Here is a 57,671-nt window from a genome sequence, read left to right as displayed (position 1 = left end):
TTGTAGGGCGAAGGCTGATCGAATACTGGCAGGATGCGACCGCCGTAGGCGAAGGTATTGCCACCTTTGCCGAGCATGATCCGGCCGTCCGGGGTGTTGTGGTAGTAGTGCACGAAGATGCGCGAGTCGAGTACGGTGACCCCGCTGGTCAGGCCGATTCGTTCGAGCAGGTCGGGGCGCGGTTCGGTGATGATCATGTCGCTGGAGACGATGGCCACCGAGCGCGAAAACTCTGGAAAGGCACGGGCCATCCAGGCGTTGATGGCCATGACTACGCGCTTGGCCACGACTTTCCCGCCCGGCGTGTTGACGGTGGCCGGCAGCCCGTGTTCGAGGCCGGTCATCGGTGAACCCTCGTGGATTCGCACGCCCAGGTCGATCGCAACCCGGCGCAGGCCACGCACCAGCTTGCCCGGTTGCACACTCGCCGCCGCCGGTGAAAACCAGCCTTCGACGTGACGGGTTGAACCCGACATGCGTTGCACCTCAGGGAGTGCGCGTTTGGTAAAGGAGTTGATGCCATTGCGCTCCAGCGCCGCGATCACCCCGTCCGTCGAACCGACCTGGGCGCGGTTGGTGGCGGTGTAGAGCGTGCCATCGAGGCGGTAGTCGGCGTCCACCGCGTATTTTTTGCAAAAGTCGCCGATGGCGTAAATGCTCTGTTCCGATTCCTTGACCAGGCGCACCGCCTCTTCGACCCCGAACAAGCGTTCCAGGGTGAAGAACTTGGCCGACCAGGACAGCGCACAGCCGCCGTTGCGTCCACTGGCACCGGCACCGCAGATGTCCGCTTCGACGATGACGACGTCCAGTTCAGGGTTCTGTTCCTTGAGCATGATGGCGGTCCACAGGCCGGTGTAACCACCGCCGACGATGCAGACGTCGGCGTGGGTGTCTTGGCGCAATGGCGGGCAGGGCGTATCGGATTGGCTTTTCAGGGCCTGGTCGAGCCAGAAGGGGCGCATGGGGAGTCTCCGTTCGAAAGGTTGCGGGGTGGCATTCAGGACGCAATCAGCCGCACGCGGCGACCACGATCATTTCCACGCGCCAACCGGGGTCGATCAGGTTGGCCAGGGTACAAGCGCGTGCGGGGGCATGGCCTTCGGGGAAAAATTCGTCCCAGACCCTGTTGAGCCCTTCATAGTCCTCGCGGTGAGCCAGCAGGATGCGCACCGAAAGCACCCGCGTACGGTCGCTGTCGACACTGAGCAACAGCTGCTCGATGGCGCACAGAACCTCGTGGGTCTGTGCCTCGATATTGCCACTGAGGTCCGTGGCAACCTGGCCCCCGATGTAGAGAACGTTGTCATGCCGGACCATGTCCGAACGGCGTTTTATCGTGGCGAAACGTTCGATTTCCATTAGGCGTTCCTGATTGATCCAAGCAGCGGCCCGTTGGCCAAGGCATTTGCGAAATCCATCCTTGCAGTTCATTGTTCATAAATAAAATCGATTTATCGTATGCATGAATAAGTTGAAACTATAGGTAGGCCCCCATGACGATCTCCCATACCCAGCTCAAGGCTTTCCACGCCGTGGCAATCAATGGCAGTTTCACGCGCGCGGCCGAACAGCTCTGCCTGTCCCAGCCAGCGGTGTCCGACCAGGTGCGCAAGCTTGAGGAGTACTACGGTGTGATGGTGTTTTTCCGGGACAAACGCCTGGTGCGCCTGACGGAGGTGGGCGAGCGCTTGTTCGGGCTGACCCAGCGCCTGTTCGATATCAGTGTCGATGCCCACGACATGTTGATGGACTACCGCACCCTGTCGACAGGGACCCTGAACCTGGCCGTGGACGCGCCCGTGCATGTGCTGCCCTATGTCGCGCGCTTCTGTGCTCGTTACCCGGGCGTGGATGTGAAAGTGGAAACGGCCAATACCGATGAGGTTCTGCAGCGGTTGTTCGGCCACCAGGCAGACATCGCCCTGCTGGGGCGCAATATCGAAGATGACCGACTGCTCAAGCTGCCCCTGCGCAGCGATCCGATGCTCGCCTTCGTCGCCCATGACCATCCCTGGGCGCAGCGAACATCCATCTGCCTCGCCGACCTGGACAACACGCCCCTGGTATTGCGCGAGCAGGGCTCGGTGACGCGACTGTCCCTGGAGGAGGAGATGGCGACGGCGGGCTTGCGCATTCGCAAGGCCATCGAGGTGGAGGGGCGTGAAGCGGCCCGCGAGGCCGTCGCCATCGGTATGGGCGTCGGCGTTGTTTCGGCCGCCGAGCTCGGTGCGGATTCGCGAATTCGCGGCTTGCCGATCGTCGATTGCCAGCAACGCTTCACCGAGACCCTGGTTTGCCTGCGAGCGCAGAGTTCCCGACGCATCCTGACGACGTTCTTTGACATTGTCAGGGAGATGGCAGGGGCGTGATCTCCGTGAGGACTTGAGCTCGTCAGATACCGTCTTTCAACGCTGACCGTAGCGGTTATTAGCTGTACAAAATAAAAATTTGGTATAGCTTTTAGAGGCGTCCCTTGAGTCCTGTCGAGGCCTTTGCACGTTATGCAGACAGACCGCTTTATCCGCCACGTTGTCTGTCTTGTTCTGATGCTCCAGAGCCCAGGACTGTTGGCTGATTGGCGCGAGGTTCTGCCGGATGCTCGTCGGATAGGGGGCGGCGAGATGCGAATATTCGGTTTTTCCATCTACAGCGCGCAATTGTGGAGCCCACGCCTGCTTGCCGGTGATCTGCCAGGCGCGGATGTGCCGTTTGCGCTGGAGCTGACCTACCGTCGTGCGATCAGTCGCGAGGATCTGGTCGAGGCCAGCATCAAGGAAATTAAGCGCCTGTCGCCCACCCCGCCGAATTCGCAATTGATGGCCCGTTGGGAGCGGGAGATGCTCCAGGCCTTTGTCGATGTGCGCGCCGGTGACCGCATCACAGGCGTCTATGTGCCTGCAGAGGGCGCACGCTTTTACGTCGGCGAGAATCTACGGCATGTGGTGAAGGACGAGGCGTTCGCCGAAGCCTTTTTCTCCATCTGGCTTGACCCCCGAACCCGCGACCCGCAACTGCGCGACCAACTGCTGGGCATCGCCAAACCCTGAAACCACTGAGGAAATATGCATGCTGAGGATATGGCTATTGCTGCTGTGCATCGGCCTTGCAAGTTGCAGTCGGGTGGATGTGCAGACCTACAGTCAGGAAACCCCCAAGCTTGATTTGCGCGAATTTTTCGAGGGGCGGGTTGAAGCCTGGGGAATCTTTCAAAAGCGTTCAGGCGAGGTCACCAAACGCTTCCACGTAGAGATCAATGGCCACTCTGAAGGTAACCGGCTGATCCTCGACGAGTCATTTACGTACAGCGACGGTACTCGGCAGAAACGCGTGTGGACGCTCACCCCGGCCGGACCTGGCCAATGGCGTGGAACCGCTGGCGACGTGGTGGGTGAGGCGCAGGGTGAGGTGGCAGGTAATGCATTGCGCTGGCGGTATGTGCTGAGGTTGCCGGTGGACGGCAAGGAGTATGACGTTCATCTGGACGACTGGATGTACTTGATGGACGAGAACACCCTGATCAATCGCTCGTACATGTCCAAGTTCGACGTGGAGGTTGGCCAGATCACCTTGTTCTTCCGCAAGCAATCTTGAGTCAACGAGCAGGCTGTCCGGCCAGCCAGTGCAAAGCCGGCATCAACATCGCCCAAATCAAAGCGAGTATCAGCATGCTGGGCCAGGTACCCAGCGGCAGACCCACATCGGCCAACCTGGCACCTCCCCAGTAAGAGAGAGGCCCGCCAATAGCCCCTAGCAGGCTGCCTATCCACCAAGGGCGCTTGGTCCAGCCCAGGCTGTGACGCAAAGTACTGGCGAAGAGTAGCCAGAGGATTGCCAGCCAGGGCGGCAAAACGAGTGTGGCACCGGGAAACTGGAATACCCCGAGATGCAATAGAGCACTGTCCAGGACCCAGCCGCAGGCTGACACCTTCAACAGATAACGCCACTCACCAGAGGTGTTTGCAATCCATAGCAGGTGTATCGCCAGGCAGGTGATTGCCAGCAGCAACAGCCACGGCCGTTGCGCACCCAGCACGCAGGCGAACCAGCCGATCTGGAACAGTCCTGCGTTGAGCAACAACCGGCTTCGCACGTTCACGCCTCCAGGCCGAACGGCTGCGGCCGTGCTCCGGGTTTGGCGAGTAAAAGGTGCGCGGTGCCTATGCTTCGTTCCAGGAAGCCGCCCTCGCAGTAGCACAGGTAAAACTCCCACAGGCGGAAAAACGCCTCGTCATAGCCTAACGCTTCCAGGTTGTGCCGGCTGCGTCGCAGGTTCTCGTGCCACAGGCGAAGGGTGCGTGCGTAGTGAAGCCCGAAGTCCTCCATGTGATGAAGGTTCAGGTCGGTGTCGCGACTGATGGTGTGCAGCATGCTGCTCACCGAAGGCAAGGCGCCACCCGGGAAGATGTAGCGCTGGATGAAGTCGACGGTTTTTTTCGCCTGCTCGTAGCGCTGGTCTCGAATGGTGATGGCCTGCAATAGCATAAGCCCGTGTTCCTTGAGCAGGTGCGCGCACTGTTTGAAGTAAGTGGGCAGGAAGCGGTGGCCGACGGCCTCGATCATCTCGATCGACACCAGCTTGTCGTATTGACCCGTCAGGTCACGATAGTCCTGCAGCAACAGGGTGATGCGGCCTTGCAGGCACTGCTCTTCGATCAGGCGCTGGGTGTAGGCAAACTGCTCACGCGACAGCGTGGTGGTGGTGACCTTGCAGCCATATCGAGTGGCCGCATAAATGGCCATGCCGCCCCAACCTGTGCCGATTTCCAGCAGGTGGTCGCTGGGTTTGAGATCGAGCTTTTGGCAGATGCGCTCCAGCTTGTACATTTGAGCCTGTTCAAGGCTATCGCTGCTGGACCGGAACATGGCTGCCGAATACATCATGCTGGGGTCCAGCAGGTGTTCAAACAGCGCGTTGCCCAGGTCGTAATGCGCAGAAATGTTGCGTTGCGAGCCTTGGCGTGTGTTGCGGTTGAGCCAGTGCAACGCTTTTGCCAGGGGACGGCGTAGACGTGCCAGGCCGCGCTCCATTCCATCCAGCACGTCGAGGTTGGCAACGAATACGCGGATCACGGCCGTCAGGTCGGGGCTGCTCCAGTAACCGTGGATATAGGCCTCGCCGGCGCCAATTGAGCCATTTACCGCCACCATTGGCCAGAGCGCCGCGTTATGCACTTCTATCTCGCCATGCGGTGCCGCGCCAGGCTGGCCGAAGCTCAGTGGCTCACCGTCGACGATGATGACCAAATGTCCGTGGCGCAGGTGCGCCAGTTGATGCAAGACGCCTTTTTTCAATACACGGGCGCCTATCCCGTTGGCAGCAGAGCCACACGTCATTGGGGTCAGGCTAGGATTCGTCATGGCGAGACTCCAGGTTTGCGGTGCGGTATTCACCGGCGGCGGGTTTATGGGAAACCAGGGGCAGACGCTTGAGCAGCAGGCGCAGAGCCTGCGAGTAAATGCCGAGCAGGGTCTTGGCGGTCATCCAGGGAAAGTCCAGAAGGTGGCGATGCAGGCTTTGGCGCGTCAGTTCGACGCGCTCCAGGCCCAGGCCGGCTTCAAATATTTTTTGCTCACCCTGCCAATCCTGCATGTTCACGTGCAGCGTTTGGCCGGGAGCGGAAAACCGCATGCGGTACTCCAGGTCACGAGGCAGGAAGGGCGAGACGTGAAAGCTCTTGGCGACCCGGTGGCATGACTCACCGGTTGCATGGGTCGGCAGCACATAGTGGTAACGCTCTCGCCAAGGGGTATTGCTGACTTCGCAGAGAATGGCGGCCAGGCTGCCGTCGGATTCGAAGCAGTAAAACAGGCTGACCGGATTAAAGGACAGCCCCCAGCTACGGGGCTGGGTGAGCAGACAGATGCGTCCCTGCGGTGCGTGACCAAGGGCCTGTTCCACGCGCTGGCGCACTGCATCGCTCAGGCTCATACCCTGACGCGTTGCAAGCGGCAGGTAGTCAGTTTCGCGGAAGGCGAAGGCGGCCCAGCGCGAATGTCCGGCGAACCAGGATAAGGCCAGCACCTGCGATTGTTCCGCCAGATCGAGGTAGAGCATACCCATGCGGTAGCGAAACCCATGGGCGCGCGGCAGCAGCCGTCGGTGGCTGACCCAGCCGCGGTACAGGGCACTGTTCACAGTTTTTCTCCGAAAGCGCTCGCCACGCGCAAGGCGCTTACCACGCCGTCCTCGTGGAAACCGTTGGCCCAGTAGGCGCCGCAGTAGTAGCTGAACTGGGGCCCCTGTAATTCTTGCCAACGCGCTTGTGCGGTCATGCCTGCCTGGCTGTATTGCGGATGGGCGTAGCGCAAGCGGGCGAGGATTTTGTCGGGGTCAATGGCTGCGGTCTGGTTCAGGCTGACGCAAAAGGTGGTGTCGCTCGAAAGCCCCTGGAGGATATTCATGTTGTAGGTAACAGCTGCTAAGTGCTGGGCTGAGCCGCCGAGGCGGTAGTTCCAGCTCGCCCATGCTCGGCGACGGTTGGGCAACAGGCGGGTGTCGCTGTGCAGCACCACATCGTTTTCGGCGTAATGCAGTGCACCGAGTATCTCTCGCTCGGCTCGGCTGGGAGCGGCCAACAGGCGTAGCGCCTGATCGCTGTGACAGGCGAACACAACGTTGTCAAAACGTTTGCTTCCGGTCGCACAGTGCAGGGTGACCCCGCCCAGGTCACGTTCCACGCGATACACCGGGCAGTTAAGGTGGATACGCTCGACAAAGCCGGCACTCAACGCCGCTACGTATTGGCGCGATCCGCCGCTGACCACACGCCATTGCGGCCGGTGGGTGACGGACAAGAGGCCGTGATTTTTACAAAAGCGTACGAAGAACTGCAGCGGAAAACGCTGCATGTCGCCCAGTGACATCGACCAGATCGCCGACCCCATAGGGACGATGTAATGTTCGATAAAACGCTGGCCGTAGCCGTTTTCCCGCAGGTAGGCGCCCAGCGTGGTGTCGGCAGTGATGCGCTGTTCTTCCAGATCACGTGGTGCTTGGCGGTTGAAACGCAAGATCTCGCGCAACATGCCCCAGAAGCCAGGTGAAAGCAGATTGCTTCGCTGGGCAAACACTTGGTTGAGGTTGCCGCCGTTGTATTCAATGCCGGTGTGCGGGTCCTGAACCGAAAAGCTCATCTCGGTGGGTTGCGAAGCCACGCCGAGTTGATCCAGCAGACGGATGAAGTTGGGATAGGTCCAGTCGTTGAAGACGATAAAACCCGTATCGATGGCATGGCGTTCGCCCTTTACTTCAACGTCAACCGTATGGCTATGGCCACCGATCCAGTCACTGGCTTCGAACACAGTGACGTCGTGTTTGCGGTTGAGCAGGTAGGCGCAGGTCAGGCCGGAAATACCGCTGCCGATGATGGCTATTTTCATGAAGACTCTTCTGTGACCGGACGCGCCATGCGTCTGCCCAGCGTCAGTTGCAGGCGTTGGGGCAATAACGCTAATGCGCGCAGAGCGGCAATGAATGGCCAGGGAAATGCAATGTCCAGGGGGCGTTTTTCCAGGCGGGTGGCGATGTAGGCGGCAGCTTTGCCGACCGGCCAGCGCATCGGCATCGGGAAATCGTTTTTTTGCGTGAGTGGCGTATCGACGAAGCCCGGGCTGACGAGCGTGACGTCGATACCTTCGTGAGCCAGGTCGATGCGTAAGGACTGAAACAGGTAGCGCATTGCCGCCTTTGAGGCGCCATACGCTCCGGCGCGCGGTAACGGCAGGTAGGTCACCGAGCTGCACACGGCCACCAGATGTGGCCGCTGAGCCTTGCGTAACAGTGGTAGGGCGGCTTCCACGCAGTAGGCGGCGGAAAACAGATTGGCCCGCATCACGCGTTCAATCATGTCGGCTTCAAAGACGCCGGCGTCCACATACTCGCAGGTTCCAGCGTTGAGGATGACCTGATCCAGATGGCCCCAGACTTGCCCGATTCGCTCGCCCATGGCTTGAACCTGGCGTGGATCGGTCAGGTCGCCCGGCAGCAGAAGTACCTGCTGCGGATGACCCCTGTGTAACTTTTCCAGGGCCGTTGCATTGCGTGCGCTGACGGCCAGGAAATGGCCTTGGGTCAATAAAATTTCCGCCAGGGCGGCACCGATGCCGCTACTGGCTCCAGTGAGCCAGATGCGTTTCATGCCAATCGCCCCTTTAGCCAGCCAATCGCGGTTCCCATTAGAGGCAAGTGCTCATAGAGCAGAGCGCCTGCGTCAAAGTAGTCGCGATGCTGATACACCTTCTTGTGCCAAAGCAGGTGCGAACAGCCCACCACCTCTATGAGTTGTCCATGGCTCAAGCGGGGGTGGCGATAATGCAGGGTCCAGCGCAGATAACCGGCGCCGTCCTGCACCTGGTCATAGCCGTGGAAGGTGAAACCCAGCTCGCTGACGTTGGCATACAGCTCAGTAAAATATTCTTCCAGCGCTGTCAGGCCCTGGATCTCATGGAGCGGATCACTGAAGCGTATGTCGTGACTGTACAGATGCTTGAGGTTGTGCAGATTGCTGCCGTCCAGCGCTGCAAATTCGCCGGCGAAACATCGCAAGAAATCAGCCACGTCGTGTCTCCATTGCAGGCAGGCATGGAATTTCCCCGGCCTCTTTTTCTTGTACAGGCGAATGGGGTTTGTATAGTTATTTGAAGAATAGGACGTTGCCTGTACAAGTCAACTTTTTTGTACAACTTTTCTGAGGGTGGCGAGTCAGTGGGTCCTGCGCATTCCCTGTTGGTCATGATCGATCAGGCGGAGCCAGGGGGGAGTTGGAGGGGAAGGGGAGCGATTTTCGTCAATTCATGAGCGCGTCAGGTCCCCGCTGGCAACGCTGATCGCTGGTATCGGCTGAGCCTATGCACACCTGCGAATTATCGATTTGTGCGGTTAACCTCGGGCCGTGAGTATGGCGCCACGTCTTACAACAACAAGTAGAGGACCGCCATGATCGCCCGATTCCATAATCCTGTTGATACTCGCCTGGGCTACAACAGCCTCGTAGAACTTGCCTCGATCACCGAAAACCAAAAAGTTGCCCTGGTGATCTTTCCCGAAGCGCGTGGGTTGAGACTGGTCGATCGCATTCAGGATTTGCTCGGCGAGCGGCTGATATACATCGTCGAAGATGTCCAGCCCAATCCCGATGTCGCTCAATTGCGTGGCACCTATGAGCGCTTCTGGCAGGAAGCGGGCGATTGTCAGACAGTCATCGCCGTTGGCGGAGGCAGCGCCATCGATACGGCCAAGGCATTGATCGTGGGGACGCAGTCGGGTCGCTTCGATGAACTGGTCGCCTTGCTGGCAACGGGCAAGCCCTTTGTTCCAGCCCACAGCAAAGCGCTGATTGCGGTTCCCACCACGGCAGGCACCGGCAGTGAGTTCACCCCATAGGCGACAATCTGGGATACCGAAGGACAGAAAAAATACTCGGTTGCCCAACGCTCAGGTACTCGGCGGCCAGGGTGAAACTACCGGTCTTGGCCACCGCATGAAAGGAACGCAGCCAGGCATTCTCGAAGGCCGAAGCGTGGGCATGTGGACGGTGGCGCTGACCTGCTCCGGCAATGCATTGGGCCTGACCTATGACCAATACAAAAACCTGTCAGCCGAAGAACTGAGCGAAGCGCGATCACACATTACCCGGATGTTCGAAGGTTCGCGCCCGCACTACCTGATCGACACCATTGTCGATTTGCCGGCGGTCATTGAAGACATCAACGCTCGCCTTGCGAGAGGCGAGGTACCTCAATGCTGCTGATGGTTTTTTAGTTTTTATCGCTACCGGCTTGTTTTTGCACATCAGGGCAGGCTGGTAACGACTGTTGGATTCTACGGCTCGGCATGTTTCACCGGGACCACGCGGTGACGCTTCGCCGCCCAGACCACACCCCCAACGAGCAACACGATCGAGGCGACTTCCATCAGGCCAGGCACCCGCTGGCTGAACAGAAAACCGTAGACACAGGCAAACAGCGTTTCGAACACGATCATCTGGCCACTCAACGACGTGGCCATTCGACGCGAGCAGGCATTCCATAGCCCATTGGCAAGCCACGAACCACACAGTGCCAGGAACAGGCAAACCCACAGCAAAGCCATCCAGCGACTGCTTTCAACCCGAGCGGGGACCAGGTTGGGGAATAACATCAAGGCGGCGATGCCGAACACGACCGCCACGATACCCGTCACGATGCCCACCAGCGTGGACCATTCGCTGCTGTTGAAATGGCTCTGCTTGAGATAGCGGGCATTGTGGGTGGCGTACCATGACCAGCAGACCACACCGCTGAATCCGCAGGCCAGGCCGAGTAATTGGGAAGACAGTGAGGTACCCGCCGCCCGTGCCCCTGAGTGTTCCAGGCTGACCGATACGATGCCCAGGAATACCAGTAACAAAGGCAGCTTGAGCTTTGACAGGGGGAGGGACCCTGGATCACCACGCCCCAGGAAGGTAATGGCAACCGGCATCATGCCATTGATAAGGGCCGCCGCCGTCACCCCGCTCAGTTGTACGGAAGCACCCAGCAGCGCGTAGTTCAGGACGTTGCCAGTCAATGACAAGCGCAACAGCACAAACACATCGTTGCGCGTCAATCGGGCCAGCAGGCTTGATGCAATTGGCAAAGCCAGCAGAAGCGAGATCAGCCCATAGAGGGAAAACCGCACACTGCTGATCAGCACGGCATTGAATTCGGGCAGCAACGATGGGCCGATAATCACCCCGCCCCAGATAGCGCCTGCCAATATCGCAAATACAATCCCACTGTTCATCATCTCGGCTCTGGCAGGCTGTTTAGCGGCATTCTAGCCATGGTATATAAGCGCCACCTGCGATAAATATTCGGCCACCCATTCCGCAGGGGAATGTCGGGTCGCAGTCGTCAGCCAGGAGAATCCTCATCAACCGTTACCTGCGTACCTTGCCCCCACTGGAGACCCTGATCACGTTCGAGGCCGTGGGACGGCATGCCAGCTTCACCGGTGCCGCTGGCGAACTGTTCCTGACCCAGAGCGCCGTGAGCAAACAGATGCGCCAGCTCGAGGACGGCATGGGCGTGGCGCTTTTCGAGCGCAAGCCACGGGGTGTCGCGTTGACCGGCGCAGGCGAGGAGCTTCTGATGACGGTCAACATGCTGCTCACCACGATGTACCAGAGCGTCACGCGTATTCGCAATGTCCATCAGTCCAACGCTGTCTCGGTGCTGGCGACCCATGCCCTGGCCCAGTTCTGGTTGTTTCCCAAGTTGATCGAATTCAACAAGGCGTACCCCGACATCGCCGTGCACGTGCACGCGATCAACGAGTTCGACGAAGCCAGTCTCAATGATTTCGACGTGGGCATTCTCTACGGTTCTGGCCAATGGCCCTCGCTGGACAGCGATTTCCTGCTGCCGGAAATCGTCTATGCCGTGGCGCATCCCTCACTGGATGTCTCGGGAATCAAGACGCTGGAACACTTGGCGCGAGCCAACCTGGTGCAGATCGACACCTGCGCCTGGCAATGCCTGGACTGGCGCCAGTGGTTCGGCCACTTTGGCATCGACTACGTGGCGCGGGACAAAGCCCCGGTCTTCAACCAGCTGACATTGGCCTATCGTGCCGTCCAGCAAGGCATGGGTATTGGCCTTGCGTGGACGTTCATGGCGGATGAGGCGCTGGCCAAGGGCGAATTGCAGCGGGTTACGCCGTTCGAATGTGTGACCGGCAATGGCGAATTCCTGGTGTCGCTCAAGCACCGCAAGCGCTCTGCCTGTGCCGAGATTTTTCGCCAGTGGCTCCTTGGCTCGCTGGGCGACTGAGCAAGGTACGGCTCAAGGCACCTTGAAGAATTTTTCAGCGCACGAAGGAATATCGAGATGGGGTGCGCAAGTTAAACACCCACGTGGACACGCTGGACAAAATCGCCACATCCGACGTGTGCCGACTGAAAATGACTACGGGTGGTTCATCGAGTCGCGTGTGCAATATCGCCGCAGAAAATATCGGCGCTGCCATCTTCGGGTGATGTACGCACGACAACCGAGTACTTGCCGGAGAGCAGGTCTGGCAGGGCTATCGGCGCGCTCCTGTAAAAGGTCCAGCCACCGGTGCCAGCGTTGGGTTCAGTGTTGACCTTATCGTTCATGGCGAACGCGGCTGGCCCGGGTTGCTGGCAACTGCCCTTGTTGATGAAGGTGTAGAGGCGCGGCGGCAAGATGGTTCCGTTTGGAACGCCGGTGATGTAGAAATCAAAGTTGGTTTGATTGCCTTCGCCAGTCAATGTGGTCGTGGCCGTATGACCAGGGTTGCGGTGGGTCGCTGCCAAGGGCAGATTCATTGACGGGTGTGATGAACTGGAACAGCCCAAGAGCGTTGCCGTGATCAACAGTGCGGACAGGGGGAGAGAGGGTTTCATTGCCAACCTCCAACAATGGAAGAAGTGCGGTGGTGGGACTATTGGGTATAGCTCAATAACGTCGCATTGCATTCAGGAGCAACTTTTTCTTATGGGTCCTTGAATCCCACCCACGGATTTCCTGATAAACGCCCGCGGTATGTTGCTCGTCAACGGATTGCCGTCGATATCACTCCATCAGCTCGCAGGTAAAACTCAGTTGGTGACTAACAGTTCCGGGCCCAGGTAGTTGTTGATGTGGTCGATATCGTCGTCGCCCAGGCTACCCACCGAAGAGGCCAGGCGCAGGCGCGACATCAAGTAGCGCAGTTTTGCTTCGAACAGATCGTGGCGCGCCACGAAGAGCAGCTCTTCGGCATTGAGCACGTCCGAGTTGGTGCTGGTGCCTCCTTCCTTGAAGCCCTTGCGCGTCGAAGCCAGTGAGCGTTCGTTTGACGCCACTGCCTTCTCCAGTGCGTGGATACGTTGAGCGCCGCTTTGTACGCCTTGATACTCGCGGGTGGTACCAGTGATGACTTCCTGGCGCGTGGCGTCGAGCTCGTCCATGGCCTTGTAGCTATTGGCACTGGCCTGGCGTGCCAGAGCGCTGGTGCCGCCACCGCTGTACAACGGGAAGTTGACTTCCAGGCCGATTGAACTGTAGCGGTTGCGTTGATTCAACTCGGAGATTGACTGGCTATCGCCTGCGGTATAGCCGGCGACGAAATCCAGTGTGGGCCAGTGGCCGGCCTTGGCGCGCTTCACTTCTTCTTCGGCAAGGGCGCTGCTATGACGGCGCGCATGGATCAGCGGGCTGTCGGCCTGGGCTTTGACCAGCCAGTCCTGCAGATTGCTCGGTAGCAGCGGCGGTGTAGCGAAAGTCGGCTGCAGGGTGGTCAGCGATTCGGGGGGTTCACCTATGTATTCTTCCAGCTTGCGGCGCGCATTGACCAGGTTGTCCTGCGCTTCGATCAGTTCAGCCTCGGCGAGATCGCGGCGAGCGACCGACTCGTCGATGTCGGTAATGGTGCCGGCACCCAGCTCCATGCGGCGTTTCGCCGAGGCGAGTTGCTCTTCGAAGGCGTTCAGCTTGGATTTGGCCAGGAGGATGGTTTCGCTTGCCAGGAGCACGTCGAAATAGCTCTCGGCCAAGCGCACGGCGGCGTCCTGACTCTTGGCATCGAACACCGCGACGCTGTAGTCGGCACGCTGCTTGCCCTGGCGGTACTCGGCCATCTTCTGTTTGTTGAACAGCGGCTGGCGCAGGCGCACGTTGGCGCCCTTGGAGTCGTAGTCCAGATCCCTGTCGAGGCCGTTCTGGCGTTGGGTGCCATTGACCTTGTTGTCGTAGGCCGAGGCATTGACCTGCGGCAGCAGGCCGGCCTTGCCGATGGCGCGGTTTTCCTCGCCGGCAGCTTTTTCATGCACGGCGGCACGGTAGATGGGGCCTTGGTACTGCAACAGATCCCAGGCTTGTTTGAGGTCCATGGCGCTGGCCGGCAGGGACAGCCCCAGCAGGCAGAAGACTATGCAATGACGGTCCATTTCATTGTTCCTTAAAGGAGCTGTCCACGCGTTCGAGCATCGGTTTGAGCAGATAGCTCATCAAGTTGCGCTCGCCGGTCTTGATGGTGACGCTGGCGGGCATACCGGGGCGAATGTGATTGCTGCCAAGCAGCCTCATGCCATCGGGAGTGACTTCCACCTGAGCCAGATAGAACGGTTGCTTGCTTTCCTCGTCGAGCAGGCGGTCGGCGGAGATGGTCTTCACGCGGCCGGGAATGTTTGGCGTCTGGGCATGGTTGAAGGCCGGGAAGGCAATATCCACGGGCAGGCCGGGGACCATCTTGTCGATGGCCTGCACGGGAATCATCGCGTCGACCTGCAGCGGCTCGTTGACCGGAACGATTTCCATGATCTTGAAGCCGGGCTGAATGACACCCCCGACGGTGGCAATGCTCAGGGACTGGACCATGCCGTCGATGGGCGACCGTATCACCGTGTGGGTCACTTCATAGTCCAGGGCGCGCAAGCGGTCGGCCAGGGTGGTATTTTCCTTGGCGGTTTCAGTCAGCTGTGATTCGACTTCCTTCAAGTAATCGTGCTGGCGCTGCAGGATGCGCAACTTGATTTCGGTAGCCTCGCTACGCACGCGAGCGATGTTGTTGAGGTTCTCGGCCTGGCCGGCCGAAAGGTCGGCGTTGCTGCGTTCCAGCTCAAGCAAGCGGTTGCGCGGCACGTAGCCTTCGGCCGCCAGAACTCGGGTGCCTTGCAGTTCCTGGTTGAGGAAGTTGATTTGCGAGGTGCGGGCGCCATAGACCTGCTGCAGGCCCTTGAGCTGCACCTGCGACGCCGCCAGGTTTTCCTCCAGGATGCTGATTTCACCTGCCAGGCCGGCACGCCGGGTGTCCAGCAGACGCTGTTGCAGGTCCATGGCGGCTACCAGGCGGTGGTCATTGCCGAAGCGCTTGAGCAGATCGGGATCGAAGGTCACCACATTGCGCGCGTCGCGTTCCGCTTCCAGCCGGTTTTCCACTGTCTTGCTGACGATGTACTGGGCGCCAACCGCACCCTGTTCGGCAGCGGCTCGTAATGAGTCGAGGCGCACCAGCTCCTGGCCCTTGGTCACCACATCGCCTTCGCGAACGAGAATGGCCTCCACGGTGCCGCCACTCAAATGCTGCACGGCCTTGCGGTTGCTGGTGACTTTGACCGTGCCTGTCGCCACCACGCCGGCATCCAGCGGCGCCAGCCAGGACCAAAGGAGGAAGCCGCCGAAGCCGGCAAGCACCAGCCACACGCCCCAGCGCGCGGGCTTACCGACGTCCAGGTCTACCACGCTCCTGGGATCGGCTTGAATCATCTCGGTGTGTTGGCTCATTTGCATGATCGGTCACTCCCGTGCTTTGACGGAGGCCAGCGGGGTCGGCGCGCCTGCAGGCATCACACTGGCCTTGCGCAGCGCTGCGAATACTTCGTCACGCGTGCCGAGCATCTGCACGCCGCCGTCACGCAGCATCAGGACCTTGTCGACGGCGCACAGTACGTTGGGACGGTGGGAAATCAGAATGACGGTGGTACCGCGGGCCTTGAGTTCGGCCAGGGCATCGACCAGGGCCTTCTCGCCGACGTCGTCGAGGTTGGCGTTAGGCTCATCCAGCACGATCAGGTTGGGCTCGCCATACAGCGCGCGGGCCAAGGCGATGCGTTGCTTCTGGCCACCCGACAGCGGGCTGCCATCGGTGCCCAGTCGAGTGTCATAACCCTGGGCAAAGCGCAGGATCATCTCGTGCACGCCAGTGCTTTTGGCAGCGCGAATAACCGCGTCGCTGTCCACTTCGCCAAAGCGCGCGATATTGTCGGCGATGGTGCCTTCGAACAGCTCTACGTCCTGTGGCAGGTAGCCGAGCCAGGGGCCAAGTTCCCCCTTGTTCCAACTGAATATGTCCGCGCCATCCAGGCGCACTTTGCCGGCCTGCGCTGGCCAGACGCCAACCAGCAGGCGGGCGAGGGTGGATTTGCCCGAGGCGGATGGGCCGATCACGCCAAGGCTTTCGCCGTGGGCAAGGCTGAAACTCACTCCGCGCAGGATTGTGTTGTTGGTGGCGGGGGCACCGGCATACACATTCTCCACCGCCAGCATGCCCAGCGGACGCTGCAAGGGCATGCTCGGTGGTCGGCGCGGATAGTCATGCAGCATCTCGTTGAGCCGGCCCCAGGCCGAACGGCAACCGAGCAGTTGCTTCCATGACCCGATAACCTGTTCCACCGGGCCCAGTGCGCGGCCGGTGAGGATCGAACAGGCAATCATCATCCCCGGGGTGATCTTGCCTTCGATCGCCAGCAGCGCGCCGGCGCCGAGGATCAGCGACTGCAACGTGATACGCACGAAGCGCCCGGTGCTGCTGATGAGGGCGGCGCGGTCGGAGGCCAGGGTCTGCATTTCCAGTATGCGCAAATGGCTTTGGTACCAGCGCTTGCTGATCGAGGGCAGCATGCCCATGGCCTCGATGACTTCGGCATTGCGCAGGTTATTGTTGGCGTAAGTGGCGGAGGAGAGGGCGGCCTGGTTGGCTTCGGCCAGTGGCTTTTGCGTCGCCTTCTCGGTGAGATAAGCCAGGCCCACCAAAATCAGCGAGCCGATCAGCGTGACCAGTCCGAGCAGCGGGTGGATCAGGTAGGCGACCAGCAGGTAGATTGGCGTCCATGGCGCATCGAAGAAAGCGAACAGGCCATTGCCGGTGAGAAACTGGCGAACTTGCGAGAGATCCTGCAGGGCCTGGGCCGGATTGCCGCCGGCGCGGCTCAGGTTGCGCTCGAAAGCAGCGGTGAAGATGCGCCGGTTGAGGTCCATGTCGAGGCAGTTGCCGACCCGGATCAGTACACGGGTGCGGACCATTTCCAGTGTGGACATCAGCAGGAACAGCCCTATCACCAGCAAGGTCAACATCGTCAATGTTGTGACATTGCGACTGACCAAGGCCCGATCGTAGACCTGCAGCATGTACACCGCTGGCGTCAACATCATGACGTTTATAACGCCACTGAACGCTGCCAGCGAGTAAAAACTGCGGCGCAGGCGAAATATCGCGTCGGACAGTTCTGAGCGAGCGCTCGACTGCTTTTGCATTTGCGTCCTCCCCACCGAAAAGCCAGGTTGGCCATGCGCCGCACCCGCTGCCGGTAAATGTGATTGACTATCAGATAGATGTAGATCTCCAGATAACTCGTCGGCTTGAGCAGTCGTTCTTTCGGTAATTCACATGCAGCAGCGTAGGTGGCGTTTGTTTCTCTAGCGATACAGTTTTAAATAACATTTCGCTCTAATATTGCTTTGAATTTTCTATATATCCTTTAATAACAGTAGGTTGGCAGATCCAATGCCGGTCGTCTGTTTTTGCGGCGTAATATTGACAGTTTTTTGCTATGGAACTTTAGTCATGTTCAAAGATCGCCCCCCGGAAGCCAGCCAAAACTTTGGCATTGCAAGGCGGTGATTTTCCCGAGGGAGCAAACATGTCGATCCATTTGATCTTTTGCGCAGTGACGCAGTTGTTCAGGAAGTTCACGTCGACTTCCCAATTCCATGGCCCACCCACAGCTCGGGATCGCTTTGCCTGATCGCTCGGCGACCCATCCATTTCGCGAATTCCAGGCGCGCATTTCACGGGCGCCGGGGGACGGCTTTGCCTAACCCACGCCTGCTCTCGCCCTACAACTGAACCAACGAACTTCGCAAGTCAGCACCTGACTGGGCGTGGGAGGATTGTTTCGTCCCGTGCCTTTCCCCCAGAGAGATCGAGGACAATAAAAATGGCCAATTTCAACAAGTCGGACCTGGAATTCATACTCAAGCAAATCTTCATCGCAGAGGCGCATGCCGACGGCGCCAGCCTCAGTGATTTGCTGCCCAACAGCCAAGTGCCATTCGGCCTGCGCACCGTCGATGGCAGCTACAACAACCTGGTCGCCGGGCAAAGCGAGTTTGGCGCCGCGGACAACTCCTTCCTGCGCCTGCTGGATGCCCAGTATCGGGCGGCCTATGCCGCGTCAGGGAATGTGGTCGACCCGCAGCCACGCATCATCAGTAACCTGATCGTCGACCAGACCGCCAACAACCCGGCCGCGGTGGCGGCGAATGGCGGTGCCGACCCGGTGATCAGCCCCGGTCTGGATGGGGTGTTCGGCACGGCCGACGACAAGGAAGTGTTCTTTATCCCCAACGTGTCACCTGACGCTGGCCTGACCGCAGGCTTCAACTCGTGGATGACCTTCTTTGGCCAGTTCTTCGACCACGGCCTCGACCTGGTCACCAAGAGCAGTACCGACTTCGTGTTTGTTCCGCTGCAGCCGGACGATCCGTTGTTCGTACCGGGCAGCCCGACCAACTTCATGGTGCTGTCACGTGCCGTGCATTCCGCTGGCGCGGACGGAATAGTCGGCACTGCCGATGATGGCCAGACCAACACCACCTCGCCGTTCGTGGACCAGAGTCAGACCTATAGCTCGCACCCCTCGCATCAGGTGTTCCTGCGCGAGTACGCCCTCAACGCGGCAGGCAACCCTATTGCAACGGGCCGCTTGATTACCAACCGTGATCTCGGCGCCGATGGCAAGTTCGGCACGGCCGATGATGGCGATGGCGAAAATGGCGGCATGGCGACCTGGGCAGTGGTCAAGGCCCAGGCCCGCGACATTCTCGGGATCAACCTGACCGATGCCGATGTGCACAGCGTGCCGCTGCTGGCAACCGATGCGTATGGCAACTTCCTCCGCGGACCGAGCGGCATGCCGCAGGTGGTGATGCGCGTCAGTAACGGTGCCGATGGTATCGGCGGAACGGCCGATGACGTCACGCAACTGGTCGAAGGCAACCGGGATGCGCCGATCAGCCTGGCCAATGCCGTGAGCACCGGGCATGGCTTCCTCGATGACATTGCCCACAATGCCGCGCCGGTCGTGGTCAACGGGGTGCTGCAGGCGGATGGCGACGCCGCTATCGGCAATGCGCAGGACGTTGGCCCCGGCGGCAACAACCTGACCTATGACAACGAACTGCTCGACGCCCACTACATTGCCGGCGACGGCCGGGTGAACGAGAACATCGGCCTGACCGCTGTGCACCATGTGTTCCACTCCGAGCACAACCGCCTGGTCCAGCAATCCAAGGACACCATTCTTGCCGCCGGCGACCTGGCTTTCCTCAATGAGTGGCTGGCGGACGATGTGACCGCGATACCGACTACCCCAGCCGGTATCGCAGCGTTGGTATGGGACGGCGAACGCCTGTTCCAGGCCGCCAAGTTCGGTACCGAGATGCAGTATCAGCACCTGGTGTTCGAGGAGTTCGCGCGGACCATTCAGCCACAGGTCGACGAATTTCTAGCCCCCAACGGCTATGACACCTCGATCAACCCGGCCATCCTCGCCGAGTTCGCCCACGTGGTGTACCGCTTCGGTCACTCGATGCTGACCGAAACCGTCGATCGCTTCGACCCTGAGTTCAATCCGCTCCTTACCGACCCGAACAATCCGGACTCGCAAATGGGGCTGATCGCGGCCTTCCTCAATCCGCTGGCGTTCGCCGGCAGCGGAGCGACCTCGGACGAAGCGGCGGGGGCGATCATTCGCGGTGCGACCCGCCAGCTGGGCAACGAGATCGACGAATTCGTCACCGAAGCGTTGCGCAACAACCTGCTCGGCCTGCCGCTCGATTTGCCGGCCCTGAACCTGGCGCGCGGTCGCGACACTGGCATTCCCACGTTGAATGAAGCGCGCCGTGAGATGTACGCAGCCACCGGCGACAGCCAACTCACGCCGTACATCAGTTGGTCTGACTTTGCGGACCACCTCAAGCACCCCGAATCCCTGGTCAACTTCATCGCCGCTTTCGGCACCCACAGCGCATTGATCGCGGCCGACGTGGATACGCTGGTCGAGATGCGTGCGGTCGCCGCGGCCCTGGTGTTTGGCGGCAGCGCGGTGATCAACGCCGGTACTGCCCAAGAGCGTACCTTTACCGCCAATCTGGCCGATCGCCTGGCATTCCTCAACAGTACGGGCATCTACGCCATGGCCAATGGCGTCACCACCACCGGTGTGGACGACATCGACTTCTGGGTCGGTGGCCTCGCCGAGCAGAAGATGCCGTTCGGCGGCATGCTCGGCTCGACGTTCAACTTCGTCTTTGAAACCCAGATGGAAGCGTTGCAGAACGGCGACCGTTTCTACTACCTGTCGCGTACCGCCGGCCTGCACTTTGGCACTGAGCTTGAGAACAACTCCTTTGCCAAGCTGATCATGCTCAACAGCAATGTCACCCACCTGTCGAACACCGTGTTCCTGACGCCGACGTTCACCCTCGAAGTCAATCAGGCCAATCAGTTCACCAACCTGGGCGTGGACGGCAAAGCCGATCCAACTGGCGGCATCATGATCAACGGTGTGGAAATCGTGCCGCTGGTGATCCGCGACAACCCCGACACCGAAGGGCTGGACAGCAACTATCTGCACTATACCGGTGAAGACCATGTGGTCCTGGGCGGCACCGCCGGCAATGACATCATGATCTCCGGCGAAGGCGATGACACTCTGTACGGCGACGGCGGCAACGACCGCCTCGAAGGCGGTGCCGGCAACGATGCGGTGCTGGGCGGCGCGGGTGATGACATCATCACGGACTCGTTCGGCGACAACCGCCTGGAAGGTAATGCCGGGAACGATGTGATCGTGGCCGGTAGCATGCTGGTTGGAGGCAACCTGATCCTGGGGGGCGATGGTCAGGACTTCATTGTCACCACCGAAGACATCACCACTACCTTTGGCGGTCAGGGTGACGATTTCATCCTCGGCGCCAAGACCAATCTGCCACCTACCGGCAACGAAGGTGACGACTGGATCGAGAAGGGCACCCAGGACGGTGCGCCTGGCGATAATTTCGCGCCGTTGCTCACTGACGATACGATCGGCAACGACATCTTTGTCGGTGGCGGTGGCTTCGACGAAATGATCGGCGAGGGTGGCGATGACATCTTTGTCGGCAGCGATGCCCAGGACAAGATGGACGGCATGTCCGGTTTCGACTGGGTGACCTACAAGAATGACAGGGTCGGCGTGACCGTTGACCTGTCCTTGGCCGCGCTGGCGCAGCCACACGGTAACGCGCCAAATCAAAACGCCGGGGTGTTCAATCCGGTCGGCGCCTCGCCGGCCTCGATTCTCGACCGTTTTGCCGAAGTCGAAGGCTTGTCCGGTTCGAAATTTGCCGACGTGCTCAAAGGCGATGATGTGGATGCGGTCACTATCATCAACCACGGCGGTGCCACGGGTGGTGCGCTGACCAATGTGGCGTTGATTCGCGGCCTGGAGCAGTTTCTGGCCGATGCCGGTTTGCCAACCACCGGTTTTGCCACGGGCAACATCATCCTCGGTGGCAATGGCAGTGACCTGATCGAAGGCCGCGGAGGCGATGATCTGATCGACGGCGACAAATGGATCAACGTCAGGATTGCCGTCTACAGCGCTGACGACGTCAACCATACCGGGCCCGAGATCGCCAGCTTCGACAGCATGGTCGATATGATCCCGTTCATGCTCGACCGCACCTATAACCCGGGGCAGCTCAAGGCCGTGCGGGAAATCCTGCCCGGTACCTCGACGGGCGGGTCGGCCTTCGACACCGCCATATTTTCCGGGGTCCAGTCTGAATATGTGGTGACCCAGGACACCCGCGGCACGGCCAGTCTGGCAGACGATGTCTGGACGGTGACAGATACCGTAGCCGGACGTGACGGCACCGATACACTGCTGCATATCGAGCGCCTGCAGTTCGCCGATACCCAGCGAGTGCTGGTGCAAGGACTCAACGCTCAACCGGTTGGCAGACCGACCCTCAGCGATGGCAATGGCGGCGCGATAACGGTGGGCGATACGCTGAGTGTCAGCATGGCCGGGGTGCGCGATGCCAACAACGTCTCGGTGGGCAATCTCCAGGGGTTTATCAACAACGCTTCGGTCTCCTACTTCTGGCAGTTCGAGGCGGATCCGGGGAGCGGTGTATTCGAGGACATCATCCTGTTGCCGGCCGGCGACCTGGCGTTCCAGAGTGCCGATGGCACCGCCTTCAAGGTTTCGCCTGACCTCGCCGGGTTGTCGTTGCGAGTCAAGGCGATCTACCAGGATGGTCACGGCACGACTGAAGTGGTGTTCTCGCAGCCGACTGCCGCGGTGGTTGCCGGGGCGCCGGTTGTGCCGACTGCACAGGTACCTGTCGTCGATGCCACGGCCGGTGGCGAAGGCCTTCACATGGTCCGCTCCGACCTCAATTTCATCCTTGATCAGATCAAGATTGCCGAGGCTGACGCGTCCGGGCAGGACATCCTCTCGCTGATCCCGAACATCCGCGCGCCGTTGGGCCTGCGTGCGGTCGACGGGTCGAACAATAACCTGATGAACCTCAACGGCATCAACAACACCGAGTTTGGTGCCGCCGATAACACCTTTCCGCGCGTGAGCGATCCGGTCTTCAATCCGGCGCAATCGGGAACGTCTTATGCGCAGAACAGCGGCTTGGTGATTGACTCGCAGCCGCGCACCATCAGCAACCTGATCGTCGACCAGACATCGAACAACCCGGCGGCCTATGCCACGGCTTACGACCCGGGTGCCGACGGCGTGCTCAACTTCGGCGCGGATGGCAACGACGACGTACTCAAGGATGGCGTACGGATTGTCGCCAGCCCGGGCATGGACGGTCAGTTCGGCACTGGCGACGACCACGATGTGTACCTGTTCGAGAACACCGCGGCGGATGCGGGGTTGTCCGCGCCGTTCAATGCCTGGATGACCTTCTTCGGGCAATTCTTCGATCATGGGCTGGACCTGGTCACCAAGGGGGGCTCGGGCACCGTCTTCATCCCGCTGCAACCGGATGATCCGCTGTACGTGCCAGGCGGCAACACCAATTTCATGGTGATGACCCGCGCGACCAACCAGCCAGGGGCGGATGGCGTTCTCGGCACGGCCGACGACGTCCATGAGCACACCAACACCACCACGCCGTTCGTGGACCAGAACCAGACCTACAGCTCGCATCCATCGCACCAGGTGTTCCTGCGCGGGTATGTGCTGACCGAAGACGGCCCCATCGCGACCGGCCGGCTGATCACCAACCGTGACCTGGGAGCGGATGGCAAGTACGGTACCGCTGACGACATCGAAATCGGTGGCATGGCGACCTGGAAAGTGGTCAAGGCGCAGGCCAACGATGTCCTGGGTATCCGCCTGACCGATGCCGACGTCGAGAACGGCCCGCTGTTGGCGACCGACGCCTATGGTAATTTCATCAAGGGACCGAACGGCTTCCCGATGGTCGTGATGAAAGGGGCTGACGGGCTTGGTGGCACCGCTGATGACGTCCTCGTCGAAGGCAATCCGCTCGCCCCTATCAGCCTGGTCAATGCAGTGCGCACCGGTCACCAGTTCCTCGCCGACATTGCCCACAATGCAGCGCCGGTGTTCAGCGCTGGTGTGCTGGTTCCCGATGTCGATGACGACATTGGCAACGTGGTGCCATCCAATCCGCAGACCGGAGCCAACCTGGCTTACGACAACGAGTTGCTGGATGCCCACTACATCGCCGGCGACGGCCGGGTCAACGAGAACATCGGCCTGACCGCGGTGCATGCGATCTTCCACGCCGAGCACAATCGGCTGGTGGCGCAGACCAAGGACACCGTACTCGATTCGGCTGACGTGGCCTTCCTCAACGAGTGGTTGTTCACTCCGGTGGATGCGTTGCCAGCCAGCCAGGCCGAGATCGATGCACTGGTGTGGAATGGCGAACGGCTGTTCCAGGCTGCCAAGTTCGGCACCGAGATGCAGTATCAGCACCTGGTGTTCGAGGAGTTTGCGCGCACCATCCAACCCAGGGTCGACCTGTTCTTCGCGCCGACCCAGGTCTATGACGTCGACCTCGATGCCTCGATCGTCGCCGAGTTCGCCCACACCGTTTACCGGTTCGGCCACTCGATGCTGACCGAGACGGTCGATCGATACGACGTCGACTTCAACGTGATTGGCGATCCGAACAGCGCTGATCCCGATCAGCAACTGGGCTTGATCGCGGCGTTCCTCAATCCGTTGGCGTATGCCGCCAGCGGGGTGACGCCAGAGGATGCGACCAGTGCGATCGTGCGTGGGGTGACGCGCCAGGCCGGTAACGAAATCGATGAGTTCGTCACTGAGGCGCTGCGCAATAACTTGCTCGGCCTGCCGCTGGACCTGCCGGCGATCAACATCGCCCGTGGCCGCGACGTGGGGATTCCCTCGCTCAACGCGATTCGCCGCGACATCTACAGCCAGACCGGTGATACCCAACTCAAGCCGTACAGCAGTTGGGTCGACCTGGTGCAGCACCTCAAGCATCCGGAGTCGCTGATCAACTTCATCGCGGCCTATGGCACCCATGGCACCGTCCTGGCGGCGACCACGCTGGAAGGCAAACGCGCTGCAGCCTTGGCGCTGGTATTGGGGGGAGATGATGCGCCGTCCGACCGCCTGGACTTCCTCAACAGCAGCGGTACCTGGGCCAACGTGACGCGCGCCGGCAAGGATGGGGTGCTGGGGACCGCTGACGATCTGAAGGGGGTGACGATCACGGGCGTCGATGCGATCGACCTGTGGATCGGCGGCCTGGCCGAAGCGAAAACCCCGTTCGGTGGCATGCTCGGCTCGACCTTCAACTTCGTGTTCGAGAACCAGATGGAAAAACTCCAGGACGGCGACCGCTTCTACTACCTGGAACGTACTTCTGGCCTGTCGATGAACGCCGAACTGGAAAGCAACTCGTTCGCCAAGTTGATCATGGCCAACACCTCGGCGACGCACTTGCCGGGCCTGGTGTTCTCGGACCCCGGGTTCTATCTGGAAGTGGACAAGACCAAGCAGTACAACGATGGCCTGGGCAATGCCGATCCGCTTGGCGAAAACGGCGAGCAGGTGGTGTTCCGCGACAACCCGCTGACCGACGGGCCGGACACTCACTACATCAAGTACACCGGTGCAGAGCACATCGTGCTGGGCGGCACCAACAGCGCCGACATCCTCGTCTCGAGTGAAGGGGACGACACGGTCTGGGGGGACGGCGGCAACGACCGCATCGAAGGTGGTGACGGCAACGACCAACTGCGCGGTGGCGCCGGCGACGACATCATCACTGATGCCGGTGGCGACGATAACATCCAGGGTGGCGACGGCAACGACGTGTTGCACGGCGGCAACGGCGTCAACCTGATCATTGGCGGGTTCGGCAATGACTTCATCGTGACCGGCGAGGACGCTTCCGAAGCCATTGGTGGCCAGGGCAACGACTTCATCCTGGGCAGCAAAGCCAACGAACAGGACATGGGCAATGAAGGCGACGACTGGATCGAGAAGGGCACGTCGGACGGTGCACCTGGCGACAACTTCGACCCGGCTGGCAATGATCCGGTGATCGGTCACGACGTGTTCATCGGCGGTAACGAGAACGATAAGTTCAACGGTGAAGGCGGTGACGACATCATGGTCGGCAGTCTCGGCCTGGGTGACCGCTATATCGGCGGCTCCGGCTATGACTGGGCGACCTTCAAGGGGCTCGCCCAAGGCGTGACCATCGACTACACCGACCGCTTCTTCGATGTTCCACCGATGCCGGGTTCGGGGGCTTCAGCGCTGGTGCGTTTCGACATCATGGAAGGTTTGTCGGGTTCCTCGCACGGTGACTTCCTGCGCGGTGATAACGAAGATGCCACATCGCTGCCCACTGCGGGTGCAACCGGCAGTGTGCTGACCAACATCAACCTGATCAACGGGCTGGCTGACTTGCTGGCAGACGGGGCGACGTACTTCGACGGCGGCAACATCATCCTCGGCGGCAGCGGCAGCGACCTGATCGAAGGTCGCGGTGGTGACGACATCATCGATGGTGACAAGTGGCTGAACGTGCGCATCAGCGTACGGGCAAATGCCGATGGCACCGGCGAGGAGATCGCCACGTTCGACAGCATGGAACCCTTGGTGCCGTTTATGCTGAACGGTACTTACAACCCCGGCCAGTTGGTCATCGTGCGGGAGATCCTGAGTGGCGATGACAGCTTCGACACCGCGTTTTTCTCCGGTAACCTGGGGGAATACGGAATCGAGATCGATGGCGACACGGTCATTGTGACCGACTCGGTAGCGGGGCGTGATGGTGTCGATCGCTTGACGGGTATCGAGCGTCTGCAGTTCGCTGACGGGGCGCAGGCGTCCGGCGTGGGCACCGCGCAAAACAGCGACCCGTCGGGTCATCTGGCAATCCTCGATGCTGGCACCGGCCTGCGTGACGAAACGCCGGTTGCCGGCCAGTTGCTGCGGGTCAGCGGTCAGGCGGTACGGGACGCGGACAGCCAGAGTGTGGCCAACCCGACCGGTGCGATTACCGGGGCGGTGGCTTACTACTGGCAGGTCGAGAACATCGCGGGTTCAGGCATCTATGAAGACATCACCGTTGTCGCCGCTGGTGAGGCATCGCGGGCGACCGGCAGCACCTACCGGGTGACGGACGATGTGGCGGGCCTGAACATCCGTGTCCGTGCGGTGTATCAGGATGCCAAGGGCACGCTGGAGATCGTCGATTCGTCCGGGAACAGTACGCCGACCGAAGGGCCGACCGTAACCGGGCTTGCAGTACAGAACCAGCTGTTGACCGCTGACCCGGCGAGCATCATCGATGCCGATGGCGTGAGCACGACGCAGTTCAGCTACCAGTGGCAGGCGAACGACGGGCTCGGCTTCGTCAACATCGCCGGTGCTACCGCCGGCACGTTTGCGCTTGGCCAGGCCCAGGTCGGCCAGGAAGTACGCGTGGTCATCGGTTACGTGGACAACTTCGGTGTGGCCGAAAGCGTTGCGTCGAACATCCTGGGGCCAGTAGACAACGTCAACGATGCACCGACCCAAGGGCCGACCGTCACCGGGCTTGCAGTGCAGAACCAGGTGTTGACCGCCAATCCGGCGAGCATCATCGACGTCGATGGCCTGAGCAATCCGCAGTTCACCTACCAATGGCAGGCGAACAGCGGGCCCGGCTTCGTCAACATTGTCGGCGCAACCGCCAGTACGTTCGCGCTTGGCCAGGCTCAGGTCGGCCAGGCAGTGCGCGTGGTGATCGGTTATGTGGATGACTTCGGTGCGGCTGAAAGCGTTGCGTCCAACATCCTGGGGCCGGTGGCCAACGTCAACGATGCACCGACAGGCGCGTTGCTGATCAGCGATACGACTCCGGATCAAGGGCAGGTGCTGACCGCGCTGACGGGTGGGATTGCCGATCCGGACGGGCTGGGCACCTTCAGCTTCCAGTGGCAGCAAGGGGTCGGCACATCCTTCACTGACATCAACGGCGCGACTGCTGCGACCTTCACCCCTGGTGCGGCGCAGGCCAATCTGCAACTGCGGGTGATCGTGCGCTACACCGATGCCTTTGGGACGCTGGAGTCGGTGACTTCTGCGGCGACGGCGGCGGTGGTTGTGGCACAAGGCGTGGTACTGCAGGGCGATGCCTTGGCAAACATCCTCACCGGCACCGCGGCTAACGATGTGCTGCTTGGCCTGGGGGGGAACGATACGCTCAATGGCCTCGCCGGTATCGACCAGTTGTTGGGCGGCACTGGCAACGACATCCTCAACGGCGGCGACGACAATGACGTCCTCAATGGCGAGGACGGCAACGACACCCTCAACGGCGGGCTCGGCGCGGATGCCATGAGCGGCGGTCTAGGCAACGACACCTTTGTGGTCGACAACGTCGGTGACCTTGTCACCGAGGCGCTGGGTGCTGGTACCGATCTGGTGCAAACCAGCCTGACCACCTACCTGCTCGGCGCCAACGTCGAGAACCTGACCTATACGGGAGCCGGTAACTTCACCGGTACCGGTAACGCGCTGGCCAACACCATCACCGGCGGGGTGGGCAACGACACCCTCAACGGCGGTGCAGGTGCCGACCGGTTGGTGGGGGGCGCCGGCAACGATACCTATGTTGTCGATGCAGCCGCAGACGTCGTGGTCGAGGTCGCCGGTGGCGGTACGGACACCGTGCAGACGTCGCTGGCCAGCTACACGCTGGGCGCTGAGGTCGAGAATCTGACCTACACCGGAGTCGGCAACTTCGTCGGCAACGGTAACGGGTTGGATAACGTCATCACCGGCGGGGTGGGTAATGACACCCTCAATGGTAATGGCGGCAACGACATCCTCAACGGCGGCAACGGGGTGGATGTCTTGAATGGTGGAGCAGGCAACGACACGCTGTTCGGTGGTGACGCTAACGACACCTTGTTGGGAGGGATCGGTGATGACTTTATCGATGGCGGTACTGGCAATAACAGGGTCACAGGTGGTGCCGGCAACGACACCCTGGTTGCCAGCAGCGGCAACGATATCTTCGTGTTCGCAGCGGGCTTCGGGGCCGATCAGATCATCGGCTTCGATGCCGACGCGGCAGGAGGCCAGGATCGGCTCGATATTTCCTCGTTCGGCGTCAATGCTGCGACCTTTGTCGGCAACGTCATCATCACCGATGTCGGTGCGGATACCTTGATCAGCTCCGCAGGCGCTGAATCCATCCGCCTGGTCGGTGTGGCCGATGCGACAACCATCACGGCCGCAGACTTCATTCTCGCCACTTGAGGTCCTGATCAGTACGTTCGCAGACGCGTGTAAAGCGCAGGGGAGGGCATGGAAGCCCTCCCTTTTCTTTTGAAAAAACGGGTCGTTGGTCAAGCGAGGAAAAAAGGGTACCCGGCCTCGAAGAGTTCAGCTTCCCGGGTCATGGGCGGTCAAGGTGATGAAGGCTTTTCCGTGATTCTCAACTGCAGAACAGGAATATGTGACTCCAGGCGACCCCTGTCGAAAAAATGAAAAATATGAGTGCTAGCGTGAGGATTATGGAATCGTTCCGCATGGTAGTGCTCCTGGAGCCGTTAGTTTACCCAGAGCATTCTCTGTGCCAAAGCTCCGGTAACCCGCTGTACCCCCGGCGCGAAAGCGGCCTGATTGCGTGGACAATTTCTCTAGCTGAAAAGTTGATGGGGGGTGTGGGCAATACTGCCCATTTATGTGGAATTGCTCCCAATGTGGGGACGGCAAATCGCGCTGGAGTGAGGTTGTAAAGGTGCCCCCCGAATTGGGTGTGAACTTTCCCCGGGAATGGGTGTCAATCCCCAGTCGATTTTTCTATAGCTACATATTTGTGTTTGTAATTTATTGTTTTTAAAGGGTTTAATGTTTATATAAAGCCGTTGCGCTTGGCTGGCTCCTTGCACTGTCCCCACTACCCCCTTCACACATTCGAGGCGGCTGGTGATGGACACAAAAGCGCGGTATCCCTTCAAATGGTCTGGCCTGTTGACGCCATTAAGCATCGCTTTGTCGATGACACTCAGCACAGGGAACCTGCGCGCCAGCCCCATCGACGATGAGCGACAGCCGCAGCCAACCGACCCCTCTGCCTACCACGATGAAGCGGCTGACAAAGCGGCGGCGCTGAACGCCATTTTGACCATGCCCGATGCCAACATGGATTCCTTCGATCTGCCCGGTGGCGTCAAAGGCAGCAAAGACACCACGCGGGTGGAAAACATCCTGCCGCCAACGCTGCAGACCAGTTTCAACTACCCCACCAACGGCAAGCCCAGCCCGCTGTACGGTGCGCTGCCGTTCACTCAGCCACTGGTACTGTTCGAGGAGTTCGGCCTGGAAAAACTCGACCCTACTACCCCGGCTGCACTGTTGCCTTTTCCACCGGCTACCATCGGCCCGCTGCCGCAACAGGATCCCACCAGCGTGGCACGCAGCGCGCCGCCGAGTGCAGCGCTCGATGCGTTCTTGCGTCAACCGGGCTTGACGCCATACCCCAGCCAGTATTCGAACGTGGTCGACCGCAACCCTTGGCAGAAGCAGATTGAGTTTTTCCTCAACCGCCGTATCGGCTCGTCGGCTGAAGGCCGTCCGCCAGGAAAAGGCTGGTCGCACCAGCGCTGGAACGAGTTCTACCCGCAGGTTGCCTACAAGACCGTGCAAACCGGTGCACGGTTGAATACCGGTTTGCGTGATAGTCGGCAGATGCACCGCTATGCCATGGGCGAGTTTGGCCCTGGTGGCCTCTATTACAATGTGGCTGGCGTGCCAGCGACCGCGGGTACCTCCAAAGGCGCTGAACCGCGGTTTCATCCGAAAATGCCCGTGCAGAAACACAACTCGCTGTGGACCTTCGACGGCACCTTGCCGCCCAAATTGCTGATGGTGCGCTACGGGCAACCCGTGTTGATGCGCCATTACAACGGCTTGCCAATCGACCCGTCGGCGAACATGGGTTTTGGCCTGCACACCATCAGTACCCACGAACACAACGGCCACGTGCCAGCGGAAAGCGACGGTTATGCCAACGCGTTTTTCTTTCCCGGGCAGTTTTACGACTATCGCTGGCCGATCCAGTTGGCCGGCTACGACAGCATGAACACCAAGGCCGAGGATCCGCGTGCAGCGTTTCCGTGCTCGCCCGGCGAGACTCTGTGGACCAATGACATGAGCCCGGGCCGCAAGACGTGCGAGAACGGCACGATCAAGATCCGCGGCGACTGGCGCGAAACCATGAGCACCCACTGGTTCCACGACCACATGCTCGATTTCACCGCGCAGAACGTCTACAAGGGCAACGCAGCGATGATGAACTACTACAGCGCCCTGGACCGTGGCAACGAGTCGGTGAACGACGGCGTCAACCTGCGTTTTCCCAGTGGCAGCGCCTTGCCTTGGGGTAACCGTGACTACGACGTCAACCTGCTGTTTGCCGACAAGGCCTGGGACAAGAACGGTCAACTGTGGTTCAACCCCTTCAACACGGCCGGCTTCCTCGGTGACCAGGTGCTGGTCAACTGGAAGTGGAAACCGACCCTGGACGTGCGCGCCCGCAGCTATCGCTTCCGTATGCTCAACGGCTCGGTGTCGCGTTACTTCAAGCTGGCGCTGGTGCGTGAAATCAAGGGCACCACGGGTGAATTCCAAGGGCCCGTCGGGTCAGGAGTGTCCTATGCCCGCGTGCCGTTCCACATGATTGCCAACGACGGCAACATCATGGAACACAGCGTGCCATTCGACGGCAGCATGGACCTGGACGCCGACGGCGACAAGCAGAACCACAACGCGATCCTGCCCACCCTGGGCATCGCCGAGCGTTTCGACATCATCGTCAACTTCGCGAAAAACGGGATCAAACCGGGCGACAAGCTGTTCTTCGTCAACCTGCAGGTGCATGAAGACGGCAAGGGCCCGGAAGAACCCGCCTCCCTGGCTGACGTGTTGTCCGAGAAATACCGGGCGATTCTCCAGCAAACCAGCAAGGGGCCGAAGTGGGAGGAGGGTGATCCGACGGTGGGCAAGGTGCTGCAACTTAACGTCAAGGCCTACACCGGGCAAGACCTGGCCATGGACCCGGCCGCTTATGAACCGGCCAAACCCGGTAAGGCTGAAGGCCTGGTGATGATCCCGCTGAAGATTCACCGCGACAATCTTGCCGATAAGGCGCTGCTGGCCAAGGCCCGTCACCGCACCTTCACCTTCGGCCGTTCCGACGGCACCGATGAAGCACCCTGGACGGTCAAGACCGATGGCGGCTTCGGTTTCCAGATGGACCCTCGGCGCCTGAACGCCTCGACTCAGTTGGCCAGTGGCCCCACCGATGCCGGTGCGACCGGTTTCGGCACCCTGGAAGTCTGGAACATCAAGCTCGGCGGCGAAGGCTGGAGCCACCCGGTGCATGTGCACTTCGAGGAGGGGATCATCCTCAATCGCGGGGGCAAGGCGCCACCGGAATGGGAAAAATGGGCACGCAAGGACGTGTACCGTATAGGCCCGGAAAAGGACGGCCTGGACAACGTAGAAATAGCGATCAGCTTCCGCGAGTTTGCCGGGACCTACATGGAGCACTGTCACAACACCCAGCACGAGGACAACTCCATGCTGCTGCGCTGGGACGTTGAGAAACCCGGGCAATTCCAGCTGATGCCGACACCGCTGCCCAGTTGGGACGGTGTGCGCTACGTGAATTCCGCCGCGCTGCCAACCTTCCGCACTGGCGACGGCAACGGCCCGCAAGCGGTGCTCAAGCCATGAACCGCGAGGGAGCCCGGCCTTACCATGTATGCGCCGTGCTCCCGCGCCCCGGGCTTGAAGGAGCCCTGTCGCCGATGGAGTCGGCGACGCTCTGGGGGGTGGGATTGCGTTAGCGTAATCGTCGGTTCGGTGGTCATGGCTAACGATGGCACACTGTCGTTCTCAGTCTTTCCTTCGTACCCATGAGTACAGGATGAAAAAATGAGTAGCGAAAGTCCGCGCACCGGCGCTGAGCGCTCTGGCATTCCCCGCACGATCTGGGCGTTAGGCTTTGTCAGCCTGTTCATGGATCTATCGTCGGAGTTGGTCCACAGTCTGCTGCCCGTGTTCATGGTCACTACATTGGGGGCCAGTGCATTGACCGTCGGGGTGATCGAGGGTGTTGCCGAGTCGACCTCGATGCTCATCAAGGTGTTCTCCGGGGCGATCAGTGACTTCATGGGGCGGCGCAAAGGATTGTTACTGCTTGGGTATGGCGTAGCGGCACTGAGCAAGCCACTGTTTCCCCTGGCACATTCGGTGGAAGTAGTCTTCACCGCACGTTTTCTGGATCGAATCGGCAAAGGCATTCGGGGGGCACCGCGAGATGCCCTGGTCGCAGATGTGTCGCCGCCGTCAATCCGTGGTGCCTGTTTTGGGCTGCGCCAGTCGATGGACACCGTAGGCGCTGTTCTTGGCCCGGCCATGGCCATCGTACTGATGTTATGGCTTGCCGATATCCAGCTTGTGCTGTGGTTTGCAGTGATCCCGGCAATAGTGGCGGTGGCGCTCATCTTCGTGGGGGTCAAGGAGCCCACGCCAGTCTCCCGGGAGCGAACGTTCCGATCTCCCATTCATTGGCGAGTCCTTCCCGGCTTCTCCCGTGGCTATTGGTGGGTCGTCGTGATTGGCGGCGTCTTTACACTTGCCCGTTTCAGTGAGGCATTCCTGGTTTTACGGGCGCAGCAGACAGGCCTGTCGGTCGCCTGGGTTCCGCTGGTGATGGTCGTCATGGCCATTTTTTATGCGTTGTCCGCTTATCCCGCCGGCTGGCTGTCTGATCGCATCAGCCGTACGAAGCTGCTGTGCATGGGCATGGGATTACTCATCCTGGCGGACCTGGTGCTCGCTGGATCCGGTTCGTTCATCACGATGATGCTGGGTGTCGCGTTGTGGGGGCTTCATATGGGATTCAGCCAGGGCATTCTTGCCTCGCTGGTAGCGGATACCGCGCCCATGGACCTGAAGGGAACCGCCTTCGGTATTTTCAATCTGGTCAGTGGTGTATGCATGCTGATCGCCAGCGTTCTGGCGGGTGCGATATGGCAAAGCATGGGCTCAGTCAATACGTTCCTCGCAGGGGCATTGCTGGCCGCGACAGCCCTGTTCTTGCTGATTGCTGTGGAACGCAGCAAGGCCCGAGCAAGCTAGGGCGTAATGCCCTGGCGGATAGCGGATGTCACTGTTTCTTTTTCGCCGGCTTGTCTGCCTTGTCTTTCTTGTCGGATGACTTCGAAAGAGCCGAGGCCGCAGCGGGTTTCCTTTGCTTCGAAATCGACGACCCTCTCCAATTGGGGGGGGAGAAACCAGGGAGTAGGGAACACAGTGTTTGCTCATCGACAGCGGGTAAAGGCACCCGTGATGCAACAGACCGACCCGGCTTGCGTTTCGTTGAGCGGTTGTAATCGAGTGAGGTCGGTGCATGGCGCAGCCTGATTCGCAACAAGACGATCGATGATCGCTTGGATAATCGAAGGAGAGAGAGATGTCAGGAACATCCAGGGCACTGGGACAGATGCTGCCGATCGCAATGGCGGCGCTGCTCGGCACCGCCGCACCCGTTGTGCTCGCCCAGGCAGAAGCCGTGCCCTCGCAAGCTCTGGTACTGCCGTCAGGACCAGCCGAAAATACCCGTATCACCGAAGCATACGCTCGCCTGGTGGCGCGTGATGCCTGGTTCTGGGCCTGGCCGATGGTCAACATGTACAATCGGCGCCTGGCGTACGCCAAAGCCCCCGAGCAAGGGCTCATTGGCGGCACGCTGCCAATCGCCCCTCACAATCGCCTGACCATGCTCAGCGATTACATCAAGCCGGATCAGCGCTCCATCGCCTGTCCCAACCAGGACGTTGTTTACGGCGCTGGTTACCTGGCGCTCAATGACAGCCCGGTGGTCATCCAGATACCTGACTTCGGCAAACGATTCTGGGTCATTCAACTCTCCGATCTGCGCACTGAAAGCATTAATGGCCTGGGCGTAATGTACGGAACCAAACCCGGTTTTTATCTGGTCGTGGGGCCGAATTGGCAGGGTACGGTGCCCAAGGGCATTACCCGAGTGATCCGGACTCAATCCAATGCCGCCTTCGTCGGCCCACGCGTTTTTCAAGATGACACGCCGCAGGACAGGCAAGCGGTGCAAGAGGTCATCCAAGGCATCAACGTCTATCCAGTCGCCGAATACGACGGCACCCTGAAACGCCAGGACTGGCGAAAGCTGCCTGTCTTCCCGAAGCGCGATGACGCCAGGGGCGAAACCCGCTGGGTGCGTCCCGACGTCTTTTTCGATCAGTTGTCGGCCGTATTGGACCTGGTACCGGCGGTGGCTGGCGAGGCGGCGCGTTATGCGCAAGTATTGGCCGTGATCGCCGCTGCGCAGAAAAATCCGGAACTGAAGCAGGCCATGATCGACGAGGCGGAAAAAGCCGATCGGGAACTGATCGACCCATTGCTACAGTTCCGCAACTGGGGCATTGAGCTACCCCATCACTGGTCCACCATCACCAATGGGGCACACTTTGGCACCGACTATTTCACACGCACCGCCGTGGCGAAGTCGAACATCCTGGTGAATGCACCCAACGAGACACGGTACTTCTATCAAGACCTCGATGCAGCCGGCATGCGTCTCAACGGTGCGACTGCTTACACGGTCACCTTCGCGAAGGGACAATTGCCGCCCGTGAAGGGCTTCTGGTCGCTCACTGCGTATGACTCTGCACACTTTTTTGTGCCCAACCCGCTCAACCGTTATTCGCTCGGCACGAAAAACCAGGATCTGAAGACCAATGCTGACGGCTCGCTGACATTCTACGTACAGGCCGAGTCGCCAGGCGCGGACAAGGAAAGTAATTGGCTACCGGCACCGAAAGGGGCGGACTTCTCCCTCTTCCTGCGAGCTTATTGGCCGGATGATGCAATTACGCAGGGCCTCTGGACACCCCCGGCAATCGAAAAGCGTGCGGTCGATACCTCCAGCTGACAGATCGCCAGCGAGCGGGAGAAATCCCGTTCGCAGGGGCGATTTTTTTCAACGCAAGGGGCTGCCATCAGGGTTTTCGATGTCGTTGACTTGCGGGCTGGTCGTTGGAGGCTGGCAGCGTCTTGTGGCTCTGTGTACAAGCCCTTTACTCAGTCGCTGTACATCGATCTCGATGAGAATCCGTCCACGCCACCCACACGTATCCATTTGGGGTTCAGACTTGGACGTTACCATCTACGGTTTTTGCTGGAGTCGCATGAGGAAATCGGCGTGGACCACGTCATTCTCAATCTCAAATATGGCAAGCTCCCTGCGGCGGAGGTTATTGAGGAATTGGGTACGCACATCGTTGCGCAGTTCGGAGTGCAGCCGCGTCCGGCAGCGCACTGAACATCGGTCACTGCTACGCCGACGAATGCTCACTTGACGAAACCATAAGGTGTCGCGGCGCGGATGACCTCCGGATCTATATCAATTATGGAGATCTTCGCGCCATGAGCGACCGGTGCCCGGCAAGTAATTTACCCCTACCCAGCCTAAACCAATGATGAGCACATCGCCTTGCAGATTCTGTGCGGCTTCCACGCCGTCCATGGACACGATTTGCGCGCGTATCCTTTCACTTATACCGAGCGCGCAAGCATGGCATGAATCCTGGACACGGCACTTTAGCCATGACATTTGTCTTAAATAAAAGTGTTTTAATTGTTCACCGCCCGTGACAGCAGCAGGCCCAAGCGATCCTGATTTTCATACAAGACATCGTGAGCCTCCCCGAACTGAATGGAACTTCCTGTTGGATTTGCTTAACCGGGCAGCTTGGCCGCAAGGACGTCAACCTTCTCGATTGATGGCGGTTCAGCAAACAGCTCGGCAGCGTTTGCCATAAGCGCCGCCGCGACCTTGCCCGAAAGATGAGCCTGCCGGCCCGCTTCATCCGGGAATGCGTCAAAGATGCCAAAGGTGGACGGCCCCAAGCGGATTCCAAACCAGGCTGTAGTGGCTGGCTCCTCCTCCACTAAAGGAAGGCCGCTCAAGAGAAAGCGCTCCACCTCTTTCTCTTTCCCAGGTTTTGCTTCCAGACGAACGAACAACGCTACTTTGACCATGACGTGGCTCCTGTTGTTACGATGCGGCTGGTGCTATCTGGTCGCAATAGCTAAAAGGGGCATCCGGCTATTAACTATGGTCGACGACACCAGGATTACAAACCCAAAGAGACCAAGGGTAGCGTCGCATGTCGCTCGGAGACTGAGAATGACGTAGTGGGCCGCGCGCAAGCCGCAGTCCAGCCGCTTGATCACTTTTCCCGAGCTGTGGCCTGATAATAAAGACTCAACGATATCTGAAATTCAGGAGAACATAACAGATCATGGTTACTGTCAGGCCGACCAATATGTACTCGACACGCTCACGCGCTTATCTTGCTGCCATTTCAGGCGGCGTTTTAACACGATGATTTTGGCAGCTATTTCGCCACTTCAGACAAATCTACATCTGCTTTCTGGACGACAACTGCTGTCCGTTACGACAAGCAGAAGTCGACCAGAGGCAGACACTGAAACCGCCTTCAGGTCGACAGAATGAAGGTTGATATGGGAAATGCCCTGGACAAACGAGTCGTTGTCATTAGCGCCGGCATCGTGGGCGTTTCGCCGGCGTATCACCTGGCTGATAAAGGCGCGAATATCACCTTGGTTGAGGCTGAAGGTATCGCGTCGGGAGTGATTGGGGGTTCACTCGCATGGATCAACATCCTATACGGATAACGTGACCCCATTGCAGCACTGCGCGGAGCAGCAATCAAAGATGCGGCTCGTGCAGCGATGGTGCTGTACTTAACGAATAGTCGAGATCGGTCTTCGGGAAGCTGAGCGGTAGCCTTTGCGAATATTGTCACTGACCGCTTTTGGCCGGTTTCTGCCTTTCTTGAGAGGCGTACTCGACCCGAAGCTGCCATCCAGGTCTACCTGACCTACTTGAGGGTGATCCATTCAATCCCCTCAAACTTGTCACCGCGCGGCCGATAGCCTGATACCCCTTCTGCCTCAATGCCTAGCGATGTCACCCCATGCCTGAACACCCACCTTCTGTCCTTGGCTTAGCGCACCGTCGCTCAAGTGTGAGCATCATTCGTGTTTCACTGTTCAAATTCGTTGGCTTGCTGACGGGGGTGTTTTTCCTCGCCGGTTATTTGATTCTCTACCTGGCGCACGACCTGGATCGCAACGAGGAAACCGAAAGCGCGTTCTATACCAGGAAAGCCGTGCAAGGCCTGGAGAAGTCCATAAGCGCCACGGTCAAGGATTACGCGTTCTGGGGCGATGCCTATAAGCATCTGCACGTGAGGGTCGACACCGATTGGGCCTACGTACGGCAGAATGTCGGGCCCACGCTTTATACCGACTTCGGATTCCAAGGCATATTTGTCGTCAACGCCGCCGACCAGACGGCGTATTCCGTAGTCGATGGGCAACTGACGTCGGACGACGCTCGCGGTTGGCTCAAGCAAGCGCTCCCTGACATATTGCTTAAAGCCCGTGCGGGTGCCGAAGCGGAAACGCCGACGACCCTTTTCATCAATATCGGTGGTCGACCCGCGCTGGTGGGCGCGGCCGCGATTACCCCCGGCACGGATCCGACGGTGACACCCGATGACAAGCCGCCTTCGGTTTTGATCTTCGTTGACATCCTCGAAGACGACAGGCTGGAAACACTGGGCAAGGACTACGGGGTGGATGAACTACGCATCGCTACGGCCGCCGAACTTCAGGGGCGTTCAGTCCTGGCGCTCGGTGAAAACGGCGTTGCCGGGAGCTTGCACTGGGAGCCGCCAAAACCGAGCGAACGCCTGCTTGGCCTGGGCTTGCCCTTGGTCGGCATTGCTGCGCTGCTGGTGTGCCTGATGGCCTGGGCGATACTGCGCCGCACGACTGCCAGTGCTCAGGCGCTCGATGCCAGTTACGACTCATTGCAGCGCAGTCAGTCTGCGTTGGCCATCAGCGAGGCGCGCTTTCGAGACGTAGCAGAGGCCAGTACCGATTGGATCTGGGAGATTGACAGGCAGGGGCGCTTTACCTATTTGTCCGAGCGATTTGAATGTGTCTCGGGTCTGTCCAGGCATGACTGGTTGGGCGCACCCATGGATCAACTGCTGTGCACTGAGCTTGGCACGGTGACCCAGTGGCTTTGCATCCCCAATCGTCGCCCGGATATCAGCGTCCAGTGCCGCTATGTCGATCCCAAGGGCCAGCACCGCATCACCCGCCTGTCCGCCAGAGCGATGGATGACAAGGGATTTCGGGGCACGGCGACAGATGTCACTGAAGAAGTCGAGTCGCGTCGACGCATTGAATTTCTCTCCCAACATGATTCGCTTACCGGGCTGCCGAACAGGACTCGGCTCAGAGAGTTTCTCGATGGCAAACTCAAGACGCAGCCCACAGCCGAGCGGCCGTTGGTTATGCTCAGCCTCGACCTTGATCGATTCAAGCCGGTCAATGACCTGCTGGGCCACGCGGCGGGCGATGCGGTGTTGAGCGAAATCTCTCGCCGTCTTGCCAACCGCGTTCGCCATGGGGATCTGGTAGCGCGTATCGGCGGCGATGAGTTCGTGCTGATTTTGACGGATCTCAAAGGACAGGACGAAGTAGAAGCGTTGTGCCAGCGCCTGATCGAATCGATCGAAAGACCGATTCAGGTCGGCGACCAGGAGGTGTTCGTCAGCGCGAGCATCGGTATCGCAATGGCGCCCACTGATGCCACCGAAGCCACCGAGTTGCTTCGCTACGCGGATATCGCGCTGTATGAGGCTAAGTCGGGTGGTCGCAATACCTGGCGATTCTATGCTGGCGACATGAACTCGAAGATCGTCGAACGCCGCCGCCTGGAGAGCGACCTGCGTTTCGCCATCAAGCACGGCGAGTTGCGCTTGCATTTCCAGCCGCGCTTTCGTATTGCGGATGGCAAAATGGTGGGCGCTGAAGCGCTGGTGCGCTGGCAGCACCCGGAACGTGGCTTGATTGCGCCTGATACGTTCATTCCGATTGCTGAAGAAACAGGGTTGATTCTGGCCTTGAGCAACTGGGTCCTGGAGACCGCTTTGCGGTACGCCTCCAGCTGGCCTGATCAGCTGTTTGTTTCTGTCAACCTTTCTCCCACCGAGTTCAAGCGCGGCAGTCTGGTCGAGCGCGTACAGCGGGCATTGCACCAGTCGGGAATTGAGCCAGGGCGGGTGGAGCTTGAGATCACTGAAAGCGTTATGTTGGAAGATCCCCAGGGCGCTCTGGAGATCATGCGAACGCTCAAACGCCTGGGCATCCGCATCGCCATGGATGACTTTGGCACAGGGTATTCATCACTCAGCTACCTGCGCACGTTCCCGTTCGACGGACTGAAGATTGACCGAAGCTTTTTATCTCGATTGGGAGCTACCGACGACGACAGGTCCGTTATCGAAGCGATCGTAGGCCTGGGTCACGCTCTTTCTCTAACCGTGACCGCCGAGGGGATCGAGACCCAGGAGCATCTGTCATTGTTGAGGTCTGTGCTATGCGATGAGGGCCAAGGCTACTTTCTTAGCCGCCCCTTGGATACGGATGGCTTCAGCGCTCTGGTTCGGGTGACCGAGGGCGCTGCGCTGACCGTTAAACCATGAGCGGAACATCGGCGGTTGATTGGACCGCTTTTGCGAAGAAGCGCCTTGCCCACGTCAGCTTCTGGCCGATGATTGCCTGTCGTGAAGGACGGCAATCGACCCAATATAGAGAGTTGGCAAGGACTGCCTTCGGCCAGGCGCGGTCCATGCTGGCCGGATACGTTGGCAGTCTCGGCTCTATTCACTCACCAACTGGATTATCGTCTTGCCCTTGGCGCGGCCTTGCGCGACCTGGCGGAAGGCGTCGTTGACCTTATCCAGTGCAAACCATTGCTGATCCACCCGGATCGTCAGTTCCCCTGCATCTGCCAGCACAGCCGCCTCGTGCAGGATGGCGCCATGGTGTTCGCGGCCCTTGCCGGTAAGCAACGGCGTCAGGGTGAACACACCCGAATAGGTGGCGCTTTTGAACGATAGCGGTGCGAGGCTGTGCTGGCCCCAACCGAGGCAACTCAGTACGTGCCCGGTATAGGGCTTCACGGCCTTGAATGATGCATCCAGCGTGCTGCCGCCCACGGTGTCATAGACGATGTCGAAACCTTCCCCGGCCGTATACTGCTCGACATAGGCCTCGACACTCTGCTCCTGATAGTCGATCGCGGTAGCCCCCAGCGAGCGAATGAAGTCGAGACTGCCCGCCGAACCGGTGGCGTAGACTTTGGCACCACGCGCCTTGGCCAGTTGGACAGCCATTTGGCCGACCCCGCCTGCGCCGCCATGAATCAGCACTTTGTGGCCAGCGTGGACGTTCGCGCGATCCACCAAACCTTCCCAGGCAGTGATGAACACCAAAGGCAGGGCAGCCGCTTCGCGCATGCCGAGTGCTTTTGGCTTTGGTGCAATCAGCCGGGCATCCACGGCGATGTACTCGGCCATGGTGCCCTGGGCCCCACCGATACCCCCGGCCATGCCGAAGACCTCCTGGTCAGGCGTGAAGCCCTCGGCCGCCTCGCCCAGCTCGACGACCGTGCCGGCCAGATCCAGGCCGAGCACCGCCGGCAGTGCCTGACGGGCGTGCGCCCCTGCACCGGTGGCGATCTTGGTATCGAGCGGGTTGACCCCGGCGGCGTGAACCCTTACGAGGACCTGCCCCTTACCGGGAACCGGGCGGGCAATGCGGCGCACGACCAGTGGGGCCTGGGCGGACTCGGCGACAGCGGCAAGCATGGTCTGACTCATGATGTGAACCTCAGTTGAGTGGATGCTCACAGGTTGCTCTGACTCCTCCATTCCGATAAGAAGCTAACTTTGCATATCAGTTATTCCCAAAAGAGACCTGGTGACGATGGATTTGTTCGACAGCATGCGCATCTTCGTACGTGTCGTGGAGCGTGGGTCTTTTTCGGCAGTGGCTCGGGAGCTGAACATCGGGCAACCGGCAGTGAGCAAGCAGGTCCGTGCTCTGGAGAAGTACCTGGGCGGGCCAGTGTTCGCCCGCAGCACCCGGCACCTGGCGCTGACCGACCAGGGGCAACGTTTCTACGGTCACTGCCAGGAAATTCTCGGGCACCTCGAAAGCGCCACTCGCAGCTTTGCCAGCGGTCAGGAGCAGATCGCTGGCCCGCTGCGCGTCGCCGCACCGGTCAGCTACGGGAGGTTATGCATAGCACCTCTTATCGGCATTTTTCTGCAGCGCTATCCTGATGTGCGGATCGATTTGCGGTTGAGCGATCACAATGAAGACCTACTCATGGAGAACATCGATCTGGCGATCCGGATCGGGGTGGTGAAGAGCGAGGGACTGGTGGCCGTGTCCCTGGGCACCAGCCCCCGACGGGTATACGCCTCGCCTACATATCTGCAACGCCACGGCGTGCCACTCGAGCCGGGTGAACTGGCAGCCCACAACTGCATCGGCTTCACCTTGCTGGAGCACTACGACCGCTGGCGCTTCACGCAAAAGGCGGACGAGTTCGATATCGCCATCACAGGCAACGTCACCAGCAACAGCAGCGAGGCCATTCGTGAAATGGTGCTCTGCGGCTTGGGCATCTCCCTCTCTCCACAATGGCTGTTCGAAGCAGACGTTGAACAAGGCAGCGTGCAGAGTGTGCTCGACAATTACTTGGCCGCGGCACTGCCAGTCAGCGCAGTGTTCAGTCGAGAGCGGCGACATTCGGCACGGGCAATGGCGTTCATCGGTTTTCTGCGGGAGCACCTGCAAGTTTTCCCAGACGGGGCATAGGCCCGCCCCCAATGGTGCAATCGGAATGGCTTTCGGCCAGGTACCGTACAGGGTTGGATCAAGGTCGATGGGCTGTCATCCACGCTTTGACTATTCGAGCGTATTGCCGAGTTTTCTGCCTGACAAGCTATCCCTTGTTCCAAGGCTGATGTTGGTTCAGGCCAGCGAAAGATGAATGGCGGCTACCAGGGGGCTTCGGACATCCTCCGCGCGGGCCTCGGCTCGGAGCCCACCGTTGATCGAATACAGCCAATTGCGCGCAAGGTCTGCAATAATGACGGCCACCGCGGCACGAACTCGTGCCCTCATCCGGCATTCGGGTTTGGAGAACTCCATGCGTGACATTATTGACGGCTTTCTGCGTTTTCAGCGCGATGTCTATCCGCAACGCGTCGAGCTTTTCAGGCAGCTCGCGACGACACAAAATCCGAAGGCGTTATTCGTCACCTGCTCGGACAGTCGTGTTGTGCCCGAACTCCTTACACAGCGCGAACCGGGCGAACTGTTCGTGATTCGTAACGCCGGCAACATTGTGCCGTCGTATGGTCCCGAGCCCGGCGGCGTCTCGGCCACCGTCGAATATGCGGTCGCAGTCCTCGGCGTACAGGACATCGTGATCTGCGGCCACTCAGACTGCGGAGCGATGGGCGCGATTTCACGCTGCACGTGTCTGGACCATCTCCCGGCGGTCGCTAACTGGCTACGTCACTCCGACGCCGCGAAAGCGATTAACGCGGCGCATGAGTTCGACACGCCCCGCGCGAAGCTCGACGGCCTCGTGCGAGAAAACGTAATCGCACAACTGGCGAATCTGCGTACCCACCCATCGGTGGCACTCGCGCTCGAGCAGGGGCGAATGAATCTGCACGGCTGGGTCTACGACATTGAGGCTGGTTGCATTGATGCGCTTGATGGCGCGACACGACAATTCGTTTCACTTGCCGATTCGCCGAACACCGTGGCGATCGCTGCACGCAACGGCAGACAGATGTAGTGGTGACAGGCAAGTGAGGGTGGTCGCATTACTTCCGGAACATTTTCGCCCCGGCTAAGGTCTGCGAAGTTGCATTGTCTCTATCGGACAAGTTTGGGAGAAGACCATCCGTTCGAATGCCTGCCCGACGGGACTGGCGAGCGACCGGAACTGGCCGATTTCCGCCCTTCACGATAGGCAGAAATCGGCCAATTCCGGACCTTGGTGCTTTCGCTTCAAAGAAGACGTTCGCACCCACTCAAGCATTACAGCACTGGTTTGTCACTCCGCGCCTCGAGATTGGCTTTGAGCTGTTCGCTCATCGGCATGTTCAAATTCATTCCTTTTGGAGGAATCGGTGATTGAAACCACTTAGTGTATAGCCTTGCGAATTCGCCCGACTTCATGAGGCGGGTTATGGTGTCATCGACCAATTCCTTGAATTCAGGATCATCTTTGCGAAGCATGCAGCCATAGGGTTCTACTTGCAGCGCATCACCCACGACTTCGAGCGAGTCGGGATTTTTGGAGTTCGCCATGAGGCCAAACAGCAGGACATCGTCCATGGCAAACGCCACGGCACGATCATTCTCAACCAGCGCCAAGGAGTCGTTATAGTCTTTGCCCAAGACGACCTGTACGTCTAGATTGTTGTCGGCACTGTATTGACGGAGGACCTTCTCGTTCGTGCTGCCGGCGGTGCTGGCAACAGTCTTCTTTGCGAGATCGGCGTAGTTCTTTATGCCGGAGGTCTTCTTAGTCAATAAGCGCGTGCCGGTGTAGAAATGGCTAATTGCAAAAGCGACGTCCTTCCCACGCGCAGCGTTGTTAGTGGTGGAACCACACTCCAGATCGTATGTGCCGTTGACCAGCAACGGAATGCGGGTTTGCGAAGACACGGGAATGTAAACCACTTCCAAGTTCGGCTTCTTGAGCTTCCTGCGCACATCATCAACGATGGCATCGGTTAAATCGACTGAGAAACCCACGGCTTTGGTGGGGCTAATCAAGTAGCTGAAAGGTACCGATGCCTCGCGGTAAGACACGGTAATTTTGTTACTGTCGGCAACTTTTTCGAGTGTCTGCGCATTGGCGTGAGATGCGATGGCAGACAAGCCTGCGGCGAGGATTGTCGCTGCTACGAAATATGAGGTTTTCATAGGGCTCCCTTGAAAGCATGAAAAAGACAAAAACTTATCAAAAACACACTGACAAACGTAAAGGGTGAGCTCAAATTTCCGGCGTGGCTAAGAAAGGTCATTGGAAATCAAAAAGGTACGCCCAGGGACGGTAAAAACTTTGCGCCAGATCAAAGAACTGAATCATGTTGCGAAATCGCGCGAATTCCATCGGGATGTTCGGGCGGCAGATTAGGTAGTTTTCATTAAATTTATACCGTTCGGACCACCGGTTTCACTAGCACTGCAACGACTGAATTAACTGCTCGTGCATCCTCACGGAGAGGCCTGATCGGCGCGTCAGCTTAGGACTCCACGCTGCCGATTGGAGTATTGGGGGTTGCGAAAACGAGGGAAGATGTTTCACTGCCACTTAGGCGCATCTAAAGCCTGGGGCTTAACGTATCGATCAACATGGACGCCGAGCGACGATGCTGCGTAGCAGTGGGCTAGGCCAGACCGTGAATGTCTGCTTCCCAAGCCTGCCGCTTCCGCTTTGCGTCGATTTTTGCCTGTCGTATCCGTCAGGTCGAGTCGAGATCGGCCGTCCTGCCGGGTGAAATCAAGCTGGGATCAAGCAATCCTATCGATGGTCAATCTAAAGCATTTTGACAATCTGCTTCCGGCCAAAATCGACCCCTGCCCCCAATAGAATTATCCCCATGATGGATTGGAACGTCTAACGACAAAGGCCATTAAAACAAAGGCTCACAGCAACGCTCCATCTCCAACGTACCAATTCTGTACCACCAATCCTTCTCAATCTAATTTTTCGCTATGGTTAACTGCGCGGCATCAGGCAGATAACGACCCGAAGCTGCCCTTCATGGAGCGCAGATCTTCCTGGTCACGGAAAGTATCCCGAAAAGGGAACGGAGCCCGGGCGATATCCGCTGCAAGCGTAACTGGCATATATTTTCCAATCCCGGCCCGCGCGCCGGGTTTACTGTTTTCGTTTGGCGGCCGACATCTTTCTGGATCTAAACCTGGGGGCCAGCGGAGGTTTGGTCGCGGGTTTTCCAAAGCGATAGCAGCACACCGCCCAGCAGCAAAGCCACCGTCACGCCCAGAGAAAGGACTGCCGGAATCTTGCCGATTATGCCGACCATGAAGATCTTGCCGCCGATAAACACCAGCACCAGCGCCAGGGCGTACTTGAGGTAGGCGAAGCGGTGGATCATCGCCGCCAGAGCGAAATACAGCGCACGTAGGCCGAGGATGGCGAAAATGTTAGAGGTGTAGACGATGAAGGGGTCCTGGGTGATGGCAAAGATCGCGGGCACGCTGTCCACAGCGAATACCAGGTCGGCACACTCGATCAGCACCAAGGCCAGGAACAACGGCGTCGCCCAGACCACGGACTTGCCACTGGCATCCATCTGGTGGACGAAGAAGCGCCCTTCATGCAAGTGATCGGTCACCCGCATGTGTTTGCGCAGGAACTCCACCAGCAAGTTATCGCTAAGGTTCGGGTGGGCATCGACCTTGCTGAACAGCATCTTTACCCCGGTCAACAGCAGGAAGATGCCGAACACATAGAGAATCCAACTGAACTCGGCGATCAGCGCTGCACCGAGGCCAATCATGATAGCGCGCAGCACTATTACACCGAGAATGCCCCAGAACAGCACCTCGTGCTGATACTTACGCGGAATTGAGAGAAAACTGAAGATCATCGCCATCAGGAAAACGTTGTCCATCGACAACGATTTCTCGATAAGAAAGCCGGTATAAAAATCCATCCCGGCATCACCGCCCTTGACCTGCCAGACCCAGAGGCCGAACAGCAAGCCAGCCGTGATATAGCCAGCAGACAGCAGCAGGCTTTCACGAACACCGATTTCTCGATGCTCACGGTGTAGCACCCCGAGGTCGAAGATCAACAGGCCCAAGACGATGCTGACGAAAACGAGCCACAACCAACTGGCGGTGCCGAGAAACTCGGCAAAAAAGAACGGTTCCAGGGCAGTCATGAGCCCCTCCTCTAATGTCGAAGTTGTACAAACTGCAACTCCGACATGGCAGCGATTCGCTGTCAGAGGGGCCCGGCGTTGTGAGGAAAAATTTAGAGAGGCGCGTGTGGTTTCTCAATCACTCAAGGGTTGCAAGTTATTTCAATAAGGGAGGCCGCAATTGAGGTCGGAATGACGATTGACAGAGATTGAACAGTCCCGGCTCTCTGGAGAAGTATAGAGACGGCCATCATAGTCGGAGCATATAGGTCCGCTTCTGGCCGATTGCAGCCTGCCACGATGGGCTGCAATCGACCCATTGCTGCCTGTCGTAATTGGTGTGGAATGTTTATGCATGGGGCGTTATTCCTTTGGTAAGGATTAGAAGGAGGCGCCGACACTGATCGCCGCGAAGTCGCGATCACCGCGGGTCCCGTAGCTGCCGTCGATGTAATCGGTATAAGAGAGGCTCAGCGAATACTTGCTCATGAATGTCGCGTCCAGGCCCAGGCTCACCGAGCGCGAACCTTCGTTGAACGCCGAACCGTCGCCTGGCGAGTAACCCTTGACGTCATGGGACCAAGACAGGTTCGGGCGCAGGTCCAGTCCCTGCATCACGCTTGAGTAACTCCAGGTTGCACGCAGTCGATAACCCCAGGAAAAGGGCGTGACGAAACCTTCGTTATTGCAGTACTCAGGGCTGTTGGAAATGCTCAGGCAAACGCTGTTGTTGGCCAGTTCGCCACTGTTGTAGGCACCGGATCGGCCGTAACGGGGCCCGTATTTTCCTTCCAGGCCGCCGACATAGGTCGCGCCGATTTCGCCCACCAGCAGCAGCTGGTTCGCCCCCATCACCTGGCCAAGGGAATGCATCGCAGAGACTTGCGCCTGGGTGACTTCCTTGCGCCGGTAACCGTTGAACAGGGTCGAGTCGGTAGTCGGGCGCAGGCCGGGTTCGGACAACGGGCTGCGGCCTTCAACGTTGAGCAGTGACTGCAGCACATCGGTGCCGTTGAGCTGCACGGGCATGTTCGGGCGATAGCTGAGCTCGCCCTGAAGCGCCGTGCCGGTGCGCAGGTTGGTGGAGAAAGTCAGGCCGTACAAGCGAATGTCCTCAGGGTACTGCGCGAGGTACTGGGAGGTCCCCATGCGCAACGCGCCCGCCAGGGACTGGCCTGAGCTGGACGTCAGAAACGCGCCGCACCCGGCCGAAGGCACACCGAGATTGCTGCACAACTGCGGGGCGAAAGCGTTGTTGCTGAAGTACGGGCTGCTGACGGTGCCCAGATAAGGCGAGCGGCTGTGGTAGTTGGCGGCATACACACCGAATTCGGCGTCCAGCAGTGCGACATACCAGCGCAGCGACAAGCCCCACTGACCACTGTTGCGAGCATCCTGATCGCCTGCTCGGGGGATGCGTACGCCTTCCTCGTTCATGACCACGCCAAAAGGTCCAAGCCCTCGGTTTGCCGCTGCGAGGTTGACCTGTCGACCGCCGACATCGAGGCTTTCGCAACCCTCGGGAATGAAATCGTTGCCCGAAAAAAATGTGCCGCAGTTGTCCAGTTGCGTCTGTTCCCAATCCAACTGATAGAACGCATCAAGGGACAGCGCTTCATTGATGTTTTGGGTCACGTACAGCAGGTTGACCGGCACCAATGCGTCCTTGACCTCCGAACCCGGTCGACGCAACGCCGCCTGGTTGAAGGGGTTCACGACGTTCAAGCCACCCTGGATGAAAATGCTTTCGCCCCAGTTCACCACTTGTTTGCCAAGACGTGCCGAGCCTGGCTCACCGCTGATGTCGTAGAGGCGATAGACGAAAGCATCGAGCCACTGGAACCCGGCCGTCTTCGCCGAGGTTTTGCGGTTGTGGTCGTCGATGTCCTTGAAGCGTTGGCTGTGATCGCGCTGCGCCGTGTCGTACCAATAAGTACCGCGCACGAAAATGCCCAGGTTGTCGTGTTTGAGTTCCAGGTCGTGGGTACCTTTGAAGACCGTCGAGAACACGTCACCGGATCGATAATTACGCCGACCGTCATTACCGTTGGGGGCTGCCACCTGCAGTTTGTCCGGATTGGCGGTGCTGACGCCGACGCCCAGTGCCAGAGCAGAATCGAACTGGCCTTCTATCTCACCCAGTTCGAATTGCATGGCGCCGACGGGGGCTGCGAGCAGGCTGCACGACAGTAAAACTAGCGAGGACCGGAATCGGTCGGGAACGATAGCGTTCACTCTTAACCTCTTATTGTGTTTATTAGAGAGTGAGGGGATGAAGCACCGAGACCGAGCGAACAGGTTGGTCTCGGTGGCGAGGGGATGATAGGGAGGCGCCGGATTGGCTCACAAATAGCGTCTTTGGATCGTTGCCATAACACTTCGGCATGGGGCTCCGGAGTGACCGGTACACCCAGTTCGGCCAGCTAAAAAAGCTATACCCGGCATCAGTAACTGGTATTACGTTCGCCGTTGCGACGCTGTTTAGGATCGCCCCAGTCCTAACAGTCGACGAGAACAACAACGTGAACCTTGGAAACCTAATCAGTCGAAGTGCCAAGTACTGGCCAGAGCGAACGGCCGTCATCGATCGTCACACCCGAGTGACCTTCGCACAGCTGGAACAGCGCACCAATCAACTGGCCTCGGCGTTACTGGCCCAGGGCATCGACTCTGGCGAACACGTCGCCATACTTGCCGAGAACCGGGTCGAGCTGGTCGAGGCCGAAGTGGCTTTCTACAAGGCCGGCCTGGTCAAGGTGCCGGTCAACGCGCGCCTCTCGCTGGACGAAGTCATCCAGATTCTTAACGATTCCTGCAGCGTTGCGCTGATCACTACACCGGTGTTTGCCCAAGCTTTGGCCGCGCAACGGGCGCAGGTGCCTGCGCTGCGTCTCATCGTGGCGTTGGCAGAGGCGGGCGGCGACGTCGCCTACCCGACGCTGCTGAACCTGGGTGACACCAAACCGGTTAGTTGCGATCCGCCTGACGATGCACTGGCTGTGTTGCACTACACCTCTGGCAGCTCCGGTGTGTTGAAAGCGGCGATGCTCAGTGTCGGCAATCGCAAGGCGCTGATCCGCAAAAGCATCGCCAGCCCCACCCGGCGCGCGGCGCCTGGCGATGTCATGGCGCACGTCGGGCCGATCACCCATGCCAGTGGCATGCAGTTGATGCCATTGCTGGCGGTGGGTGCCTGCAACCTGCTGCTGGAACGCTACGACGATCGATTGCTGCTTGAGTCGATTCAACGCGAAGGCGTCACCCGGTTGTTTCTGGTGCCCGCGATGATCAATCGACTGGTGAACTTCCCCGGTGTGGAACGCTACGACCTGAGCAGCCTGCGCCTGGTCATGTACGGCGCAGCACCGATGGCGCCTTCGCTGGTCAAGCGCGCCATCGAAGTGTTCGGGCCGATCCTGGCGCAAGGGTATGGCGCCGGTGAAACCTGTTCGCTGGTCACTGTGCTCACCGAGCAGGACCATCTGTGCGAGAACGGCGACTATCGACGCCTGGCGTCCTGCGGCCGCTGTTATTTCGAGACGGACTTGCGGGTGGTCAATGACGAATTCCAGGATGTGAAGCCGGGCGAGATCGGCGAAATCGTGGTCAAGGGCCCGGACATCATGCAGGGCTATTGGCGGGCGCCCGAGTTGACCGCCGAGGTGATGCGCGACGGGTACTACCTCAGCGGCGATCTGGCGACGGTCGACGATGAGGGTTACGTGTTCATCGTGGATCGCAAGAAGGAAATGATCATTTCCGGCGGGTTCAACATCTACCCGACCGAAGTCGAACAGGTGCTCTACAACCTGCCGCAAGTTTACGAGGCCGCCGTCGTCGGTGTGCCGGATGAACAGTGGGGCGAAGCGGTGCGAGCCGTGATCGTGCTCAAGCCGGGTACCAAGCTCAGTGAAAGCGAGGTCATCGAGCATTGCGCGCAGACCCTGGCCGGGTTCAAGAAACCCCGCGCCGTGGATTTCGTCACCGAGCTGCCCAAGAACCCCAACGGCAAAGTTGTTCGCCGTCTTATCCGCGATGCCTACTGGCAACACAGCGACCGTCGCATCTGAACAGGAGATCACCATGTACCAGCCAAGTGAAAAGGCCAGCCAGATCATCGAGGCCATCGGTGGCTTCGTTCGCGACGAAGTCCTGCCCCTGGAACAGCGCGCAGGCCTGAGCTGGGCCGAGCCGCATCCGCACGAAGTGCTCAAGGAGGTCTGGAAGCGTTCCTGCGAGCAGGGTTTCTACAACATCATGCTGCCCGAGGCCATTGGCGGCGCCGGGCTCAATGTTTCGGATCTGTGCGCGGTGAAAGAAGCCACCGTGCTGACTGGCTCCATGCTGGCGCCGCATATCCTCGGAGAGTTATCCGGGCCGCCGCGCGTTGGCCATCTGTTCAAGGTGGCGAGCCCTTTCCAGGTAGAGGCTTTTCTGCAACCGGTATGCCGGGCTGAGAAAGCCGTATGTTTCGCGCTGACCGAGAGTGAGGCAGGTTCCGACGCCACGGCGATCAAGACCCATGCCCGTCGCGACGGCGACGATTACGTCCTCAACGGCAGCAAGCGCTTCATCTCGGGTGCTCCCTATGCCGATATCGCGGTGCTGCTGGCGGTCACCGGACCGGGTGGCGGCGCCCAGGGCATCTCGGCATTCTTCGTAGATCTCAAGGCGTCAGGTGTGCGGATCGAAAGCGACTACTCTGTGATGTCCGGTGGTGGTGCTCACGGCGATATTTTCCTGGACGACGTCCGGGTGCCGGTGGCCAACCGGATTGGTGAGGAGGGGCTGGGGTTCAAGCTGGCGATGGGACGCATCACGCTCAATCGTCTGCTGCATTGCCCGACGATGCTGGGCCTGGCAGGGTTGGCTTTGAACCTGTCGATTGATTACGCCCGCACGCGCAAGCAGTTCGGCCAGCCGATCGCAATGTTCCAGTCGATCAACCACATGATTGCCGACATGGCGACGGAACTGCATGCTGCGCGCAGCATGGTCTATGCGACCGCAGCGGTGAACGACGCAGGCGGCGATATCCGTACGCAGGCACCGATGTGCAAGCTGTTCGTCTCGGAGACCGCATTCCGTATCGCCGACCGGGCGGTGCAGATTCACGGTGGTGCGGGGCTGCTGCGCGGCAATGCGGTGGAGTGGATCTTCCGCGCGACCCGCATGATGCGCATCCTGACCGGTACCAGTGAAATTCAGCGCAATACCATTGCCAAAGGCGTTCTGATGCCTGGCTAGCAGTGCCGCCGCACGTCCGGTTGCAACTGGCCGGACGCTCAGACAAAAACAATAACGAGAGACAACCATGACTCACTCTGACACCCCCGGACGTTCAGGCACGGCCTGGATGGTTGCGGTACTGCTGGCACTGCTGATGCTGGTCAACTTCCTCGACAAGGTGGTCATCGGCCTGGTCGCAGTGCCGATGTCCAAAGAGCTTGGCCTGTCACCGACCGAGTTCGGCCTGGTGGGCGGCGCCTTGCACTGGTTCTTCGCTATTTCCGCAGTGGTCGGTGGCTTCATGGCCAATCGCCGGCCGACCCGCACGCTGCTCTTGGGCATGGGCGCGTTTTGGGCGTTGATCCAGTTGCCGATGCTGTTTGTTACATCCTTGTGGGCCATCGTGGCCTGTCGCGTGCTGCTGGGCATAGGCGAGGGGCCGGCGTCGCCGGTGGCGACCCACGCCCTGTACAAGTGGTTTCCCAATGACCGACGCAACCTGCCGGTGGCGCTATTGCATACCGGCAGTGCCTTCGGCCTGCTGGTCGCCGGCGCGATGATCCCCTGGGTCAGCGTGCATTACGGCTGGCGCATGAACTTCATCGTGCTGGCCGCCATCGGCGCGGTGTGGTGCGTGCTGTGGTGGCTGCTGGGACGCGAAGGCACGCTCGATCGTATTCGCCCTGGCCAGTTGAAGCAGGATGACGAGCGTGTGCCTTATCGAAAGTTGCTTACTGACAGCACGGTGCTGAGTAATTACCTGTGCCATTTCGCGGCCAACTGGTCATTGGCGCTGACCCTGACCTGGGTGCCGAGTTATCTGGAAAACGGCCTGGGTATCGATCCGATCATGACCGGCCGTGTGTTCGTGTTGTTTGTGGTCGTCACCACGCCGCTGAGCCTATTCATGGCCTGGCTTTCGCAGCGCCTGATGCGCGGCGGCATGGCGACGCGATGGTCGCGAGGCGCTTTCGTTTCGTTTTGTCTGATCGCCAGCGGTCTGCTCAGCGCTGCGCTGTTTCTACCGGGGCTATCGAGCATTGAACGGATCGTCTGCCTGACATTCAGCGGCGGTCTGGCGCTGGTGATGTACTCGGTGGGGCCGGCCATGCTCGCCGAGTTCACGCCGGGCAGCCAGCGCGCGGGAATTCTGGCGATCGGCAATGGCATCGCCTCGCTGGCCGGTCTGTCGGCACCGGTGGTCACCGGAATCCTGGTGCAGGGCGCCGGTGCCGAGCATCCGGCCGGTTATGGCGAGGGGTTTCTGGTCTGCGGCGCGGTGCTGGTGGTGGCGGGGCTGATCGGGTTGTGGTGGATGGATCCGCAGAAAACCCGCGAGCGGCTGCGAAATGTCGTCGGTGTCGCGCAGCCTCGGGTCAATTGAAACGCCGGGCGCTGCGCGATGCGGCGCCCTTACTGATCGCTCGTGTTCCGCTCTTCCTCCAGCGTACGTTCGATCAGACTGCCTTTCCAGCGGTCATCGCGCACCGCCTCGATCAAGAGCCCGCGCACCAAGTCGCGCATGCAGGTAGCCGCGAACGACAGCGGTTTGTGCTGCGAATGGGCCAGGGAAATGGTGCGGGTGATCCGTGGTTCCACGATCAGTCGTGCCGAGATCGGTTGCAGCAGTTCGGTAAGCGGTGGCCAGTTGCTGATGGTTGCCGCAAGGCCTGCACGCACCAGGCTGCTGATGCCCGGCGCCGACTGCTGCTCATAGCTCGAATCGAGCGTCACTCCGGCCTCCATCGCCGATTGCTCGATCCGCCGACGCAGGTGCAGGGCACGCGGTGGCATCACCAGCCGCGTGGCCGCCGCTTCGGCAAGCGTTATCGGCGAGTCGTCCGACTCAAGGGCAGGGGTGCCGACCCAATACAGGTCTTCAGTGAAGACCGGCTCGGCAATGACATGATCCAGCTCTTCGGCGTTGGGCACGACGCCGAAATCCACTTTGCCCAGTTCAATCGCCTGACCGCCTTCGCGACTCAAGCCATCCCATACCGTGAGTTTGATTCCCGGAAACTTGGCCTGTGCCTGGGTGATGATGGGCGGCAACAACAGCGCGGACGCGGTGGCCGGAATGGAAATCGAAACGTGACCCATCGGGTTGCCGCGACTCGACTTGAGCTCGTCCTTCACCGAATCGATCTGTTGGATCACCGACCGCGCCACTTCGTACAGCTGCCGTCCTGCATCGGTCAACTCAATGCCATCATGCTGACGGGCCAGCAGTTGCATATCCAGTTCGCTTTCCAATAAACCGATTTGGCGGCTCAGGGCAGGCTGGGCGATGAACGCCCGGCGTGCGGCATTGGAGAAGCTTCCAGCTTCGGCAATGGCGATCAGGTAACGCAGCTGTTTCAAAGTCATGGGCAAATCTCTGGCTATGCCGAAGTGCTATGGCAACTATCTGAAGACGCTATTTGTCGGGCCCCAGGGGCCTACTTAGTATCCATTGATACACATCCAGAGGCTATCCGACCACTCGAAAAGAATGATTTGCCACCTGTCCCGGCAGCCTTTTCAACGGTATCCGCCGGGACCTCCAGCTGTTCACTCTCTGATAAACACAATAAGAGGTTAAGAGTGATGACAACCCGCAATCGAGGTGTATTCCGTCCGTCCCTGAGGCCCGTCTCCTGCTGTCTGCTGTTTGCAATGACGTGTGCCACCGGCGCGCTGGCCACGGGCCAATTGCCCCCGGATCTGACGCCCATAGGCGCAGAACGCGGTGCTTCCCCTGACGGGCGAATTCCGGCCTGGCAGGGCGGGCTCACTTCCGCTCAGCAGCGACTGGAACGCAACGGCACGCCGGTCGATCCTTATGCCGGGGAGCGCCCGCTGTACGAAATCACCGCGCAAAATTACCAACATTACGAGGGCCAACTGACGGCCGGGCAAATCGCTTTACTCAAGCGTTTTCCCCAGACGATGAAACTGCCGGTCTATCCCACCCATCGCAGTGTCCCGATCTCCGCGCCGCTCGCCGCTTCGGCCGCGCGCAATGCCGCACATGCGCAGTTGGCGGATCAGGGCAATGGGCTTCGCGGGTTTGCCGGGGCCGTCGCTTTCCCCGTGCCGCATAATGGTCTTGAAGTGATCTGGAACCATCTGACGCGTAACCGCAACGCCAGTTACAGCCTGGTCTCCGACAGTGTCACACCAGTGGGCAACGGCCGCTTCACCCTGATGAGCGCACGTCAGGAATTGGCCCGCCCGGACGGACTGCCGGGGGCGGGGGCCGACAATATTCTTTACTACTTCACCTATCGCATGACGGCGCCGTCGCGGCTCGCCGGCGATGCGATGGTGGTGCATGAAACACTCGACCAGGTCGCCGAGCCGCGCCTGTCCTGGATCTATAGTTCGAGCCAGCGTCGGGTCAGGCGAGCGCCCGGTATTGCCTACGACACCACCGGACCCGGAACGGGCGGGCTGCGCACCGCGGATAGTCGCGACATGTTCAATGGCGCGCCGGATCGTTATGACTGGCAGTTGGTGGGCAAGAAGTTGCTGCACGTGCCCTACAACAGCTATCGCCTGGCATCACCTGATCTGCGTTACAGCGAGTTGATCCGCCCGGGACACGTCGACCCCGTGCCTACCCGCTACGAACTGCACAGGGTGTGGGAGGTGATCGCGACCCTCAAACCCGGCGCCCATCACATTTACGGCAAGCGCCGTTATTACATCGACGAAGACACCTGGGCGATTCTCGAGGCCGACCTTTACGATCAACAGGGAACGCTTTGGCGTACCACGGGTGCGCACAGTTTTTATCACCCCGGTGGCGAGGCGGCGGTCAATGCCATGGAGGCAACCTATGACTTGAAGAGCGGTCGTTTTCACGTTTCGGGCCTGATCAATGAACAGCGCATGCCTTATGTCTTCAACCTGCCCACGAGCCTCTCGTATTTCTCGCCGGGCGCCTTGCGCAGCTTTGGAGTGCGCTGATGGCGATGCCGCCAAAGCGCCGTGGCTTGACTGACATTCTGCTTGGCCCGGGAGAGTCGCCCGATCCGCGATTCACACTGGCCAACGAGCGCACCTTTCTCGCCTGGATTCGCACGTCGCTGGCCTTGCTCGGAGGCGGGATCGCCATCGAGGCCCTCACGGCCCAGGTGTTCGAGGCGCGGTTGCGAATGGTCATGGCGGTCAGTCTGCTGATACTGAGCCTGATGGTCAGCGCGGGTGCGTGCGTACGCTGGCTGCGGGTCGAGCGTGCGCTGCGCCAGCGTCGAGCACTGCCTTTGCCGGCGCTGGCACCGTCACTGGCAATGGGCTGTGTAGTCGCCACGGTGTTGGTCAGCGGCGTGCTCTGGCGGCACTGGCATGGGTGATCCGGGGTTGCAGGCCGAGCGCACGGAACTGGCCTGGCGACGTACTCTCCTGGCGCTGATTGCCGTGGTGATGCTTGCCGGACGGTTGGGCGATCCGCTGCCCACGGGGATGGGGGTCGTCGCGGCGTTGATACTGCTTGCCAGGCAGGGGCGTCGGTATCGACAGGGGTTGGCTATGTTGCAGGTCGAACGCGCGGTTCCGGCACCCTGGACGATCTTCGCATTGGGTGCGGTGGTTTGCCTGCTAAGTGTCAGCGCGATGCTCGCGTTGTTGAGCGGCGCCTGAAGCGCCGCCCGCAGCCACTCAGGGCGTCACGATATTGAATCGTGCATCAGCGTCTTCAAGGCCACCCATGAAGCGTAGGAATTTCACCTTTTCACCCTTGATGGTGATATCGCCCACCGTCGCTTCTTTCAGGAAACCCGTCTGCTTCAGCGCGATCCGGTCCAGAGTGGACTTGCTCATGCTGATCTCGACGTCGGCCTGCTCATGCCGAGTCAGATCCCGATGGGTGAGCACGCCATTTCGCAGGGTCAGGGCGTAGTCCTGGTCGAGGTCGGTAAACCGCCAGTTGATAGTCAGGTCGCTGTCGCTGGCTTTGAGCGCATCTACGCGCCCCCCCAGATAGTCGAAGAACAGCGTCGGCGTCAGTGCGCGCACCATGTCATCGACATTGCCGCCGCTGCCGGTCGCCGCGGCCACACCGTCGCGCAGTTCCTGAGCGCCGCTGAGGTAGGCGTTGCGCCAAGTGGCGTTCTCGCTCTGGTAGCCCATCTGCTCCAGCGCATCGGCCTGCAAGTGGCGCGCCTCGCTGTTGTCCGGTTCGGCGAATACCAGGTGATTGGTCAGTTGCGCCACCCAGCGATAATCCCCCTCGCCGAAGGCCTTGCGCGCCTGGCTCAGCACCTTTTCGGCGCCACCCATGGCCGATATTGCAGCACCTGACTGAGCGTTTTGTGCGCGGTCACAGTGAGATCAGTGGTTCAGGACTGGGCTTGGCGATTGCCAAAACCATAGTGCAGGGGGTAAACGCCAGAATGAAAATGTTCTCCCCGGCAACAGGTCGACAAGATGGGTTCGAAGTCTGCGTCTGGTTACCGCTTGCTCCATCATAAGAGGCGGGGGGCTCGCCAACGATCGAAAAATACGCCTTCTCATGCATTTGAGGCCCGGAAACCGATAGGGTTGTCGCCAGCGAATGCAGATGTATTCAGACAAAAAAGGAGCAGGGCGCCAAGCACTGTTTTCATCTTCCTTGATGGGCCCGGCGTCAATTGGACGTGATCGTGTGCGCGGCAAACATGTCAGCGATCGTGTCGGCCTATGCAGTCATTTCCGAGGGGCATTGAATTGCCCAGCGTTCGCGCAAATGGCTGATGCCGATCAGCTAGACTCAGCTCCGCCGGGGAATTTTACGTAAATTTTACGGCTAGCCCTGTTGACTCAATTGATACTGTGCGGCGCTCATCAGCCAGGCGTTTTTTATGTCCATTGCAGTGCTGCGTCTTATCGGATTTATCCTGGGTATTTTTTTGATCACGCTGGCCGTAAGCATGGTGATTCCCATGTTTACACTGGTGGTTTATGACCGCAGTGATGATCTGTCGGCGTTTCTCTGGTCGAGCCTGATCACGTTCGTCTGTGGGCTGGCGCTGATTATTCGCGGGCGTCCAGAGGTTGCCCAACTTCGTCCACGAGACATGTACCTGTTGACCACGGCCAGTTGGGTTGTCGTCTGCGCCTTTGCGGCTTTGCCGATGGTGCTCATCCATCACATCAGCTATACCGATGCATTTTTTGAAACGATGTCCGGCATCACCACCACCGGCTCGACGATTTTGACGGGGCTGGATACCGC

37 protein-coding genes and 8 pseudogenes (2 of these 45 only partly in view) are annotated in these 57,671 nt (G+C 59.6%); 23 read left to right on the top strand and 22 right to left on the bottom strand.

All coding sequences use genetic code 11. The annotated features are described in order from the left end of the window. Together QLG10_RS15080 and QLG10_RS15075 are read right to left on the bottom strand one after the other, a co-directional pair. On the bottom strand, positions 1-965 hold the 5' portion of the coding sequence (locus QLG10_RS15080) for an FAD-dependent oxidoreductase (protein ID WP_282487631.1). Its footprint begins 427 nt before the window's first position; 965 of the gene's 1,392 nt are visible here — the first part of the coding sequence; it begins with the start codon at positions 963-965; its stop codon lies off the left edge, out of view. 46 nt (positions 966-1,011) lie between these two features. Beyond that, positions 1,012-1,362 (bottom strand): RidA family protein, encoded by a 351-nt coding sequence (locus QLG10_RS15075; protein WP_282487630.1) that lies wholly within the window; start codon positions 1,360-1,362, stop codon positions 1,012-1,014. 134 nt (positions 1,363-1,496) lie between these two features. Between QLG10_RS15075 and QLG10_RS15070 the strand changes: the two genes are divergently transcribed. The 3 genes from QLG10_RS15070 to QLG10_RS15060 all read left to right on the top strand — a co-directional run bounded on the left by QLG10_RS15070 (position 1,497) and on the right by QLG10_RS15060 (position 3,594). Further along, the gene (locus tag QLG10_RS15070) at positions 1,497-2,372 is read left to right on the top strand and encodes a LysR substrate-binding domain-containing protein (RefSeq protein ID WP_020800141.1); all 876 of its coding nucleotides are present in this window, start codon (positions 1,497-1,499) and stop codon (positions 2,370-2,372) included. 132 nt (positions 2,373-2,504) lie between these two features. After that, a complete protein-coding gene (locus tag QLG10_RS15065; RefSeq protein WP_282487629.1) occupies positions 2,505-3,050 on the top strand; it encodes a chalcone isomerase family protein in 546 nt (181 codons plus the stop codon). Positions 3,051-3,069: 19 nt separating this feature from the next. After that, positions 3,070-3,594 carry a DUF3833 domain-containing protein gene (locus QLG10_RS15060; RefSeq protein ID WP_188263672.1) on the top strand — a complete coding sequence of 175 codons (525 nt, stop codon included), beginning with the start codon at positions 3,070-3,072 and terminating at the stop codon, positions 3,592-3,594. A 1-nt stretch (position 3,595) separates the two neighbouring features. On the opposite strand, the gene QLG10_RS15055 is transcribed toward QLG10_RS15060, so the two are convergent. From QLG10_RS15055 to QLG10_RS15030, 6 genes are read right to left on the bottom strand one after another with little or no spacing between them, the layout of a single operon-like run. Continuing rightward, positions 3,596-4,093, bottom strand: a complete 498-nt coding sequence (locus QLG10_RS15055) for a DUF2878 domain-containing protein (protein WP_282487628.1) — start codon at positions 4,091-4,093, stop codon at positions 3,596-3,598. 2 nt (positions 4,094-4,095) lie between these two features. After that, the gene (locus QLG10_RS15050; RefSeq protein WP_282487627.1) at positions 4,096-5,361 is read right to left on the bottom strand and encodes a cyclopropane-fatty-acyl-phospholipid synthase family protein; all 1,266 of its coding nucleotides are present in this window, start codon (positions 5,359-5,361) and stop codon (positions 4,096-4,098) included. Next, entirely contained in the window at positions 5,348-6,139 is a 792-nt protein-coding gene (locus QLG10_RS15045; RefSeq protein ID WP_110752275.1) for a DUF1365 domain-containing protein, read from the bottom strand. Before QLG10_RS15045 ends, QLG10_RS15050 begins: the two co-directional genes overlap by 14 nt. Next, complete coding sequence (locus QLG10_RS15040) at positions 6,136-7,383, bottom strand: FAD-dependent oxidoreductase (protein ID WP_282487626.1); 1,248 nt, start codon at positions 7,381-7,383, stop codon at positions 6,136-6,138. Before QLG10_RS15040 ends, QLG10_RS15045 begins: the two co-directional genes overlap by 4 nt. After that, positions 7,380-8,141 (bottom strand): SDR family NAD(P)-dependent oxidoreductase, encoded by a 762-nt coding sequence (locus tag QLG10_RS15035; protein ID WP_282487625.1) that lies wholly within the window; start codon positions 8,139-8,141, stop codon positions 7,380-7,382. Before QLG10_RS15035 ends, QLG10_RS15040 begins: the two co-directional genes overlap by 4 nt. Further along, positions 8,138-8,560 carry a nuclear transport factor 2 family protein gene (locus QLG10_RS15030; protein WP_110752281.1) on the bottom strand — a complete coding sequence of 141 codons (423 nt, stop codon included), beginning with the start codon at positions 8,558-8,560 and terminating at the stop codon, positions 8,138-8,140. The genes QLG10_RS15035 and QLG10_RS15030 overlap by 4 nt, the downstream gene beginning before the upstream one ends. Before the next feature lie 378 nt (positions 8,561-8,938). On the opposite strand from QLG10_RS15030, the pseudogene QLG10_RS15025 reads away from it, so the two are divergent. Next, positions 8,939-9,382, top strand: a pseudogene (locus tag QLG10_RS15025) (iron-containing alcohol dehydrogenase); the annotation flags it as partial. A 34-nt stretch (positions 9,383-9,416) separates the two neighbouring features. Here the strand turns inward: QLG10_RS15025 and QLG10_RS15020 are convergent. Further along, a pseudogene (locus QLG10_RS15020) lies at positions 9,417-9,497 on the bottom strand (LysR family transcriptional regulator); the annotation flags it as partial. On the opposite strand from QLG10_RS15020, the pseudogene QLG10_RS15015 reads away from it, so the two are divergent. Next, positions 9,480-9,752: pseudogene (locus QLG10_RS15015) on the top strand (phosphonoacetaldehyde hydrolase); the annotation flags it as partial. The pseudogenes QLG10_RS15020 and QLG10_RS15015 overlap by 18 nt on opposite strands. Positions 9,753-9,823: 71 nt before the next feature. On the opposite strand, the gene QLG10_RS15010 reads toward QLG10_RS15015, so the two are convergent. Beyond that, a complete protein-coding gene (locus tag QLG10_RS15010; RefSeq protein WP_282487624.1) occupies positions 9,824-10,768 on the bottom strand; it encodes a DMT family transporter in 945 nt (314 codons plus the stop codon). A gap of 146 nt (positions 10,769-10,914) precedes the next feature. Between QLG10_RS15010 and QLG10_RS15005 the strand changes: the two genes are divergently transcribed. Beyond that, entirely contained in the window at positions 10,915-11,793 is an 879-nt protein-coding gene (locus tag QLG10_RS15005; RefSeq protein ID WP_223193993.1) for a LysR substrate-binding domain-containing protein, read from the top strand. Positions 11,794-11,939: 146 nt separating this feature from the next. Here QLG10_RS15005 and QLG10_RS15000 read toward each other — a convergent pair whose 3' ends face one another. The 4 genes from QLG10_RS15000 to QLG10_RS14985 all read right to left on the bottom strand — a co-directional run bounded on the left by QLG10_RS15000 (position 11,940) and on the right by QLG10_RS14985 (position 16,998). Next, positions 11,940-12,389, bottom strand: a complete 450-nt coding sequence (locus QLG10_RS15000) for a hypothetical protein (RefSeq protein WP_282487623.1) — start codon at positions 12,387-12,389, stop codon at positions 11,940-11,942. Between the two features lie 195 nt (positions 12,390-12,584). After that, positions 12,585-13,913 (bottom strand): TolC family outer membrane protein, encoded by a 1,329-nt coding sequence (locus QLG10_RS14995; RefSeq protein WP_179057082.1) that lies wholly within the window; start codon positions 13,911-13,913, stop codon positions 12,585-12,587. Position 13,914: 1 nt separating this feature from the next. Beyond that, positions 13,915-15,255, bottom strand: a complete 1,341-nt coding sequence (locus QLG10_RS14990) for an HlyD family type I secretion periplasmic adaptor subunit (protein ID WP_179057083.1) — start codon at positions 15,253-15,255, stop codon at positions 13,915-13,917. Positions 15,256-15,261: 6 nt separating this feature from the next. Beyond that, positions 15,262-16,998, bottom strand: a complete 1,737-nt coding sequence (locus QLG10_RS14985) for a type I secretion system permease/ATPase (RefSeq protein ID WP_282487622.1) — start codon at positions 16,996-16,998, stop codon at positions 15,262-15,264. Between the two features lie 683 nt (positions 16,999-17,681). On the opposite strand from QLG10_RS14985, the gene QLG10_RS14980 reads away from it, so the two are divergent. The 5 genes and pseudogenes from QLG10_RS14980 to QLG10_RS14960 form a co-directional block, all read left to right on the top strand. Further along, complete coding sequence (locus QLG10_RS14980) at positions 17,682-28,577, top strand: peroxidase family protein (RefSeq protein ID WP_282487621.1); 10,896 nt, start codon at positions 17,682-17,684, stop codon at positions 28,575-28,577. Positions 28,578-29,252: 675 nt separating this feature from the next. Beyond that, positions 29,253-32,060: a multicopper oxidase domain-containing protein gene (locus QLG10_RS14975; protein ID WP_282487620.1), complete on the top strand. Its 2,808-nt coding sequence runs from the start codon at positions 29,253-29,255 to the stop codon at positions 32,058-32,060. 201 nt (positions 32,061-32,261) lie between these two features. Further along, complete coding sequence (locus QLG10_RS14970; protein WP_282487619.1) at positions 32,262-33,470, top strand: MFS transporter; 1,209 nt, start codon at positions 32,262-32,264, stop codon at positions 33,468-33,470. A 334-nt stretch (positions 33,471-33,804) separates the two neighbouring features. Then, positions 33,805-35,301 (top strand): DUF1254 domain-containing protein, encoded by a 1,497-nt coding sequence (locus tag QLG10_RS14965; protein ID WP_282487618.1) that lies wholly within the window; start codon positions 33,805-33,807, stop codon positions 35,299-35,301. A 123-nt stretch (positions 35,302-35,424) separates the two neighbouring features. Continuing rightward, positions 35,425-35,691 (top strand): annotated as a pseudogene (locus QLG10_RS14960) (LLM class flavin-dependent oxidoreductase); the annotation flags it as partial. A gap of 38 nt (positions 35,692-35,729) precedes the next feature. Here QLG10_RS14960 and QLG10_RS14955 read toward each other — a convergent pair. Continuing rightward, positions 35,730-35,913 (bottom strand): annotated as a pseudogene (locus QLG10_RS14955) (potassium transporter); the annotation flags it as partial. A 194-nt stretch (positions 35,914-36,107) separates the two neighbouring features. Continuing rightward, a complete protein-coding gene (locus QLG10_RS14950) occupies positions 36,108-36,410 on the bottom strand; it encodes a hypothetical protein (protein WP_025569629.1) in 303 nt (100 codons plus the stop codon). A 486-nt stretch (positions 36,411-36,896) separates the two neighbouring features. On the opposite strand from QLG10_RS14950, the pseudogene QLG10_RS14945 reads away from it, so the two are divergent. Together QLG10_RS14945 and QLG10_RS14940 are read left to right on the top strand one after the other, a co-directional pair. Further along, positions 36,897-37,067, top strand: a pseudogene (locus tag QLG10_RS14945) (FAD-dependent oxidoreductase); the annotation flags it as partial. Between the two features lie 305 nt (positions 37,068-37,372). Further along, on the top strand, positions 37,373-39,958 hold the full coding sequence (locus QLG10_RS14940) for an EAL domain-containing protein (protein ID WP_282487617.1): 2,586 nt from the start codon (positions 37,373-37,375) through the stop codon (positions 39,956-39,958). Between the two features lie 177 nt (positions 39,959-40,135). Here the strand turns inward: QLG10_RS14940 and QLG10_RS14935 are convergent, their stop codons facing one another. After that, complete coding sequence (locus QLG10_RS14935; RefSeq protein ID WP_282487616.1) at positions 40,136-41,137, bottom strand: zinc-dependent alcohol dehydrogenase family protein; 1,002 nt, start codon at positions 41,135-41,137, stop codon at positions 40,136-40,138. A 106-nt stretch (positions 41,138-41,243) separates the two neighbouring features. Between QLG10_RS14935 and QLG10_RS14930 the strand changes: the two genes are divergently transcribed. After that, a complete protein-coding gene (locus tag QLG10_RS14930; RefSeq protein WP_110752297.1) occupies positions 41,244-42,143 on the top strand; it encodes a LysR family transcriptional regulator in 900 nt (299 codons plus the stop codon). 334 nt (positions 42,144-42,477) lie between these two features. Continuing rightward, the gene (locus tag QLG10_RS14925; protein WP_110752299.1) at positions 42,478-43,137 is read left to right on the top strand and encodes a carbonic anhydrase; all 660 of its coding nucleotides are present in this window, start codon (positions 42,478-42,480) and stop codon (positions 43,135-43,137) included. A 245-nt stretch (positions 43,138-43,382) separates the two neighbouring features. Here QLG10_RS14925 and QLG10_RS14920 read toward each other — a convergent pair whose 3' ends face one another. From QLG10_RS14920 to QLG10_RS14910, 3 genes are all read right to left on the bottom strand, one after another. After that, on the bottom strand, positions 43,383-44,276 hold the full coding sequence (locus QLG10_RS14920) for a transporter substrate-binding domain-containing protein (RefSeq protein ID WP_248678656.1): 894 nt from the start codon (positions 44,274-44,276) through the stop codon (positions 43,383-43,385). Positions 44,277-45,274: 998 nt separating this feature from the next. Next, positions 45,275-46,267, bottom strand: coding sequence for a TerC family protein (locus QLG10_RS14915; protein ID WP_248678657.1), 993 nt, complete (start codon positions 46,265-46,267; stop codon positions 45,275-45,277). A 360-nt stretch (positions 46,268-46,627) separates the two neighbouring features. Further along, entirely contained in the window at positions 46,628-48,481 is a 1,854-nt protein-coding gene (locus QLG10_RS14910; RefSeq protein WP_317451682.1) for a DUF1302 domain-containing protein, read from the bottom strand. Positions 48,482-48,768: 287 nt separating this feature from the next. On the opposite strand from QLG10_RS14910, the gene QLG10_RS14905 reads away from it, so the two are divergent. The 3 genes from QLG10_RS14905 to QLG10_RS14895 all read left to right on the top strand — a co-directional run bounded on the left by QLG10_RS14905 (position 48,769) and on the right by QLG10_RS14895 (position 52,859). Continuing rightward, a complete protein-coding gene (locus QLG10_RS14905; protein WP_110752307.1) occupies positions 48,769-50,316 on the top strand; it encodes an AMP-binding protein in 1,548 nt (515 codons plus the stop codon). A 13-nt stretch (positions 50,317-50,329) separates the two neighbouring features. After that, a complete protein-coding gene (locus tag QLG10_RS14900) occupies positions 50,330-51,493 on the top strand; it encodes an acyl-CoA dehydrogenase family protein (protein ID WP_110752309.1) in 1,164 nt (387 codons plus the stop codon). Positions 51,494-51,602: 109 nt separating this feature from the next. After that, positions 51,603-52,859, top strand: a complete 1,257-nt coding sequence (locus QLG10_RS14895) for an MFS transporter (RefSeq protein WP_110752311.1) — start codon at positions 51,603-51,605, stop codon at positions 52,857-52,859. Positions 52,860-52,888: 29 nt separating this feature from the next. Here the strand turns inward: QLG10_RS14895 and QLG10_RS14890 are convergent, their stop codons facing one another. Continuing rightward, the gene (locus QLG10_RS14890; protein WP_188263650.1) at positions 52,889-53,842 is read right to left on the bottom strand and encodes a LysR family transcriptional regulator; all 954 of its coding nucleotides are present in this window, start codon (positions 53,840-53,842) and stop codon (positions 52,889-52,891) included. A gap of 288 nt (positions 53,843-54,130) precedes the next feature. Between QLG10_RS14890 and QLG10_RS14885 the strand changes: the two genes are divergently transcribed. Genes QLG10_RS14885 through QLG10_RS14875 form a run of 3 tightly spaced genes read left to right on the top strand, consistent with a single transcriptional unit; the run spans position 54,131 to position 56,098 of the window. Continuing rightward, positions 54,131-55,426, top strand: coding sequence for a DUF1329 domain-containing protein (locus tag QLG10_RS14885; protein WP_110752315.1), 1,296 nt, complete (start codon positions 54,131-54,133; stop codon positions 55,424-55,426). Continuing rightward, positions 55,426-55,812 carry a DUF202 domain-containing protein gene (locus tag QLG10_RS14880; protein WP_110752317.1) on the top strand — a complete coding sequence of 129 codons (387 nt, stop codon included), beginning with the start codon at positions 55,426-55,428 and terminating at the stop codon, positions 55,810-55,812. Before QLG10_RS14885 ends, QLG10_RS14880 begins: the two co-directional genes overlap by 1 nt. Next, on the top strand, positions 55,805-56,098 hold the full coding sequence (locus QLG10_RS14875) for a DUF202 domain-containing protein (RefSeq protein WP_110752319.1): 294 nt from the start codon (positions 55,805-55,807) through the stop codon (positions 56,096-56,098). Before QLG10_RS14880 ends, QLG10_RS14875 begins: the two co-directional genes overlap by 8 nt. Before the next feature lie 18 nt (positions 56,099-56,116). Here the strand turns inward: QLG10_RS14875 and QLG10_RS14870 are convergent. Next, positions 56,117-56,746 (bottom strand): annotated as a pseudogene (locus QLG10_RS14870) (alkyl sulfatase C-terminal domain-containing protein); the annotation flags it as partial. Here QLG10_RS14870 and QLG10_RS14865 point away from each other — a divergent pair. Next, positions 56,743-56,928: pseudogene (locus QLG10_RS14865) on the top strand (two-component sensor histidine kinase); the annotation flags it as partial. The pseudogenes QLG10_RS14870 and QLG10_RS14865 sit on opposite strands and share 4 nt — an antisense overlap. A 369-nt stretch (positions 56,929-57,297) precedes the next feature. Next, positions 57,298-57,671: the beginning of a TrkH family potassium uptake protein gene (locus QLG10_RS14860; protein WP_282487615.1), read on the top strand. Its footprint extends 1,081 nt past the window's final position; the window shows 374 of its 1,455 coding nt (coding positions 1-374); it begins with the start codon at positions 57,298-57,300; the stop codon falls past the right edge of the window.

Origin of the sequence: Pseudomonas sp. V98_8, assembly GCF_029967975.1 — a bacterium.
Classification (GTDB): domain Bacteria; phylum Pseudomonadota; class Gammaproteobacteria; order Pseudomonadales; family Pseudomonadaceae; genus Aquipseudomonas; species Aquipseudomonas umsongensis.
The sequence above is the reverse complement of the archived record's forward strand: the minus strand, read 5'-3'. Positions and strand labels throughout refer to the sequence as shown.

Excerpts from the sequence above, each read along its gene's own strand:
- QLG10_RS14995 (WP_179057082.1), bottom strand. The coding sequence starts at position 13,913 with ATGGACCGTCATTGCATAGTCTTCTGCCTGCTGGGGCTGTCCCTGCCG.
- QLG10_RS14880 (WP_110752317.1), top strand. The coding sequence starts at position 55,426 with ATGGCGATGCCGCCAAAGCGCCGTGGCTTGACTGACATTCTGCTTGGC.
- QLG10_RS14900 (WP_110752309.1), top strand. The coding sequence starts at position 50,330 with ATGTACCAGCCAAGTGAAAAGGCCAGCCAGATCATCGAGGCCATCGGT.
- QLG10_RS15070 (WP_020800141.1), top strand. The coding sequence starts at position 1,497 with ATGACGATCTCCCATACCCAGCTCAAGGCTTTCCACGCCGTGGCAATC.
- QLG10_RS15050 (WP_282487627.1), bottom strand. The coding sequence starts at position 5,361 with ATGACGAATCCTAGCCTGACCCCAATGACGTGTGGCTCTGCTGCCAAC.
- QLG10_RS14925 (WP_110752299.1), top strand. The coding sequence starts at position 42,478 with ATGCGTGACATTATTGACGGCTTTCTGCGTTTTCAGCGCGATGTCTAT.
- QLG10_RS14990 (WP_179057083.1), bottom strand. The coding sequence starts at position 15,255 with ATGCAAATGAGCCAACACACCGAGATGATTCAAGCCGATCCCAGGAGC.
- QLG10_RS14930 (WP_110752297.1), top strand. The coding sequence starts at position 41,244 with ATGGATTTGTTCGACAGCATGCGCATCTTCGTACGTGTCGTGGAGCGT.
- QLG10_RS14970 (WP_282487619.1), top strand. The coding sequence starts at position 32,262 with ATGAGTAGCGAAAGTCCGCGCACCGGCGCTGAGCGCTCTGGCATTCCC.
- QLG10_RS15035 (WP_282487625.1), bottom strand. The coding sequence starts at position 8,141 with ATGAAACGCATCTGGCTCACTGGAGCCAGTAGCGGCATCGGTGCCGCC.
- QLG10_RS15000 (WP_282487623.1), bottom strand. The coding sequence starts at position 12,389 with ATGAAACCCTCTCTCCCCCTGTCCGCACTGTTGATCACGGCAACGCTC.
- QLG10_RS14935 (WP_282487616.1), bottom strand. The coding sequence starts at position 41,137 with ATGAGTCAGACCATGCTTGCCGCTGTCGCCGAGTCCGCCCAGGCCCCA.
- QLG10_RS14965 (WP_282487618.1), top strand. The coding sequence starts at position 33,805 with ATGTCAGGAACATCCAGGGCACTGGGACAGATGCTGCCGATCGCAATG.
- QLG10_RS14950 (WP_025569629.1), bottom strand. The coding sequence starts at position 36,410 with ATGGTCAAAGTAGCGTTGTTCGTTCGTCTGGAAGCAAAACCTGGGAAA.
- QLG10_RS14890 (WP_188263650.1), bottom strand. The coding sequence starts at position 53,842 with ATGACTTTGAAACAGCTGCGTTACCTGATCGCCATTGCCGAAGCTGGA.
- QLG10_RS14985 (WP_282487622.1), bottom strand. The coding sequence starts at position 16,998 with ATGCAAAAGCAGTCGAGCGCTCGCTCAGAACTGTCCGACGCGATATTT.
- QLG10_RS15060 (WP_188263672.1), top strand. The coding sequence starts at position 3,070 with ATGCTGAGGATATGGCTATTGCTGCTGTGCATCGGCCTTGCAAGTTGC.
- QLG10_RS14885 (WP_110752315.1), top strand. The coding sequence starts at position 54,131 with ATGACGTGTGCCACCGGCGCGCTGGCCACGGGCCAATTGCCCCCGGAT.
- QLG10_RS14920 (WP_248678656.1), bottom strand. The coding sequence starts at position 44,276 with ATGAAAACCTCATATTTCGTAGCAGCGACAATCCTCGCCGCAGGCTTG.
- QLG10_RS14975 (WP_282487620.1), top strand. The coding sequence starts at position 29,253 with ATGGACACAAAAGCGCGGTATCCCTTCAAATGGTCTGGCCTGTTGACG.
- QLG10_RS15065 (WP_282487629.1), top strand. The coding sequence starts at position 2,505 with ATGCAGACAGACCGCTTTATCCGCCACGTTGTCTGTCTTGTTCTGATG.
- QLG10_RS15010 (WP_282487624.1), bottom strand. The coding sequence starts at position 10,768 with ATGATGAACAGTGGGATTGTATTTGCGATATTGGCAGGCGCTATCTGG.
- QLG10_RS15040 (WP_282487626.1), bottom strand. The coding sequence starts at position 7,383 with ATGAAAATAGCCATCATCGGCAGCGGTATTTCCGGCCTGACCTGCGCC.
- QLG10_RS15075 (WP_282487630.1), bottom strand. The coding sequence starts at position 1,362 with ATGGAAATCGAACGTTTCGCCACGATAAAACGCCGTTCGGACATGGTC.
- QLG10_RS14875 (WP_110752319.1), top strand. The coding sequence starts at position 55,805 with ATGGGTGATCCGGGGTTGCAGGCCGAGCGCACGGAACTGGCCTGGCGA.
- QLG10_RS14980 (WP_282487621.1), top strand. The coding sequence starts at position 17,682 with ATGGCCAATTTCAACAAGTCGGACCTGGAATTCATACTCAAGCAAATC.
- QLG10_RS14895 (WP_110752311.1), top strand. The coding sequence starts at position 51,603 with ATGGTTGCGGTACTGCTGGCACTGCTGATGCTGGTCAACTTCCTCGAC.
- QLG10_RS14915 (WP_248678657.1), bottom strand. The coding sequence starts at position 46,267 with ATGACTGCCCTGGAACCGTTCTTTTTTGCCGAGTTTCTCGGCACCGCC.
- QLG10_RS14940 (WP_282487617.1), top strand. The coding sequence starts at position 37,373 with ATGCCTGAACACCCACCTTCTGTCCTTGGCTTAGCGCACCGTCGCTCA.